This is a genomic window from Bacillus tianshenii (assembly GCA_020524525.2).
Taxonomy (GTDB): domain Bacteria; phylum Bacillota; class Bacilli; order Bacillales; family Bacillaceae_N; genus Bacillus_AV.
Genome location: CP129018.1, coordinates 3657672 through 3715342 on the forward strand (window position 1 = coordinate 3657672; position 57671 = coordinate 3715342).

Sequence of the window (57671 nt, forward strand, 5' to 3'; positions counted from 1 at the left end):
ACGAATCTGTTTGAATTAGGTAAAGTAACTGAGAACCTGCGAAATGACATTAGTGGATATACAGTAAGTCTAACTTCAAACAATATTATCGATTTAGCGAAAACCGATCATCTTCTCTGGCGTTGGAAAATTGAAAACATGCTTGCAGGCCGTATTCAATTAGATGCTGAGAAGGTGAAGGACCATCGTTTGTGCCGATTAGGTAAATGGTATTTTGGAGAAGGAAAGACACAATTCAGTGGGAATCAAACATTTGCCGAGTTAGACAGTCTTCATAAGAGATTTCATGAAACATGTGCACAAGCGATTAACTATTTCAATCAAGGAAACTCTTCAAAGGCTGAAGAATGCTATGTTGATTTGAAAGCATTAAGTAAAGAAGTTCTACATATGCTAGACCTCTTAAAAAGTTAACAGTCTTGACTTTCCTGTAAATTCTTGTTTAAGATAAGATCATTATATGTCGGAAGGGTGAAGGAAGTACAATGATTAACTAATCCTGTTTCTATGAAAAAACATTCGTTATAGGTTGCGAAATGATTTTCTGGATAGGATTAGTCTGTACTTTTGTTGATGAGCCCGAGCTAGATGAGTACGTGCTTATTTTTCCTATTCAGAAAAGATGATAGTGAACGGTGTTTTTTCTGAATAGGATTAGTAATGACCGTACCCAGCGAGGAAAGTCTGCCTTGCTGTATGTTCTCATTGCCTCCTATTCAGAAAAATGAATGGGAGGCTTTTTAATGGTTTAGAAAACCCCTGGCTATGCCGGGGGTTCTAGATAGCTTATAGCGTGGTAATAAAAAAATCCCCCTTCATGGTAAGATAAAGTTGGTTTCCCGACCACTTTATCTCGCCATAGAAGGAGGAATGCCCCTTGAAGGACATGAATAGTTTAGCACACACAACATGGAATTGTAAGTATCACATTGTGTTTGCGCCAAAGTACAGAAGACAGATTATTTATGGAAAATATAAAAAGAGTATTGGACAAATTATCCGGGATCTATGTGAACGAAAAGGTGTGGTGATCCATGAAGCCAATGCCTGTCCGGACCACATTCATATGTTAGTTAGTATCCCACCTAAATTGAGTGTGTCTCAATTCATGGGTTACTTGAAAGGGAAGAGCAGTCTCATGATTTTCGATCGACATGCCAATTTAAAATACCGATATGGAAACCGGAAATTTTGGTGTAGAGGCTTTTATGTTGATACGGTGGGTCGAAACAAGAAGCGAATACAAGACTACATTCGAAATCAGCTGGTGGAAGACTATCGAGCTGACCAGTTAACATTGTTCGAAGAGTTTGATCCGTTCACAGGACAAAGAAATAAGAAAAAATAAGGAAATTCTTTAGAATTGGTGAGTGAATGTGGTGCATAAGGGAAACCCTTTCAGTGGGCCTTTAAGGCCGAGGCCGGTAAAAGAGGCTTTCAGCCGCAGAGCAAACCACCAGTTCACACTGGTGGTTTTGATTTCGTGCCTGCTGTTCAACTTTGAGAACGGAGGAAAAGGGATGGAAGCAAAAGTAAATACGAAAGCGATTTTAATTACGTTTATGATCGGGGCGTTTTTTGCCATTTTAAATGAAACGTTGCTTAATATTGCGCTGACAGAATTAATGAATGTGTTTGAAGTGCCAGCTCCAACTGTGCAGTGGCTCGCAACGGGGTTCATGCTTGTAATGGGTGTGCTCATGCCAATCTCGGCACTGCTCATTCAATCATTCACGACGAGACAAATGTTTATCGGTGTGATGAGTATCTTCTTAGCTGGGACGGTTATTGCCGCAAGTGCAGTTAATTTTCCGATGCTGTTAGCAGGCCGTATGATTCAAGCAATCGGAACAGGACTGTTAATACCTGTTATTATGAATGCTATCTTACTGCTTTATCGACCTGAGGTTCGTGGAAAGATTATGGGAACATTCGGGTTAGTGATTATGTTTGCTCCTGCTATCGGGCCAACTTTATCAGGGGTTATTGTTGATATGCTTGGCTGGCGTTGGTTGTTCTTATCTGTTATCCCATTTGCGATCTTTTCCATTTTGTTTGCGCTAAAATATTTGCAAAATGTCGGGGAAGTCACGAAACCGAAAGTGGATGTACTCTCAATCGTGCTTTCAACCATCGGAATTGCGGGGATCATTTATGGATTTAGCAGTGCAGGTGAACATGGGCAAGGATTCTTATCACCGTCAATCATCGCGATTATTGCTGGAAGCCTGCTGAGCTTGTTGTTATTCGTGCTACGTCAGCTGAAGCTGGAGGAACCGCTGTTAGATGTCAGGGTGTTCAAATATCAAAGCTATGCACGTGGAATTACGCTCTTTGTGTTCGTCATTATGGCGATGTTTGCCTCAGAAATTGTGATGCCGATGTATTTGCAAGGTCCGCTCGGCTACAGTGCAAAGGTAGCGGGGTTACTACTTCTGCCTGGAGCATTGTTAAACGGACTGATGTCGCCTGTAATGGGTAATCTATTTGATAAATACGGTCCGCGCAAGCTGATCATTCCAGGCACAATCGTATTATCAAGTGTGATGCTTTTCTTTAGTAAAATTAATGCATCCGTGCCGGTAGGCTTTTTCATTTTTGCGTATATTGTGTTGATGCTGTCAATTTCAGCGATTATGATGCCAGCGCAGACGAACGGCTTGAACGCCCTGCCGAAGCATTTGTATCCGCATGGGACAGCGATTGCGAATACACTGCAGCCAGTCGGAGGTGCTCTTGGTGTGTCGGTGTTCGTCAGTATTATGACACAAGGGAAGAATGGCTACCTGGCTGAGCAAACAGGTCCAATGACAGAGCAGATGATGAATGAGGCGATGACGCTTGGTGTTCATCATGCCTATTGGTTTGCGTTAAGCTTAAGTCTTGTTGCCTTCCTTATTTCGCTCTTTGTGAAAAAAGCGGTTGCGCCAGATTTTGAACCGACTGAACATGCTGAGCAACCCATTAAAACCTGAAATTTCCTTTTGATTCTGTTATTGTTTTAACTACAGTATTGTGCGGAAGGAACGGATTAAGATGAGTCGAATTGTTGATATCGAAAGCTCAAGAATTAAAAATTTCATTGAATTTCAGCGAGATCCGCTTCATTTTTTAGTGAGGTTAGTGGGCAAAGGTGATGTTATTTCTCTGCGGACTAGTACGTTTCAATCAGCTTATGTCGTCAATTCGCCTGAGTTTGTGCGTGCTGTCTTAGTGACACATGAACAAGAAATGAAGAAGGGCCGTTCATCGGATGTATTGCGCCGGACAGTCGGGGATGGGCTGCTGACTGCAGAGAATGAAAAGCACCGCCAGCAACGGAAGTATATGCAGCCAGCTTTTTATAAGGAGCGGATCGAAGCGTATGCACAGACGGTCATTCGTGAGGCTGAGAAATTAGCGCAAAAGCTTGAGCACGGCCAGACCGTTGATGTTCACAGTGAGATGATGAAGCTGACGTTATCGATTATAACGAAAACAATGTTTGATACATCCGTAGATGGTGTGAAGGAAAAGTTAGCGGAAGCGGTTGATTTGACGATTGAGCAGACGGCTAAGGCGTTATTTTCACCGCTTATTTTACCAATGAGTGTGCCGACGAAAGGGAATCGGGATCATAAGCAGGCCATTGCTACGTTAGAGGATATGATTTTTACAACATTGCAGGAAGCAAAGGAAGGGAAGCATTCGACAAATTCGTTATTGGGGATGCTGCTTGATACGAAGGATAGCGACGGGAACCCCATTTCTGATGTGGAAATTCGTGATCAGATGATGACGATGCTGCTTGCGGGCCATGAAACAACCGCCAATGCCTTAACATGGGTGTTCTATTCGTTAAGCAAGCATCCTGAAATAAGAGAAAAGGTTGTTGCGGAAGTAAGGCAGTGCGAGCGGCCATTTGGATTTGGGTCGTTGCAAACATTATCGTATACAAGGCAGGTCATTGATGAAACACTTCGGCTCTATCCGCCGGCATGGATTATTTTAAGAGAATCAGAAGGACCTGTTCAAATGCTCGGTGAGTCGTTTCCGAAGAAAAGTTCGTTTCTCATTTCCCCATACGCAATTCATCGTAACCCTGAGGTGTTTGCTGAACCGCTTTCTTTTAGGCCGGAGCGCTTTGCCGCTGGTAAAACGTATGAGCCATTTCAATATTTTCCGTTTGGCGGGGGACCACGGGGCTGTATTGGTTCGCGCTTTGCGATAATGGAAGCAATCTTGATTTTAGCAGTTTTAAGTGAGCGTCTCTCATTTCACCATTTGGAAAAAGAAATTATCCCAGAACCGCTTGTTTCATTACGGATTAAAGGCGGGCTGCCTGCAAAAGTGGTACGCCGTGAACAAGAGAAGCAGAGAACCGTTTGATGGTTTCCTGCTTCTCTTGCTTTCTCGTGCTATAATGTAAGGTGTTTGAAGTATTGTTTGGAGGCACGTTTGTATGCGTAATCTTTATAAATATATCTTAATCGGCATTGGCTATCTATCCATTGCGCTCGGTGTAGTTGGGATTGTGCTGCCGTTAATTCCTACAACTCCGCTATTATTATTAGGAGCCTATTGTTTGTTCAAGTCATCACCACGTCTTTATGAAAAGCTAATGAACCATAAGCTTTTAGGCGGCTATATCAAAAGGTGGCGCTCTGGTGAAGGAATTCCGCTTAAGTCAAAAATCATCGTCATTGCACTGCTTTGGCTCGCAATCGGCTATTCAGTAGCCTTCATGATTCCACTCTTATTTGTGAAAATCCTGCTCCTTGGCATTGCCTCAACCGTAACCATCTACTTAATAAAAATGAAAAGTGCTAATTAACCACTACGGGATGTAACCTGTGGTGGTTTTTAGGTTAATACCCATTGACATATCGGTATCATCTGTTATAATTTTTTAAAACCGATTAAACAAATAGGAATTATAAATATAAGGGGATGGCACTATGTTTCTCGAAATCCAAGACGTTAATAAACGCTTCCCTTACAAAGATAAGGAAGAATTAACCGTTCTAAAAGAAATAAATGTTTCGGTCGAAAAAGGCGAATTCATTTCGCTGCTAGGCCCGTCTGGTTGTGGCAAATCGACCTTGCTTTCGATTGTTTCAGGGCTCGTCAAACCATCAGATGGAAAGTTGTTGCTCAATCAACAGGAAATTAAAAAGCCAGGTCCTGATAAAGGAATGGTCTTTCAAGAGGCAGCGCTTTTCCCGTGGATGAGCGTATTAGAAAATGTGATGTTTCCGCTTCGGAAGAAAATGAGCAAAGAGCAGCAAAAATCAGTTGCGATGGAACATCTTAAGATGGTGCACCTAGCACCGTTTGCAGATAGTTATCCGCATTCACTTTCTGGAGGAATGCAGCAGCGTGTTGCAATTGCCCGGGCGCTTGCGATGGACCCGGAGCTTTTATTAATGGATGAACCGTTCGGGGCACTCGATGAGCAGACGAGAAGTATGCTGCATGAAGAACTCGAACATATTTGGCTGAAGACGAAGAAAACGATTTTGTTTGTTACGCACAACATTAGTGAAGCGATTAAGCTGTCAGACCGCATCTTAGTAATGGGAACGCGTCCAGGCAGTATTATCAAGGACTATCGTGTTGACTTACCGCGTCCAAGAACAAACGTAAGAGAGCAAATGGTCGAAATGGAAGATGAAATCATGCAGGTTCTTGGAAAGGAAATTGAAAAAGTAAAGAAAGAGGAATTGCAATATGAACACTAAGGTGAAGCAGCTACTCTTTTATATTGGATTTATCGCGGTTTGGCAATTGTTATATGGAATGGGCATTTGGCCGCCATCTGCATTTCCATCACCACTGCAAGTATTACAGACACTCTGGGCTCGAACGTTAGATTTAACGCTATTACAGGATCTACTAGCAAGCTTTAAGCATTTATTTATCGGCTATGGCATTGCGCTTGTGCTTGGAACATTGTTAGGAGTAACGCTTGCAAAATGGAAAACGGCTGACCAAACGCTAGGAAATTTAATTCTCGCTTTACAGAGCGTGCCAAGTATTGCTTGGCTTCCACTCGCAATTATTTGGTTCGGCTTATCCGAAACAGCGGTTATCTTCATTGTCGTGCTAGGCGGAACATTTGTCATGACAATTAATATGCGGATCGGTATCAAAAACGTACCACCGCTTTATTTAAGAGCTGCGAAGACAATGGGCTCAGAAGGAATGGATTTATTTTGGAAGGTTATCATTCCAGCTTCCATCCCACACGCTGTAACAGGGATGAGGCTTGCTTGGGCGTTCGGCTGGCGTGCATTAATGGCTGGTGAAATTTTAAGCACAGGGCCAGGGTTAGGTTACACATTAAAGTACGCCTCTGACTTCGGTGATTCAGCACTTGTTGTCGGGATTATTATCATTATCGGTGTGATCGGCACAATTGCCGACCAAATTGTATTTAAGCGAATGGAAAGTAAAGTTCTTAGTCGCTGGGGATTAGAATCTTAAAGTTTGAAAGGGGATTGGAAAGTGAAGAAACGTCTATCAATTATGTTTGCATTGTTAACAAGTTTAATGGTCGTGTTAGCTGGTTGCGGAAATAGTGGGTCAGCAGACGGCAAGCCTGAGAAAGTTGTGATTGGTTACTTCCCAAACATTAACCACGCAGCAGCGATGGTTGCGAAGGACAAAGGATTTTATGAAGAAGCGTTAGGTGACGATATTGAAGTTGAATTTCGTACATTCCCTGATGGTGCAGCATTCATGACGGCACTTAAAGCAGGAGAGTTAAATGGAGGTATGGTCGGTCCAGGACCAGCAATGAACCATTATATGAACGGGGCTGAAGTGAAAGTCATCGCAGCCGGTTCAACTGGCGGTACAGTCATTGTTGCACGTGATGGCAGTGGCATTGAATCTGTTGAAGATATTAAAGGAAAAACATTCGTATCCCCGCGTGTTGGCTGCACGCATGATGTTCAATTTGAAACATATATGAAGGAATTGGGCATTACATCTCAACGTACAGGTGGAACGATGAAGCACCAAACAGGCGCACCAGCTCAATATGTGAACCTGTTCCAATCAGGCCAAGTAGATGTCGCGACAGCACCTGAGCCATGGGCTTCATTCCTAGAAGAAAAGGTTGGCGCGAAGCCGATTATTGATAGTGACAAGATTTCATTTGGTGAAACACTTCCAGCAGCCGTGTATGCAACAAACAACAACATGGCTGAAAACAATCCTGAGCTAACGGAAAAACTAATGGAAGCTCATAAAAAATCAACAGACTATATTAACGAAAATCCAGAAGAGTCACAGGAAATTGTCGTAAACAGCATTAAAGAAATTACAGGACAAGAGCTTTCTGAATCTGTCGTGAAAAAAGCATGGGACCGCATTAATTTCACTTACGAAATTAACGAAGAAGCGCTTCAAGAATTTGCGAATTCTTCTCACGACCTTGGCTTCTTAACGGAAAAGCCAGATTTAAGCGGCTTAATTGATAAAAGCTTTATTGACTAAATTGAAAGAAGCAATCATCCAAGTGATGGTTGCTTCTTTTCATTCCTCGCTTTTTAACAGCTGCAAATCAATATACAGCTGACATTTCAAATTGAAATCTGAGAAGTCAATGTCGGTTAGCTCGGTAATTTGATTTATGCGGTATTTCAACGTATTCGTATGAATGAAAAGCTGTTCTGCCGTAGGCTTTAGCTTACAGTTATTGAGCAAGTAGACTTCAAGTGTTTTCAGAAGAGAGGTTTGATTCGTTTGATCTTTTTGCTTTAACAGCAACAGTTCTTCATTCACATAGTTGCTCTGGTTATTTTGCTGTGAGATCGTTTCAAGATAGCGAAAGACGCCAAGCTTCTTATATTCATAGGAGACGTGCTGATAGGTGCTGATGAATTTCGATGTCTTAATCACTTCTAAAGCTTCTAAGTAGCATTTACGCAATGAGGAGATGTTCGTGTATTCGTTGCCGACCCCTGCAAAGACTTGAATATCTTGTTTGGCGAAATGATTAATAACAGTGTTGACGAGCTCATTGGCACTTGCTGTTAACCGCCCTGTTATGTAGGCGTGTTTGCTGCCAAGAATGACCCCGATATTGAAGTCATGAATAAAGAGCTGTGTCGGATATTCAAGCGCATTGGCGTAGAGGCGAGTCGTTTCCGTTAAATCCCCAAAGACCTCTTCTTCAATTTGAGGAACTGTGAAGACGCACACGGTGAAGGTAGAAGGAAGAATGATGTTCACATTCGCGGCCCCTGAGATAATCTGCTTTTCCGTCTTGTAGCTGCCATTCATAATGCGATTATAGAATTGATCCTTCTCAGCTTCCTTGTTCAATTTCAATTGATTCTTCTTATATAGCACCTTACCGACATGGAAGGAGATGTTGTGAAGAAAGTCTAGCTCCTCACTCGTTAATTCATGGTCGATTTCTTGGACCCAAATATAGCCCATAATCTTTTCCTTATGCTTCGCGCTGACGACAATTCGTTGATTTAAGCCAATTTCCTCAATTTGCTCCACACGAAAAGGTGTTGAAATGGTTTTCAGCTGTTCAACGATTCCTTCATTTATGAATGTCTCCAGAATGGAAAGCGGGCACCCTTTTGATAGAATGGTCAGCTGATTTGCTTCATCAAAATGATTAATATAATACGAACTATAAGCTACTAATGAAAATTGTTCATCTTCAACAATAATCGGTTTCTTTAAGGCATTGCTTATAACAGTCGTAATCTCATGAATGTCGGTAAGAGAAAGAATTTTTTCATTGAAATGTTCCATGTTATCCCCCTTCCCTCATATTGCCAACTTTCCTCTTATCATACGTTTCAGTGCGGCTTATGTATAGGGGCAAACAAAAAAGGACGAGAGCATTTGCTCGTTGTCCTTATCATTTCCGTTTATTTTTTCACCATTCCTTTAAAGACAAAGGCAAGGTTTGCAGGTCTTTCTGCAAGTCTTCGCATGAAATAGCCATACCAATCCAATCCATATGGTACGTACACACGCATGTTATAGCCTTGCTTTACAAGGTCATGCTGTGTCTGGTTTCTCATGCCGTACAGCATTTGGAATTCAAATTGGCTCGGTGAAATATTATTTTCTTTTGCGAATTGCTTCGTAAATTCAATGATTTGGTCATCGTGTGAAGCAATTGCTGTATAGTTCCCATTCAGCAGGCTCTGTTTGATTAGCTTTTTGTAATTTTCATCGACATCTGCTTTTTCAGGATAGGCATGCTCTGCTGATTCTTTATAAGCTCCTTTTACAAGCCGTAGGAATGGTTTGTATTGACTTAACTCGTTCAAATCCTGTTCTGTACGGTACAAGTATGCTTGAAGAACAGTGCTGACATAAGTGTATTTTTCTTTAAACTGTTGAAAGAGTTCCAACGTCTTCTGACAGCGGGGCACATCTTCCATATCAATCGTTACCATCACTTGGTGCTTTTCTGCTGTATCTAATATCCGCGTCATATTCTTTACGACAAGCTCATGGCTAATATCAAGGCCAAGGGAGGTCATCTTCAGTGATACTTGTGAATTAAGACCTTCTCTGCTAATTGTTTGAATGGTTTGGATACATTCCTCTGTACGTTCATTTGCGATTTCTTCGGAGTCGACAAACTCTCCTAAATGGTCAACTGTGACAGCCAGACCTTTTTCATTTAATTCACGAATAAATTTAATCGAGCTTTGAAAGTCAATTCCGCCGATAAGCTTGCCGGCGGCAAACTTCCCGCCTCTATTTTTAGCAATATGATTTAACGTATTGTTCTTCGATAGGAATAGGAAAAAATCTCTTGTAATCGCTTCCATAATTACACCTCCAAAAGATGCAAAACTATTTCATAATTATCTTACAATTTCTTTCCCTTTGTTTACAATGTCGCTAAAAAACAAGAAAATGAACGTTTTTTTGTCGGTAAGCGCTAATTGCCAGTTGAATTCGTAGGTTGCTAAATTTTCGTATGCTATCATTGAAAGTGACTATCTGCATAAAGGGGCAATTAACAATGGAACAGCGACTACAAATATTGAAGCAATGGTTACAAGCAGAGAATGTAGATGTAGCATTTTTGAATTCAACTGAAAATGTTTTCTATTTAACGAACTTTTATACAGACCCTCATGAGCGTCTGATGGGGTTGTTTGTTTTTAAAGATGCAGAGCCGATTATGGTCGTGCCTGGGATGGAAGCAGGCCAGGTGAAGGACGCAGGCTGGAAAGATGAAGTGATCGGTTATGCAGACCATGAAAACCCGTGGGATTTGGTTAAAGCATCACTTGAAAAACGAAATATGAAAAAGGTTGATAACGTAGCGATTGAATTAGAAGTACTTTCCTACGGTCGCAGTCAATCACTCTTATCACTGTTTCCGGATGCAAAGGTTTTATCAGTAGAAGATAAGCTGAATGAGATGCGCGTTGTGAAGGATGAAAATGAAATTGCGATTATTCGTAAAGCAGCTGAGCTTGCTGATTACGGGGTACAGGTCGGGGTTGACGCATTAGAAGAGGGCGTTACCGAGATGGAAGTACTTGCGAAGATCGAGTATGAACTAAAGAAAAAAGGGATTCGTGAGATGTCATTTTCAACAATGGTACTGTTCGGTGAAAAGTCAGGACAGCCTCACGGAAACCCAGGTGACCGTAAGCTGAAAGCAGGCGACTTTGTTTTATTCGATATGGGTGTTGTGCTGGATGGTTATTGTTCTGACATTACTCGGACATTTGCTTATAAAACTGTTTCAGATAAGCAGCGAGAAATCTATGAAACAGTCTTGAAAGCACAGCTTGCTTCATTAGAAGCGAGTAAGCCTGGTGCTCGGATTGGTGATTTAGATACGGTTGCACGTGATGTTATTACAGCCTCTGGCTATGGCGACTACTTCCCGCATCGAATTGGTCACGGCATGGGAATCAACGTGCACGAATTTCCGTCCATGAGCCATTTAAATGATGGAACGCTGAAGGAAGGCATGGTCTACACGATCGAACCAGGCATTTACGACCCTGAAATCGGCGGCGTTCGCATTGAGGATGATGTGTTAATCACGAAAGATGGTTACGAAACATTAACGAAATTCCCGAAAGAACTACTAATTATTAAGTGAAAAATTAAGGCTGCCCCGCTTGTAAAGTAGGGCAGTTTTTTTTCTAGATTGAAACTTCTTCCTGTGCTGAATCGTTATATAGATTAAATATTCATGCAGAAGGGCAGGGATTTGAAATGAGTAAGTATTCAATTGATGAGTTCATTAAGCAAACAAAGCAGGTGGATAAGGGAGAAGGATTGTTCGAACTAGAAACACCACGCATGCTGGAAATTAATCTTGCAGGCCGCGTATGGGCAAAGATGGGCTCTATGATTTCATATAACGGGCAAATCAAATTCGAACGTGAAGGTGTTTTTGAGCATGGATTAGGGAAGATGTTCAAAAAAGCTTTCACAGGTGAAGGTACGTCCTTAATGAAGGCCAATGGAAATGGCAAGCTGTACTTAGCAGACCAAGGAAAGAAAATTACAATTCTAGAACTGCAAAATGACGCTATTGTGGTAAACGGCAATGACCTATTAGCGTTTGAAGAAGGCATTGACTGGGATATCAAAATGATGCGTAAGGTTGCAGGCATGATGTCAGGCGGTCTATTCAATGTGCGGCTAGAAGGGAGAGGGATGGTGGCGATCACGTCACACTATGAACCTCTAACATTACTTGTTACGCCGGATAAGCCTGTTATCACAGACCCGAATGCAACTGTTGCATGGTCAGGGAACCTCCAGCCTGAATTTCAAACCGACATTACATTGAAAACATTCTTAGGGCGTGGAAGCGGAGAGTCGATTCAGATGAAATTTGCTGGAGAAGGCTTTGTGGTCGTACAGCCATTTGAAGAAGTCTATCTTAGCCAATCCAACAGCTAGATGAGAAATTTGTAAAATAATCGAGAAAGAGCTAGGCATTCACCCACACGGCTATGGGCTGCTGTGCATACGATGACTCCAAACCGAGAGTTTCTCTCAAAAGGAGGATTTAAGAGTGGCGCTCACAGCAGCTCATTGGGTCTATGCCCTTGTGACATTTGTTGTTATCGTGACGATGATTTTTCGAAAAGGTGTTGTCTTGCCGACATTATTAGGCACCTTTCTCGTTGCTTGGATTTATAAGGGCGATATTGTCAGTGGCTTTACATCCGTTTTCAATGCCAACTTAACAGCCGCAAGAGAGCTGTTCAGTATCTTTCTAATTATTACGTTCATGGTGGCATTGCTTCACGTTTTGAAGGACTTAGGTGCAGATAAGCAGATGATTACGCCGATTCAGAAAGTCATGAAAAACGGCCATATCGCCTATATTGTACTCATTGCTGTTACATTTATTATTTCATTATTCTTCTGGCCGACACCTGCTGTTCCGTTAATCTGTGCATTGCTTGTGCCTGCTGCTGTCCGCTCTGGCTTGCCGATAATGGGTGCGGCGATGGCTGTCGCGCTTGCAGGGCAGGGGATGGCGCTTTCTTCAGACTATGTCATGCAAATTGCCCCAATGTTAAGCGCGAAATCAGCGGGGATTGACAAAGCGTTAGTAGCAGATAAAGCCCTTGTGCTGTCACTAATTACAGGTGGCATTGCGATTTTACTAGCGTACCTTGGGATTCGAAAGCAAATGAGAAGCCCGAATGACCCATTGAATGAACAGGAGCTATCATTACTGCAAGGAAACGAAATGACAGAAGTGAAAGAAAAGGTAACAAAGCCTTTCTGGGGAAAATTATTTGCTGTTTTAGTACCCCTCTCTATGTTCAGTGTGATGGTGTATATGTCGTATACGAAATTTAGTAGTGGACGTATGGGCGGCTTTGAAGGCGGCGATGGTGCAGCGTTTATCGGCGGTGTAGCTGTTCTACTGTTAGTATTTGCAACACTTGCTTTTAATCGAAAGCTTGCACTGGACCGTATAAGCGAATATATAACAGATGGGTTTGTCTTTGCGTTCAAGGCGATGGGACCAGTTATTCCGATTGCAGGCTTCTTCTTCCTCGGAAGTGGTGAATTTGCTGGGAATATTCTGTCGCTCGGTGATAATCCAAGTCCCGCATTCCTATTTGACCTCGTGCAAGCTTCTCAAACCATTATCCCGCAAAATATGGTATTCTCCGCATTTGGTATTTTGCTTATCGGGATGATTACTGGATTAGATGGGTCAGGTTTCTCCGGCTTGCCATTAACAGGAGCGCTTTCGGGGGCATTAGCTTCGCAAAATATTGATACAGCAACACTTGCAGCAATCGGACAAATGGGTTCGATTTGGACGGGAGGCGGAACGTTAATCGCGTGGTCTTCGCTTGTAGCAGTTGCTGGTTTCTGCGGCGTTTCCGTTATGGAGCTTGCCCGAAGAAATTTCTTCCCAGTTGTAATAGGATTAATCATTTCAACGGTTGTTGCATTATTCCTTTGGTAGTTTCTAAGTAAGAAAGAGGTTGACTACAGGTCAGCCTCTTTGCAATTCTTGCCACTTGGAATTTTTGTAAGAAACCGCTAATCTGTAGATAAACAAGTTTAAGTGATTGGAAATATTGGAGGGGAATCCCGTGCTCAACGTTAAAATTACTGCTACTGCAACATACTTACCGAAACGAGTCGTCACATCCGAAGAAGTAGATGTGCGAATCGGCGAGAAAGCGGGCTGGTCAGAGAAGAAAAGCGGTGTGCGTACCCGTCATTTTGCAGACCATGAAACAGCAAGTGAAATGGGTGCATTGGCTGCAATAAAGGCATTGAAGAAAGCAAACCTTACATATGAAGACCTTGATTGTATTGTCTGTGCATCAGGGGTGCCTCAGCAAGCGATCCCGTGTACAGCCGCACTCGTACAAGAGCAGTTAGGCAAGCAGATGAGCGGAACCCCTTGCTTTGACGTAAATGCTACCTGCCTTAGCTTTGTGACAGCACTTGATATGATGTCGTATGCCATTGAAGCAAATCGTTATCGCAGAATATGTATTATTTCAAGTGAAATCGCCTCTGCCGGCTTAGATTGGGAGAATAAAGAAAGTGCAGCCCTTTTCGGAGATGGGGCAGTGGCTGTCATTGTGGAGAGAGCTTCTGATGAGGATTCTAGTAAAATCATTCATGCCAAGATGGAGACCTATTCAAAGGGAGCTCATTTTACTGAAATACGAGGCGGTGGAACAATGATTTCTCCGCGCCATTACGATAAAGCAGATGAAAAAGATTTCTTGTTTGATATGAACGGAAGAGCGATTTTCCGTCTTACATCTACGTTAATGACCGATTATTTAGACCGTTTATTTGCGCCTGTCCCTTATTCATTGGATGACATTGAACTTGTGATTCCACATCAAGCAAGTCAAATGGCAATGGGGATTATTCGCAAGAAAATGGGTGTGCCTGAAGAGAGGTTTATGAATATTATCAGCACATACGGAAATACGATTGCTGCGTCTATTCCGATGGCTCTGCATGAAGCGATTGAAACAGAGAGAATCAAACGTGGGGATCGGATTCTCTTGCTTGGAACGTCAGCTGGTTTGTCTATCGGAGGAATGATTCTTGAATACTAGCGTTGTGTTAGTTACAGGTGGACGAGCACCTGCCACACTTGAGCTCATTCGCAGCCTCGGAAAGCAAGGCCACCGCATCATTGTCGCTGAAAGCTTCCCGTTTCACTTATCGAAGGCTTCACGCTACGTATTTAAGCATTACGATTTGCCGAGTCCGTGTAAGGAATACGAGCGCTTTGTAAGTGAGCTAGAGAACATTATAAGAGCTGAGCAAGTTGAGCTGCTCATCCCGACATGTGAGGAAATCTTCTATATTGCAAAAGCAAAACAACACCTATCGAAGCATTGTCGTGTCTTTGTTGATCAGTTTGACAAACTGATTACCTTACATAATAAATACGAGTTTATAAAGCTTGCAGAACACGTTGGGCTGGTGGTTCCTAAGACTTTTCTTGTCGAAAGCACGGAGCAATTAGAACGGTTGGCTGACAAAGAAAGACCAGCGATTCTGAAGCCTGTCTATTCTAGATTTTCAACCTCGGTAAGAAAGCTTTCTGGTGATGAGAGCTTGCCGCCGCTTGATATCACGCCTGCATTTCCGTGGGTCTACCAACACTATATCGAAGGAAAGCAGTATTGCAGCTATTCCGTTGCGTATGAAGGAAAGCTTTTGCTTCATAGTGTGTATGAAACAGAATGGACAGCAGGAGGAGGTGCAAGCATTACATTTGCACCTGTGGAAAGCGAGCAAATTAAGAAGTGGGTTGAAACATTCGTTGCGGCTTATCACTTTTCAGGGCAGATAGCTTTTGATTTTATCAAACAAGGTGAGGCGTTGTTTGCGATTGAATGTAATCCACGCTTAACGAGCGGTATTCACTTATTTCGCGGTGTCGATATTTCGTCTGCTTTCTTACAATCGTATGGGCAAAAATTAATTCAACCAAACCCTGAAAAACAGGTTGCCTTAACGTTAGCGATGGTTTTAGAATTGTCGAAGCTTCGGACGTGGAAGCAGTGGAAAGAGTGGTTAGCAGTGATGCAGGATGCTGAGGACGGTGTGTATGAGCGTGGCGATTGGAGGCCGGTAAGTTATCAGTTTGTTAGCTATTTTCATCTGTGGAGGAAAGCTCGGCGGTTAAAGATTTCAATCTTAGAAGCTACAACGGAAGATATTCAATGGGATGGTGATGCAACATGAAGGCAGTTGTCACAGGAGCCACTGGGTTTCTCGGCCGGAAAACAGCTCGGCGGCTTCAAGGCTTAGGTTATAACGTTATCGCGCTTGGGCGTAATCAGGAAATTGGTGAAATGCTTCAGCGGGAGGGACTTGCTTTTGAAGCCGTTGACTTGAACGAGACGCAGCGATTGAAAGCGGTGTGTGCAGGAGCAGATTATGTTATTCACTGTGCGGCCTTGTCCTCACCTTGGGGAGATTATGACGCCTTTTATTCCGCAAATGTCCTTGGGACGCAATCGATCCTTGCAGCGTGTGATCAAGCTTGTTTGAAGCGATTTGTCCATATCTCGACGCCTAGCCTTTATTTTCAATTTGATGAGCGGTTGAATATTGCGGAGGATGACCCGTTGCCGGCAACATTTGTGAACCACTATGCGGAAACGAAGTATTTAGCAGAACGAGTGGTTGATGAGGCATTTCAACAAGGCATGCCTGTGATCACAATTCGTCCTCGGGCGTTATTTGGCCCTGAGGACCATACAATTATCCCGCGTTTAATTGAAACGAATCGAAAGAAATTTATCCCATTAATTCATGACGGACAGGCTTTGCTTGATTTAACGTATGTTGAAAATGTCGTTGAAGCGATTTTGCTTTGCATGGACTCGCCGGAAGCGTCACTAGGTGAGAAATACAACATTACAAATGGTGAACGTGTCCATTTGAAAGATATATTAGAAAAGGTTTTCGACCAGCTGGATATGCCTTTCAATACGAAGAAAATCCCTTTTTCAGTTGCTTTTTCACTTGCCGGGTTAATGGAGTGGGGTGCTAAACATTTCCGAAACAATGAAGAGCCGCCGCTTACACGCTATACCGTAAGCGTCCTAGCGAAGAGCCAAACACTTTCAATTGAAAAAGCGAAACGAGAGCTTGGATATGAACCTAGAATCAGTATTGAAGAGGGAATACAGCAATTTGTGACATGGTGGAAGGAAGAGAAGCATGATTAAGCGGACGACATTTTCGAGCGGGCATTGTACACAGCTTGAAAAAATTACGAATACAGCAGGGCGCTGGAAAAATGTTGCGTTCCCTGCACTCTATTTTTTATTGCAGCATCCGACAAAAGGAAACATATTGTTTGATACAGGCTATGCAACGCATTTTATTGAGGGAACGAAGGTATTTCCATATAGTATTTATGCAAGGCTAACGCCTGTTGTATTTGATCCAATGAATGGTGCAGTGGAGCAGGTTCGCAAGCTCGGAGTCGAGCCAGAACAGGTGGAGAATATTTTTATTTCACATTTTCATGCGGATCATGTGGCTGGACTGCGAGATTTTCCGAAAGCGACGTTTGTTTGTTCGAAAGAGTGCTATGAATTTGTAAAAGGACGAAACGGGATTTCCGCCTTGAAGCAAGCGTTTATCCCAAGCTTATTGCCCTATGATTTTGAGGAGCGGATGAAGTTTATTGAGGATTGTCCACGCTTGGAAATACGGGATGAAGACGATGCGGAAGTGAAGAGTCTACAGGACGAGTTTGGCGTAGTCTATGATTTGTTTGGAGACCGAAGCTTCTTGTCAATTGCGGTTCCTGGTCATGCGAAGGGACAGCATGGATTGTTTTTCAAGGAAGATGGGGGCTATACGTTCCTAATCGCAGATGCGACGTGGGACAGCGGGGCCTATCGAGAGCTTCAGTTGCCGAGCAGGCTGGCAAATCTCGTCCTGCAAAATCGAACGCAATTTGAACAAACATTGCAGAAGATCCATCATTTTCATAAGAGGCATCCAGATGTACGAATTATCCCGTCTCATTGTAAGGAGGAACTGACCTTTGAACAAAGTAGCGCTCGTAACAGGAAGTAACGGTGGGTTTGGGACAGCGCTTGTAGAAGAGCTGCTTCGCCAGGGCTATTACGTTGTTGCCACAATGCGAAACTTAGCAAATCAAGCGGCTATCCAAGCGCTTGCACGCACGTTAGGGAAAGCGAATGCTGTTCATTGTATGAAGCTTGATGTGACCGATACAGCCGATGTGCACCGGCTTGCTGAGTGGCTGGAGCAGAAGGGTGGAGTTGTTGATCTGCTTATTAATAATGCAGGCTATTGTCAGGGTGGGATTGTCGAAAAATTAACAGAGGATGAGTGGAAAGCACAATATGACGTGAATTTGTTCGGGGTGATTACTGTTACGAAGGTCTTGCTTCCACTGTTAAGGGGGAGTGAGAAGGCGAGGATTGTGAATATCAGCAGTGTGAGCGGTCTGCTTGGGTTGCCTGCAATGTCGCCGTATTCGTCAAGCAAATTTGCGCTAGAAGGATTGAGTGAATCCCTTCGCTTAGAGCTTCTGCCATTTGATATTTCGGTTTCACTTATTGAGCCTGCCTCCTATAAAACAAAAATTTGGGACAAAGGCTTAGCAAATGTCCAAATCGCACATGGGGAGTACCAGGAGTTTTTGGACAAAGTGTATGCAGAAGCGGTGCAGTCATTTCAAGGCGGAAGTGACCCTCAAGAAATTCAGCAAGTCATTCGTCGTATTATCCGAAGCCGTAAGCCAAAGATGCGTTACCAGCTTGGCAGGGATGCCATTTTTCTCTACTGGGCAAAGCGGCTTCTGCCGTGGTCTGTCATTGAATGGGTTGTGAAGAGAAAGCTGTTATAAGGAGGATGACAATGGATGTTGTAAAAATCTTGTACCATTATTTGCGTACGAAAAAGCGGACTTTCTCTACACGTGAAGAATTAGCGGGTTTTCAATACAAAATGATTGAGAAGCACCTTGCTTTCGTGCGTGCTTCCTCTCTGTTTTACCGAAACTTAAAGGAACTGCCGCTTATGAATAAACAAAAAATGATGGACCACTTTGATGAGTTGAACACAGTTGGTATTTCTAAAGAAGAAGCATTCAAAGTTGCGTTACAGGCTGAGAATACACGTGATTTTTCGCCGACAATTGGTGAGATAACAGTCGGCTTATCGAGCGGGACCTCGGGGAACCGTGGAATTTTTTTAGTATCAAAGGAAGAGCGGCTCATGTGGGCGGGAATTATTTTAGCGAAAGCTCTTCCAAAGGGCATTCTTACAAAGCAGCGGATTGCCTTTTTCTTGCGGGCGAACAGCAATCTCTATAGCAGTGTTAGCAGTAAGCGTATTTCATTTGGATTCTATGACTTACTGGATGAGCCGGACGCTCACCTTACACGTTTGAATGACACACAGCCTGATGTGTTAGTTGCTCCGCCTTCGATGATGCGTTATTTAGCAGAACAGAAGAAGCGAGGTCAACTGCGCATTTCCCCGATCAAAGTAATCACAGTTGCGGAAGTATTAGACCCGCTTGATGAAGCTGTTATTCAAGAGGGGTTTAATCAGCAAGTGCATCAAATCTATCAATGTACAGAAGGATTCTTAGCAACAACATGCTCTCATGGAACACTTCATTTGAATGAGGACTTAGTGAAGATTGATAAGAAGTTTTTAGATAATGAAAAGACAAAGTTTCATCCGATTATTACGGACTTTACGCGGAAGACACAGCCGATTATTCGCTATGAGCTCAATGACATTTTGACGCTTAAGGAAAAACCTTGTCCATGCGGCAGTGTGATGACAGCAATTGAGCAAATTGAAGGCCGCAGTGATGACCTTTTTTATTTTCCGAAACGAGGTGGGGCAGGGGTGAAGGCTGTTTTTCCAGACTTTATTCGAAGAGCCGTTATAACAGCGGATGACCGTATTGAAGAATATAAGGTCATCCAGACGAGCCCAAGTCAACTTCACATACATATGAAAACGAAATGTGATAGAGCTGAGGTAGAAGCGAAGGTGAGAGAAGGTATTCTGGAAGTATTGGAAAGTCAAGGGTGTGAAATTCCTGTCTTTCATTTTCTAGATTATCAGTTCAAACCTGGAGATAAGAAATTACGGCGAGTTGAAAGGACTTATTCAATTGATGAATGCGGCGATTTATAGACGTGAAGCAATCGCAACCATTCCTTGGGAGGATTATCAAGATGGGGAAACGATGAAACGTTATTTCCTGCCTCTTATTGAAAAGGGCACAACAACATACGTTAAGAATGTACAAACAGAAATGCTCTTTATTGGCTGTGGCGACGTGTTACTCCCTGTCAGCCGCAATGAAGAAGAATATACGAATTCATATGTGACATCACCATTTACCCACTATATTTCCTATGCGAAAGAGGAACTGCGCTTCTTAAATATTCCAGCAGTTGCCCCATTGCTTGAAGGCTTGCTTTCAAGGCTTGGAAAGCGAGCGCAGAAATCACAAGTGAATAAAATCATATATGTGAACAACTGGCTTCTTTCCACGAATTTGTATGTGAAGGTGAGTGATGAGCAGCTGCAGGCGATCACTGCAAGGCTTGTGCATGAATTTCCTGATTATCTTATCGCCTTTCGTTCGCTCATTAAACGGCTGCACACTCCTATTATTCATGCGCTAGAAGCTAGTGGTTTTTCTGCGGTGCCAAGCCGTTATGTGTATCTCTTTGGGGATGTGGAAGAGGAAGCGTTGAATGCCAAGCAACGAAAGCAGATTCGCCAGGATAAGAAGTTGATTGAGAAGCACGGCTATGAAGTGGTCTCGAAAGAACAGCTGACAGAAGAAGACTATTCACAAATCGTCGCGCTCTACAACGCCCTATACTTAGAGCGTTATTCCTATCATAATCCACAATTTACAGAGAGGTATATGAAGAACTTAGTTGAGAGCGGGTTTGGCACTGTAAAAGGGTTAAGGCGAAATGGCAGGCTTGAGGGTGTTATCATTTACGTGACATTAACTGGTGTTCTAACAACACCTGTACTTGGCTATGATACGTCACTACCGAAAGAGTATGGGATGTATCGAATGTTAACGTATTTAATTTATGAGGAAGCGAAGGAAAACAAACTGTTTCTTCATCGAAGTGCTGGAGCAGGGCAGTTTAAATATAACCGAGGTTCGACTGGTGAAGCGGAATACACTCTTTTGTATATGAAGCACCTTCCGCAGTCACGTCGCCGGATTTGGAAGCTGTTTGATTTTATCTTAAGACGATTTATTATCCCAACAGTTGAAAAGAAGAAATTATAAAAGCTCACTCCGTCAATTTGAGAGTGAGCTTTTCGTTTATGCTTTTACGTCGATATGTTTGAACTGATTCACATTAAATAAGCCTAAGTCTGTTAATTTTAGAGCTGGTATGACAGGCAATGTTAAGAATGAGAGGGTTAGAAATGGGTTGAATTCACCTTTGTAGCCGAGTTGAGCTAATGCTTGCTTGATCTCGCCGAGCCCTTTGTTTACAGTTTGATAATCATTGATAGACATTAAGCCTGACAGCTGAAGTGAAAGCGATGCGGTTACTTTTCCATTATGGATGATGACCAATCCGCCGTTCATTTCTTGTAGTGTGTTGATAGCAGTCAGAATGTCTTCATCATTTGTTCCGGTTGCGACGATATTATGGGAATCATGGGCGATTGTGGTAGCAATTGCTCCTTCAGTTAAGCCGAATCCTTTTACAATCCCTAAGCCAATATTGCCTGTTAGCTTGTGACGCTCTACGACAACTAATTTTAGTTGGTCCTTCTCGATGGAAGGCACAAAATACCCGTCTTCGACTGCAGTTGTTTCGGTAAGGTGCTTCGTTACAATGTTGTTCGGGATTATTTCGATTATGTTTGCTTCTTGTGATGGACCAATCTCGATTTGCAGGTCATTTGCGTTTATTTCGGGTACATGAACCGTTGATATGAGCTTTGTTTCCGGTTGTTTTCGCTCATATGCTGGTCCTGCGTATTTGCTATCTTTACCAACAAGGACTCCTGATTTGTACACTTTATGTATACGGATCGTTTCCAAATCATCTAATAGTAAAAAATCTGCGTCATAGCCAGGAGCAATGGCGCCTTTGTTATGTAAGCTGTAGCATTCTGCTGTGTTCAGTGAGGCCATTTGGATCGCTAACAAGGGGTGAATGCCCTCCTGTATGGCTAACCGTACATTATGGTCAACACTGCCTTCTTCAATTAAATCATCAAGGTGCTTATCATCTGTGCAAAATACGAAGCGGCGCGAATTTTTCGTATTGACGGCAGGTAGGAGGGATTTCAAATCTTTTGCAACAGAACCCTCTCGAATCATCACGTACATACCACGTCTTAAGCGGTCAAGTGCTTCCTCAACGGATGTACATTCATGGTCAGTACGAACGCCTGCAGTTCGGTAAATATTTACAGCATTTGCATCTAGTCCAGCAAGGTGACCATCGATATGGTCGCGGTGTTTGTTCGTTAGAACTAACTTATCAATCATGGATTCTTCTGCATGCTGCACAGATGGGTAATCCATCACCTCAGCTAAACCAAGTACGCGTTCATGCTTGTAAAGAGGTGCTAAATCATCTGCTTTTAACACTGCACCATTGTTTTCGAAAGGAGTAGCTGGTACACAAGATGGGAGCATGTAATATGTATCAAGTGGAATGTTCTCCGAATCATGAAGCATATAGTGAATGCCCTCTGTTCCTGAAACATTTCCAATCTCGTGAGGGTCGGTAATCACCGTAGTGACGCCGTGAGGCAGAACTACTTTTGCAAATTCACTTGGTGTTACCATGGATGATTCAATGTGAACATGTCCATCAATAAAAGAAGGGGAAATATAACGGCCTTGGGCATCGATTATTTCCTTGCCCTCGAATTCGCCAATTCCAACAATCATTCCATCAGCAATGGCGACATCACCGTACATGATTTCAAGGTTGAAGATATCGATTATTTTCCCGTTTTTTATCAAAGTATCTGCGGGGATCTGCTTGTTTGCAACAGCAATTTTTCTCATTAACATCTCTTTTTGTTCGTCCATCATGTCATCCTCTCTCAACAGTTCATTATACTTAGCGTTTGACTAAGGAAGAGTGTATATACTTCAATATAATACGAGTGCACGATTGAAAAATCCTTTATCGAAAATTGTCTAATCCACATTTTAAAGGTGGAAAATTTGTTATGTCAACGAATTGTGGACACAGCGCTCTATCCTAATACATACATCACGGATGTTTTCATATAATGATGTGAAAATGTGTAGGGTGGTGACAGGGTTGGAAGGTCTATTAAAGGGAGTATTGCCGCATGCAGCAGAGCTTCTTGTTATAAATCAAAGACCAGTTGTAGTAATCGCGGATTTAGATGGTGATAACCTGTTTGAAGTAACCGGTGTATACAAATATCGTGGTGAAAATTACCTCATTATTCTGAAGTGGCAGGCTGGTGCTTGGTATGTAGCGGCAAATGCAAAAGGGAAAGGCTACGATATTACCGACTTTGTCGTTGCTCCTGTCACAAGGTGCGGGGTGAATGATCTTATTATTGGTTGGCAGGTGGCAGGCATTTGGTCTGTTCTTGAAATCTATCAATTCATGCAAAATAGCATTCGCGGCGTTATGCAGAAAGAGCTTTATTTTAGCAAATTAGAAATTGAAGATATGCCTAATAGGTATGGGAAAGATGGAAGAGCAGAAATTGCTTTATGGGTGCATGATACAGGTGAAGCTTATCGAATTGACCTCTATCGCTGGTGTGGAGACCAATTGGTACCGGCGAAGGATGTCTCTCCTTATTACTATCAAAGAATCTTGCGTTATTATAGTAGGTTAGTAAAGGAGTATCCAGATTCACCAACTTACTTATATTATTTGGCTAACGCTCAAATGCAAGTCGGGTTGCTTCAAGAGGCGCTGCTTTCAATCGAGAAAGATTTACAACTTCCTTACCCATATCCATCGAAAGAAGAATTAATTCAGTTGAAAGAATCACTAAGCAAATTAAGTGAAAGGCAGCAGGTTGATCTATCGCAGGTTGTGTCGGTACCTTCTGAATCGAAACGAGACGAAGCGCTTGAAGATGCGTTCGCTCGCGTATTTGAGCTCAAGCGCGGCGTTGATAATGTTCGTTATTACTACAATCGGATTGATTTAAATGATGATGGGGAGGAAGAAGTGTTTGTTTACTTAGTTGGCCCGTTTGTATGTGGAACAGGTGGGTGCAGTGCAGCAATCTTTGAAACAATCAATGGAGAATATCGCTTATTATCGAGGTTCTCTCTGGTCAGAAGCCCTATTATTATTGAGGAGAAGAAGTCGAATGGTTATCGAAATATTGTCATGTATGTTTCTGGTGGAGGGATTGAGCCATTTTATGCCGAATTAACATTTGATGGAAAGGCATATCCATTAAACCCCTCCATTCAACCAAAGGTGCCACCAGGAACGCTATTAAGAGGAGAAGCAATTATAGCGGACAATCTGGTAACAAATCCAGGTATTCAATTTTAGACTTTTCGTTTTAGGTGGGCGAAGAACAGGAACAGTTTATTAATATAAAATTTTTTGAGGAGGATTTCATGGGGAAACGATTAGACACAGTCGATTTAACGAAAGAAATGGATTCGAAAAAAGAATACAAAAAGCAACTCAAGCATTACCAAGTCGAATTATTGAAACTACAGCAAACATTATACTTTCAAAAGATACCGGCTATTTTCGTATTTGAAGGATGGGATGCAGCTGGAAAGGGAGGTGCGATTAAAAGGCTGACACAACGTCTCGACCCACGCGGCTATAATGTCCATCCTGTCAGTGCCCCGACAACTGAAGAGAAACAGCAGCACTATCTCCAACGCTTCTGGCAGAGGATGCCTTCTTACGGTGAAATTGCGATGTTTGATCGTTCTTGGTACGGAAGAGTACTCGTTGAGCGCGTCGAGCAGTTTGCTTCGAAAAATCAATGGGAGCGAGCCTACACAGAAATCAATCAATTTGAAAAAATCTTAGCAGATGAAGGGTTTATCATCGGGAAGTTCTGGTTCCATGTTAGTCCAGATGAACAGCTTGCAAGGTTTCAAAGCCGAGCAGAAGACCCATTAAGACGCTGGAAGCTAACAGACGAAGATTGGCGTAACCGTGAGAAATGGGAGGAGTACGAAGAAGCGGTGGAAGATATGCTTGCTGAAACCGATACACCGTACGCACCTTGGACAATTATTGAAGGAAATGATAAAAAGTATGCTCGTGTCAAAACGCTGCGCACAGTCGTCGAAACGATTCAAGACTACCTTGATAAGCACGGAATTGAAGAAAAGGAGCTTTAATTGGAAAAAGCGAACTAGACTCAACCTAGTTCGCTTTGTATGCTTAACTTGTATAAATTTATATTTTAAGAATTGCCGCGGTTTATTCCACTCTTTATTTGAAACCTAAACGATGTAAGCCCTACCTCTCATACATCCTTACGGCTCCGAAGCCGCGCCAGTGTGAATAAGTCCTTTATTAAAAACAAAAGTAGAACGCCAGTCAAAATTACGTACTAACGTTTACAAGTTAATTTTCTTTGTTAGGTGCAATATATAACATTATCATTAATATTTTATGTTGTCAATACAGTTATGTCAATTAGATTGGCATCATAACTTGTCCACCCCATTCATAGAGTAGAAGTAGAAAATCAATATGCGGGGGATGGATATGCAATATTATTATGGTCCACAGATGCCATTGCGAATTCTTGATGAAGCTGAATTTTGGAAGCATCAAGAGGAAGAGCACACCGTTGTCATTCGAGAACTCGTCTCTGGATTAGAACAGAAATATGTAGACGCGTTGAAAGAATGGGAGAAGGAGCTGTCGAAAACTCATCAGCAGGTTGTGCGTTATATTGAATCGGTTATTCGCTCAGGCTATTACGTACCCTATCAGCTCTATCAGCAAGTACTCCAGCTTGTTTCGTTTTGTTTAGAGCAAAGCCTGCAGTTTATTAAGCTATGCCAGCAGATTAAGGATGAAAGTGAAGCTGTCAGCAAAAACCCAACAGCGAAGGTTGTATTAGACCACATTATTCGTGAATCAGAATATTTTGTTGGGATCGCGCAAGCCCTTCTCTATGGTCAACAACCGAAAATGCACGACCAAACCCGAGGTGAATAGCCTCGGGTTTTTCACTGTTTTGATGGTCCTAGCTTAACTAAGACTTAGGTCCAATTAAAAGATTAAACTCAAGCTCGTTATGGGAACTTCCAAATCTCGATAAGATAAAAGCAAGAAAGGAGGAACAACCATATGAAAAAGCTCGGGTTGTTGGTAGTGGGAGGTATCGCCGCTTTCACATTGATTGCAAATCTGGACTCACTTGTCGGCTTAGCAATCAGCTTAGTGATTATGTATTACGCGTTAAAAGGCTTCTTGAAAGCAGAATCATTATTCAAGAAGGTGCTATGGGCAGTGTTCGGGTTAATTGCGTTAGCAGTATCCGCAGCAAATGTACCTGCAATTATCGGTATCGTAGCTGCATACGTTCTCTACCTTGTCGTGAAGAAGTGGAAGACCAAGAAGGAAGTTGTCGTAGAAGAAGACCCATTTATTAACTTTGAAAAGCAATGGGCAGAACTTAATAAAAATTACTAAGGGGAGGACCAAAGCATGGGTTTAATCACACGTATTAAAAATACAATTTCAGCTGACTTATATGAACTGTTAGAACAAAAGGAACAGAAAAATCCGATTGGGATGCTCAATCAACATTTACGCCAATGTGAGCAAGAGGTAGAGAAGGTTCGCAAGCTAGTTGAACGTCAGTATACGTTAAAACAGGAGTTTGCACGTGAATGGAGTTTTGCAGAGCAGCTTGCAGCAAAAAGAAAGAGCCAAGTAGAAATTGCTTCAAAAGCTGGTGAAGAACAATTACAGCAATTTGCGATGCAAGAACAGCTTCAATATGAAGAACGTGCTGTACGTTTGAAGGAAGCTCTTCTTCAAGCAGAACATCATCTAAGCGAACTTGAACAGAAGTATGAAGAGATGAAGCATAAGTTAAAGGATATGCACATCCGTCGCATGGAGCTGATGGGAAGAGAAAATATCGCACGTGCTCACTACCGGATGAATAAGGTAACTGATTCTGGAAAGTACGCGAATGAAGCCTTCTCGAACTTCGGTGAAATGGAGCAATACATTGAGCGGCTGGAGCAAAAGGTGAATGCCGATTATAATCACAGCACAATTGATACCCGTATTGCCCAGCTGGAAAAAGAATTGAAAAAAGATGATTCAAGCACAGTTTTATAAGCAAAACGTGGTATTCTAAAAAGGCGTAGGACTCTGCGCCTTTTTGTACTTTGAGATAGTAAAGGAGGGTAAGCCCGATGCTACGTCAGAAGAAAACAGATTATATGAGCGGCACGCTTCTTATTGGCATATTTATTTTGTTAGTTGAAGTGACATTTTTCAATCGTGGGCTTATCGTTTCGTTGCTTCTTTCGTTATTGCTTATTTATTTCGGACGTAAGAAATTACATCGTTTATTTGGAAAGGTTTTATTCTGGGTGGGAGTCATTAGCTTATTCTTTACGGTTATTAATATGATGACACTCAAGTTTTTACTACTTGCCATTATTCTTTATTTTATATTGAAATATTTTCAGTCAAAAAAAGAGCCTCATTATTTATCTCCAGATATTCGGGAATCTTCACGTGTTGAACCAGCAGTTATAAAGCGAAAACCGCTTTTCGAAAATAATTTGTTTGGGCAAAACAGAACGATGGAAGAAGTCTATGAATGGAACGATGTGAACATCCAAACAGGTGTAGGAGATACAGTTATTGACTTAAGCTATACAGTGTTGCCTAAAGGTGAAGCGGTGATTGCTATTCGGAATGTCGTTGGCAATGTACGTATTCTTGTCCCGTATGAAGTGGAATTAAGTGTTCATCATTCTGTAGTGGCAGGAGCGACGACTATATTAGAGCATGAAGAATCAAAGGTTTTCAACCAAACCATTTCCTTTCAGACAGCTGACTATGATGAAGCCACACAAAAATTAAAAATTATAACGTCAATGCTTGTTGGTGATCTTGAGGTGAACAGAGTATGAAGATCATTCAGCGACAAATTATGACAGGCATTGTTTTTTCAGTCCTTTTCTTTCTATTATTTATGATTGTATTCTTTATAGCCTTCCCAATTCCTGATTGGACATTATTATGGGAAAGGGAACTATTGGATGTACCGTTCGCCGTGCTTGCACTAAGCCTAAGTGGTGTTACAGGCATCGGGTTCGGGCTTGTTTCGGGAACTTATTGGCGTAAGCAACTAGAGCTGATTTCTTCAGCACTCCAGCAGTTAGAGCAAGGAAGAAATCTGTACACAGAAGAAATATCTCAATCACCGGACTTGAGTGATATTTGGAAACGAATGACGAAGATTCAACAACAAATGACAAAGCAGACAAAGCTTTCGCAAAAGCTTGCAAATGAAAAAGCGGAAGAGCAAGAGAGGCAGTTACAACAAGTTGTCTCACAAGAACGAAATCGGTTAGCCCGCGAGCTGCACGACTCTGTAAGTCAACAACTATTCGCAGCTTCAATGATGATGTCAGCCATCAATGAATCAGAACCCGTATCAGATGCACAAGGAAAGCAATTAAAAATGGTCGAGAATATGATTCACCAATCACAGCTTGAAATGCGTGCATTGCTTCTGCACCTACGGCCAGTGGCATTAAAGGGGAAATCCCTGCAAGAAGGAATACAAGAAATTCTAGTAGAGCTTTCACAAAAAGTCCCGCTTGATATCGAATGGAAAATAGAGCCGATCCCGCTCGATAAAGGAGTGGAGGACCATCTATTTCGAATCCTGCAAGAATCGGTTTCAAATACATTACGCCACGCCCAAGCAGCCAGTCTCAAGGTGCTTTTAATTGAGCGGGATGAGGTTATTATTATGAGAATTGTAGATGACGGTATTGGCTTTGATGTAGAAGAGGCAAAAGCAGGCTCATACGGCTTGCAAAATATGCAAGAACGCGCAATTGAAATTGGCGGCTCATTGAAAATCGTAAGCTTGAAGAATAAGGGAACTCGCTTAGAAGTAAAAGTCCCGATATTGTCACGAGAGGGGGATGAGAATGATTAAGGTATTGTTTGTCGATGATCATGAAATGGTACGGATTGGTGTCTCCTCTTATTTATCTGCTCAACCTGATATTGATGTTATTGGCGAAGCAGATGATGGCGCAAAAGCAGTACAGCTTGCTTTAGAGCTGCGGCCAGATATCATTTTGATGGATCTTGTGATGAAGGAAATGGATGGGATTGAGGCGACAGAGCAAATTATAAGTCAATGGCCTGAAGCAAAAATTATTATTGTGACAAGCTTCGTAGACGATGAGAAAGTCTATCCAGCGCTTGAGGCTGGAGCAACAAGTTATATGCTAAAAACATCAAAAGCAAGCGAAATTGCAAATGCAATCCGTGATACATATGAGGGACAATCTGTGCTCGAACCAGAAGTGACGGGGAAAATGATGATGAAAATGCGGAGCAAGAGAAATCAGCCGCTGCATGAACAGCTGACAAACAGAGAAATGGAAGTCCTGCTGCTCATGGCAGACGGCAAAGCAAACCAAGACATTGCAGATGAGCTGTTCATTTCATTGAAAACAGTGAAAGCACATGTAAGCAATATCTTAAGTAAGCTGGAAGTGCAAGATCGTACCCAGGCTGTCATCTATGCATTTAAGCACTCATTAGTTGAATAACTGCACAGAGAAAAAAAGGGCGTCCCACACGGTGAGCGCCCTTATTCATTATCTCGATATTTCTTTTCGCTTGAAGAGCTGTCTTTTGTTTTATCCTTTTCTTTTTCCTCTTTCATCTCCTGATTTAAGTCTTCTAATGGGATTGAATCTACGGTTTGTTCATCTTTAAAACGGTCATATTGGCTTTTCTTTTCAGAGGAATACTGTTCAGGGCGTTCCATGTCTTTTTGAGGTTTTCGTTCATTTTTATCTGCCATTATTTCACCCCTAACGTTTTTTTATGTTGTACCTTTTTCTGGCTATTGTTAAACGTTTTGATGGTTCAAAATAATAGGATGAAAATTTAGAATTTTACAACAATAATGGTTTATTATAGAATATAAGTTATTCACTATATAAAAGGGGGCTTCTGTTTGTTTAAAAAATTATTTGAAAATTATGAACAATTATATTCAGAGCTTGTTCAGTTTAGACGAGATTTACATATGTATCCTGAGGTTTCGCATGAAGAAGTGGAAACACCAAAGAAAATAGCCGCATACTTAAGGAAACTAGGACTGGAGGTAAGGGAAGGTGTCGGTGGAAATGGTGTCGTGGCGAGGCTACAAGGTGGAAAACCTGGCAAAACAATTGCACTCCGAGCAGACTTTGATGCTCTTCCAATCCAAGATGAAAAAGAAGTAGCTTACAAGTCAAGGGTTCCAGGTGTTATGCATGCTTGTGGTCATGATATACATACAGCCTCTTTATTAGGAGTGGCAAATGTATTAAGTCGTTACCGAGATGAAATTGAGGGAAATGTCGTGTTTATCCATCAATTTGCCGAAGAAGTTTCTCCAGGCGGCGCAGAAGCAATGATTGCTGATGGCTGTCTTGAAGGTGTAGATGAAATCTACGGAGCACATGTATGGTCAGAGGACCCAGTTGGACAAATCAGCTTTTGCGAAGGGTTTGCGATGGCAGCAGCCGATATCTTCGAGATAAATGTTTTTGGTCAAGGGGGACATGGCGCTCAGCCTCATAAAACAATTGACCCCATTACAGCATCATGTCAGCTCGTTTCAAATTTACAGCAAATTGCAAGTCGTAAGACCGATCCACTGAAAGCAGTGGTTGTGACAGTAGGGGCTTTTCAAAGTGGGAAGGCGTTAAACGTTATTCCAGATAAAGTGTATTTAGGCGGAACAGTACGTTCATTTGATGAAGAAGTGCGGGATGAAACAGAGGCACTTATCCGTAAAATGACCGCCTCCACATGTGATGTCTTCGGAGCGAAGGCAGAAGTTCACTACGTAAGAGGACATGCTGCTGTATATAATCATCCAACCGAAACGAAAAAAGTAAAAACTCTTGCTCAGCACCTTTTTGGTAAGGAGCATGTGATCGATAAAGAACCGATTATGGGAGCTGAGGACTTCGGGTATTATTTGCAGAAAGTCCCAGGAACGTTCTTCTTTGTAGGAGGTCGTAATCCAGAATTGAACGCAGTCTATTCTCATCATCATCCGAAGTTTGATGTAGATGAAAAAGCAATGATCAATATCGGCAAAACATTCTTGTCTATTATTTTTGAAAAGCAAATAAGAGAACAGAAAGAAGGGGCAGAACAACAAATTAAAAATTAGTGGGGTGACGGTATGAGAAAGGGTTATGTTGTTTTTACTATTTTACTATTATTACTTGGCTTAGTTGGTTGTGGGGCAAATGAATCGAGCGGGGATTCTGAGGAGAAAGTGAAAGATACGCTCGTGTTTGGCCGTGGCGGGGATTCTGTTTCCCTAGATCCGGCTGAAGTAACAGATGGTGAATCATTCAAAGTTACCGAAAATATCTATGATACCCTTGTTCAGTTTGGCGACATGGACACAGAGATTTACCCATCATTAGCAAAAGAATGGAACGTCTCGGATGACGGGTTAACGTATACATTTGACTTAAGAGAAAATGTTACGTTTCATGACGGAACAGCGTTCAACGCAGATGCTGTAGTGTATAACTTTGAGAGATGGATGAATCCAAATGAAAAACAAGAAGGGAATTTTGCTTTCTACCGCTCAATGTTTGGAGGATTTAAAGGAGACGAAGGCCATGTGATTCAGGAAGTGAAAGCAGTTGATGAGCATACTGTAGAAATTGTCCTCAAACGTCCACAAGCACCTTTCTTGAAGAATTTAACAATGGCATCCTTCTCCATTGCAAGTCCGCAGGCATTAAAGGAATATGGTGATGAATATGGGCAGAACCCTGTTGGAACAGGACCTTTCATCTTTAAAGAATGGAAAAGAAATGACCGGATTGTGTTAGAAAAAAATGAAGAATATTGGATGGAAGAGTATCCGAAGTTAAACCGAGTAATCTTTAAGGCGATTCCAGATAACTCTTCAAGGTTGAATGCGTTGAAAACGGGCGAGATTGATATGATGGATGGTGTTGAGCCAAGTAGTGTAGAAGAAATAGAAGAGAGTGAAGAGCTTCAAACGTTTATTCGACCATCAATGAATATCGGTTATTTAGGGTTGAATGTTACGCGGGGACCGTTAGAGAATAAGTACGTCCGCCAAGCATTGAACCATGCAGTTGATAAGAAAGCGATTATCGATGCCTTTTTCATGGGCCAAGCTGAGCCAGCTAAGAACCCTATTCCTCCGTCAGTGGAAGGGTATAACGACGAAATTGAAGCTTACCCTTACGACTTAGAAAAGGCAAAAGAGCTCTTGGCAAAGGGTGGTTATCCTGATGGCTTTGAAATGGACCTATGGGCAATGCCTGTATCGCGTCCATATATGCCAAATGGTCAAAAGGTTGCCGAAGCGATTCAAGCAAGCTTCAAAGAAATTGGTGTCACAACAAACATTCAGTCATATGAATGGGCAACCTATATTGAGAAAGTCATTGCTGGTGAGGCAGACGCATTCTTATTAGGTTGGACAGCACCTAATGGTGATGCAGATAACTTCCTTTATACATTGCTAGACAAAGAAAGTATCGGAAGCAGTAACTCTTCTCGTTATGCAAACGACCAGCTGCATGAGCTATTAGTCGAGGCACAATCTACAATTGGCCAAGAAAAGCGAAATCAGCTATACAAGCAGGCATTAGAAATTATTCATGAGGACGCTCCGTGGATTCCTCTCGTTCATTCCACGCCTGCACTGGCTGGCACAAATACGATTACTGGCTTCCACCCTCATCCAAATTCAAGTGTTGATTTAACAAAAGTAGAATTTGAATAGTTTACACGAAAAGGCTCCTCTATAGGGGTCTTTTTGTTTGTATTTCATTTGTATCAAACGTTTCGTACTGCTGATTTTGATGATATTCTACGCCTTTAGATAGTCCCAAAATAATCAAACTGTAAGCGAGAAACGGAACAATGATGGTAACCCATACTTTTGTTTTCTTCCGTTTTTGATAAGATGCGAATTCAATAACTTTCCCCATAAGATTCCTCCTGTAGCATTGTTCAAAAAAATGTCATTTTCTTACCGTATATGTTACAGAATTTTCAGATAAAATAAAAGGGAAAGTTGTAAAAATGTTATAATATTTTATGGTGGAAATAATAAAAAAACGTCTCTTCTTATATAGAAGAGACGCACCATCTTATGCACTTTTCTTCATTTGACTTAAATCCCCTACTGGTAAAATGTCTCGTCGATAAAGAGGGTTCAAAACACCTGCAGCAGAGCCATACCATGCACAGAAAGCTGTGATAAGACCAAAGTATCCGCCAAAAGTGCTTGGAATTAAACCGAATTCAGCTAAATCTAACAAGATAAATGTCACAAGTAAAAAAGAGAACGTAACGTTTAAGACGCGATTTAATCGGAAAGTTCCAATCCACATATATAAAGTGAAAATTGTCCAACCTACTAGGTATGTACCAACGGCCATCTTTCCATCAGCGCCAAAGTTTAGAATCCCATTCAACTCTAAATAAACCATTGCTGAAAGAGACATCCAAAATGCTCCATAAGATGAGAATGCAGTAGCTGCGAATGTATTTCCATTGCGGAACTCCCACATCCCTGCTAAAACTTGCACGCCACCGCCATAAAATAAACCAAGCGTTAGAAATAAATGTGATAGGGAAGGCGGTAAGATTTGTGCATTTGATAAACTTAGAATAAATGTTGTAAGTGCAAAGGCAGCCAAGCCTAATGGTCCAGGATCAGCAATTTTTACGTTGTTATTCATCGTTTTCACCTCTTTAATTTAGTTGAACGTAAAGGAACATAATTATTAACATTTTATTTTGAGCTCAAAAATAAAATTGTCATATAACAGCTGATCTGTATTATAACTGCACATATTAACAGATTCAATCTAATTTCCACCGAAAACCAAACATTGATAATATTCTAAAAATTTAATAAGATTTTATGCTGTAGAAAAAGTCATAGTTAATAAAGAAGTTTTCTAATTAAGCGACATAGTAATAAGGTGAAAATGTCCTGTTTGTTCAGAAGTGTGTGGCGTATTAGAATAAAAAATTCCAATAAAAGCATATTTGTGAACGTTTTCGTAAGAATATGAATTGCATTTGCAAATCAAATCATACAATGGTAGCATCAATTAAGACTAGGTAATATATTATAAGAAAATTTCGAAGAGCTTTACGTCCAGAAAAGGATAACTTTTGGATTTCCAGTTTGTGCAAAGACAATAAAAATTTCTTTCATTCTATTTACCAATAATATTGATGTATTGGGTGTGATGAAGGATCATTTTTATTAGCATATTACATGAAAAAGAATTTTCTTTTTTGGAGATAAGCTTTAAGTAAAGGGGTAATTAAATGGACAAACTTCATACGTTTGCATGGTACGCAGCACGCGTAGCTCCGCATCTGCCTAAAGAAGCTTTCAAACCTGTACCAACACGTTTGTTAGGCGGGCTTGTATTTTTGCTTATCGCAGTAGCCGGGATTGTTTCGATTGGGGTATTTGATTTTAATGTATGGATTAATCTTGGCATTGCTTTAGTATTAGGTTCAAGCTTTGCATCACTTGGATTTCTTGGTCATGAAATTTTACATGGAACAGTTGTTAGAAAAGCATGGCTTCGTGATTTCCTGGGTGGTATTGCCTTCTTGCCGTTGACGACAGGACCTCGCTTATGGAGAAAATGGCATAATATGGAGCACCATCAACATACACAAGATGAAGAAAAAGACCCTGATGCATGGTTAACTATCGAAGAGCTTGCTAAGCATCGCTTTTTGACTTGGATTTACCGTCTTCCGTTTGGTGTACGGGCTTTCGTAAGCTTTTTGTCTTTAACGTTCACGTTCACAATGCATTCTACAAATATGTTTAAGCAATATATTAAAGAATTTAAGCCTGAAAAGAAGCCTGCTGTTTGGGTTCAATTCCTTTTCCCTTGGGCAGTGTGGATTAGCCTATTGTTTGTACTAGGATTTGAAAAGTGGCTGTACGCGTATTTGTTGCCTGTGTTAATCGGAAACTTTATTGTAATGGCTTATATTTCAACAAACCATCGTTTGAATCCGTTAGTTCCAGTTAATGATCCATTAGCAAACTGCTTAACAGTAACAGTTCCGAAATGGGTAGATGTCATTCACTTTAACTTCTCATACCATACAGAGCATCACTTGTTCCCAGGTATGAGCCCGAAATATTATCCAATGGTGAAAGACCATATTAAAAGAATGTGGCCTGAGCGTTATCACGAAATGTCGTTGACAAGAGCGCTTATTGCACTTTGGAAAACACCAAGGATTTATTACAAACAAAATGAATTAGTTGACCCTCATCAACTACATCTATACGGTTCATTAGGACATGGGCTTGATCCAATGAATATCAAGTTCCGTAAGTTAAAAATTAAAAAGAAAAACGCAGATTCTAAATTAAAGAATGCAGCGGATTAATTTGACGAACACATTAACCAATAAACGGTTAATGTGTTTTTTTATTCTCTTTTTGCATACTTTCCATTCTGTATTAATAAAGTTAATAATGCGTATAGAAAAAGTTTGGGGAGCGAGGAATGCGGTATGCAAACATTGAAGCTGGTTTCTAATTTCACAGAGTTGCAGAAGACAATAAGTATAGAACCAGTTAATCGAAGAATTAAAATTTATCAACTTCCGCAAGCAGAAGAGCTCAACGAATTTATGTATTATATAAGAGAGCTAGGCTTTCAAAAGGAATGCGATAAGCTTATTTTTTATGTCAAGAAGCCGGAATTAGCTTATCTGGATAGTCGATTTGCGTATGAAGGTTGTATTAAAGGCTTTTTTAATGGGGTAGACGCGCATATCTATTCTCTTTTTTTAGACCCGGATAGAAATGATGTTGTAGAAACAGAGAAAGAGCGTTTTGTAATGGAGTTAGTTCGTGAGACAAAGGAATGGAATGAAGATACCCCTTTGCCAAAAGGCTACCGAATGCGCTGGGCAAATGAGTATGATTGTGAGCAGATGGCTGAGTTGTATGATCGGGTCTTTGCATCTTATCCAACCCCGATGAATGACCCTGACTTTATCTTAACTATGATGAATAGCCAAGTGTATTTCTCTGTTATTGAACGAGACGGACAAATTGTAAGTGCATGTTCATCAGATATTATGCCAGACTTCAATGCTGCTGAGTTAACAGACTGTGCGACATTGAAAGAGCATCGCGATAAGGGGTTGCTGTCCTATCAAGTGTTTGAGCTAGAGCGCCGGATGAAAAGAATGAAAATACACACCATGTTTTCGTATTCTCGTTCTGTTTCTGCAGGAATGAACTTAGTCAACGCAAGGCATGGATATGTGTATGGAGGCCGGATGATCAGCAACAGCAATATATCAGGAAGCTTAGAGAACATGAACATTTGGTACAAAAACTTAATATAAGAGGGGAAGGCAAAGCGTAAAATGCTTTGTCTTTTTTTATTGTTCCTGTGAAAGAACTTTAACTTATCACTTATAATTTGGGCCCGAAATGGGGATTATTTGTAGTGTGATTTTAAAACATTGGTAGAAGGGTGACAGAGAAATATGCCATTAGAGAGAAGCATACAAGCAGAACAAGGATTTAAGACAAGTGACCAATCAGCTAGAAAAAAATTATTAAGCAAACAAACTGGACCCCTCCGTTTAACTCCTGAGAAGCCGAAGCAAGGAAAGAAGATTGCGTTGGTCGGTTGGAGTGTGGCTTCGATAGAGGCGATGGAGAAGTTGGGCCGCCCTTTTATTGTAGTAAGTCTTCCTGGATTCAAAGAACATGCTGAGCTACATAGCATCCCCTTTTACGGCTGGGATTTTGGTGAAAACCTTGACTACGAAGAGGTTTATGAACGTTCAGAAGAGCTTCATCGTATTTTAGCTGATTTAGATGTTGATCATGCTATTCCGATCTATGAAGAAACGGTTGAATGGGCAGGTGCTCTAAATTCACGCTTTAGAGATGATGCACGGATCTTTGATCATTCAACTCTATTCCGAGATAAAGCAATGATGAAACGGAGAGCACTGCTTGGTGGGCTTAGAGTCGGTATCTTTGAAGAAGCAAATAATAAAGATGATGTTCGGCAATTTTTCAACCGAGTGAATCATGTGCTGTTAAGAATGCGTGGAGATAGTCATGATCCGATTCATGTGAAAGCTCATAATAAAGCAGGAGCAGCTGGTCATCGCATGATTCTGTCAGAAAGAGATATTGATGAGAAAATCAAAGATGATAGCTTTCCTCTATTAATGGAGAGTCATCTGCATGGGCTTGAAATTTCCTGTGAAGCATTTATTCATGAAGGGAAGATACGCTTTCTCAACATTACGGAATACGTTGTTTTTGGGTATTCGATGATGGTGCCGCCGACTGAAGCGGTAGAAAAAGTGCGCCCGTTAGTGCGTCAAGAGATTGAGAAGCTCGTTGATGCATTTGATATTCAGTACGGACTGATTCACCCTGAATTCTTTATTTCAGACGATAATACCATTTATTTTGGTGAAGTTGCTTACCGTATTCCTGGTGGTCATATCTTCGACCTTATGCAAAAAACATACGACTTCAATCCTTATGAAGCACATATTCTGTGCTGTGACCCGAACACAACAGAAGAGGAACTGAAGGATTTCTTCCCTGGCGAAGATCAGAAAAACGGACATGCCGGAAGCTTCTTAGTATATCCGAAAGTAAGTTATGCGAGTGGAATTAATATCCCAAAAGAGCTTGAAGAACATCCAAGCTTTGATAAGCACACATTATTCCAGCCTTCTGGTGGGAAGATGCAAGTCGACTCAGAAGGATATGGGAATCACTTAGGGACAATTTTCTTCCATGGAGAAGATGCAGAAGAGGTAAAACGATTGCTAACGGATTATGTGGACCATGATTTTTATATTTAAATGGGGGCCAGAGAAATGCCTTTAGAAAAAGAAGTATCAAAAACAGAAACGTTTGAGAAAGCCTTTGAGACAATGGAATCCGCATTTTCTTATGCAAAGAATATGTACCAATCAGATGTCCTGCAGGCTGCTTCTCGTGTAATGGATGAAAAAGATGGTATGAAATTTTTATACAAATTTGCAGATCGCCTTGACGCGGCAGGTGTTTTTGAAGGCGGGCCTTGGAACGAACCAGCAAAGCTTCAGCCACGTCTTGTGAAAGGGTCTCTGCAAGCAGGCGGAATGACACCAATTGTTGAGGTGTTAAGTGAATTACGGATGGTTTCTCTAGCAAAAGGCAACCATACCTCTGAAAAAATTTCAAAAGAGCAAGCGAAGAAATTTCTTAATGAAGTGATGGCATTGAATGTCGATACACTCTTTCCGGAAGAAACAGAGGCTGAGCGCATTGAAGGGAATGTGAAAGAAAAAGAACGGGCAGTTCGTTTATTTCGTTTCCTTGCTGAAGAGCTTTCGCTCGTTTCCATTGCTGGGACTTTAATCAAAGAAATTGACGACCTTGTCGCACAGCGTCCGATTATGGTGAACCGGATTGTAAAGATGATTAAGCATGCAGGACACTTATTAGATTGTGACCTGAAAGAAAAGGATCGCAAAGCAATTAAGTTTTATGTAAATGCTGTGAATGGACCGACAGAGAGATGCAAACGTCTTTCATATAATGACTACCGTAAAGAGCTTAAGAAAATGGATGAAAAAGAGCTGCGAGAGGAAGCAAAAACACTTGCAAAATATATGAGGGAGACAGGGCTTGTCTCTTCCCATCATGTTGTGTTAGTTCGCTATCTGAATCGAAACGCGAAAGAGCTTCTCTCGTGTGCACTTGGCTTAGACAATAAAGGGAAAGCAAACCTAGAATCCCACTTTCCGATTGTCAGCGACTTAATTAAAGTTGCAATCCATCCACCAATGCGTCAGTCTCTATATGGACTCTCGAGGCTGTTAGAACGTGGTGTGCTTTCTGCTACGCCTGTCATTCCTGGTTTAAAACGATTGATTGAGCTTGATTTAAGCCCAGATGTAAGGAAAATTCTCTTGAATTCGATTAATGGAAATGAAGGAATTACAGCAAATAGTATTCTAACAGCTGGAGTTATTAGCGTATTAGGACAACCGCTCGGCGTTGGACAAGGCATGAACCCAACATGTCAAACAGCACGCGGCATTAGTCTTTGGTCACTTCATGCTCCAGGCTATTTGCTTGAGCTGATTCCTAGAGCGGCGCGGGATGGAGACATCGACATTATGTTCGAAGGTCAAGCGATTCATTCGAAAGACTTAACGGACGGCTTAGTTGAGAATCTGCATGAAGAGCTAGATGCTGTTTCACTTGTGTTAGTTCCTCATTTAGACCGACTCTATGCTGAATTAGTGCGGCGTGTGAATTTCCGCGGGGAAGATGTCCATAAGTGGGTGAACCCTGCGTTCTACGGAAATTGGATTCAGAAAGGCTTTTGCGGTGTTATTGATCCGTTAACAGGTTCAATCGCTGATTTCCGTGGTTTTGTCCGTCTATTCTATGCAACACATCATCCAGAATATAATGATGGTCATGAACTGATTTATCCGAACCCAGTCGGAATCTTTATTACAAATTCCTTCGGTGAGCTATTAGGATTACATGCGGTATCAATTCAACGTATAGCGAAAGATACAGAAGGAGAATATCGCATTTATTTCTATAACCCAAATAATGATAGTGCCCAAGATTGGGGACAAGGTATCAAGCCGGTCGTCTTTGGTCATGGTGAAGTGCCGGGTGAATCCTCGTTACCAATTCATGAATTTGTTGCACGGCTCTATGCTTTCCACTACAACCCTTATGAGCAAGGCGATTCATATGCAGTAGAGAATGACATTGTTGATAAGGTTGAAAAGTTGGCCAGAGATAGCTGGGGTCAAAAATATACGTGGGTTACGCTATAAGAAAAAGTGCCGCTCAATTTTGAGCAGGCACTTTTTTTCTACATGATACCGTTTTTTACGAGGACAGCTTTGATGGTTGTATAGCTAATATCACCTGGAAGACTTTCCTTCAATGGCTTCAGCTTTTTCTCCTCTAGTTCTTCGTTTTTTTGCAAGATTTGTGCTTCTAATTCTTCATCAAAAAAAGTGTTCCAATCTAGTGAATAGCCTTCTTTGTATGCTTTGAACAGGTGGTTTTCAATTGTCATTGCTGTTAATTCGCGTTCTTTTGCAATTTCTTTAATAGTGCTTCCATTTTGAAATTGTTCATAAGAGAGTAGGTGGCTTGGTTTCTTGTCAGTTTGTTTCTTCTTAATTCCTGTAGATGTTGGACCAGAAGCTTTGAAGCTTTCGATTGGCCCGTTTTCATGAAGAAACTGCTGAATAGCCTCTAAGAAAAGTTCACCGTATTGCTCATATTTCTTCTCGCCGACACCTTTTATAGTAAGTAAATCGTTCTTTTGTTTTGGAATATAACGTGCCATCTCTTTCAACGTTGCATCTGAGAAAACGACATATGGGGGAAGGTTCTTCTCATCAGCCGTTCTTTTCCGCAATCCCCGTAATGCTTCAAATAACCCTTCATGATAGTCACTCTCTTCAGCAGTATGGCGAGGTTGAGCTTGGACAAACACAGCTTCATTCCCTTTAAGGACATGATAGGCAGATTGTGTAAGCTTCAATGTTGGAAATTTCGCGTCTTGAATTGTCAGGTAGCCATCTGCAGCAAGGTAGTTAATGAGGTTCATGATTTCTTTCTCTGTATATTGTGGTAAAAGGTTGTAGGTCGACAGCTTATCAAAGCCCATCTCAATGACCTTTTGGCTTTTGGACCCTTTTAACACTTTGGCGGTAAGGGAGGCACCGAATCGTTCGCCCATCCGCTTGACACAGGAAAGAACCATTTGCGCTTCTTTCGTCATATCTGACTTTTCGCCATCCTGTCGGCAGTTACTGCAATGCTCGCATTCCGCTTGAAGTGGTGTATCTCCAAAGTAATTTAGAATATATGCAGGTAAGCATTGATTTGTATGGCAATAGTTAATCATGAGTTGAAGCTTTTCATACTCTTGTGCTTTCTTTTCTTCGTCTTGAAGGGATTGTTCGATCAAAAAACGTTGCAGTTGAATATCCTGAGCTGTGAATAGCAGCGTACAATCACTTGGCTCGCCATCCCGTCCTGCACGGCCGGCCTCTTGGTAATAGGACTCAATATTCATCGGAAGTGCATAGTGAATAACGTAGCGAACATTTGACTTATCAATTCCCATTCCAAATGCATTCGTCGCAACCATGATGGTAGCTTCCTCTTGGATAAATGCACCTTGTGCCTGTTTACGTTCGACTTCAGATAAGCCGGCATGATACCGTACAGTTGAATACCCTTTATTTGAAAGCAGTTGGTAAACGGACTCAGTTATCTTACGTGTCGGTGTATAAATAATCCCTGATTCTTTAGGTCGTGAGTGGATATATGCAAGGATATAATCATTTTTATTGCTTCCTTTGACGATATTGAAATGAAGGTTATCACGTGCAAAGCCTGTATTAACGACATGTGAAGATGGAATATCAAGTAGCTGCTGAATATCTTGAATGACATCATCTGTTGCAGTTGCTGTTAAAGCAGTCATCACAGGTAAATTGTTCAGCTTCTTCAAGTTCGGAATAATTGAACGATAGCTTGGCCTGAAATCGTGTCCCCATTGCGAAATACAGTGTGCTTCATCGAAAGCGATTAGAGAAAGGGGAAGACTCTGCAATGCATTCATAAACTCAGGAGATTCAAACCGTTCAGGTGCGACATATATAAGCTGATAATCTCCGTTTCGTAAGTTGTTAAGCCGTTCTTGTTGTTCGTGAAACTGAAGTGAGCTATTAATATATGTAGCTGAAATTCCCAGCGATACTAAAGAATCAACTTGGTCCTTCATTAGTGAAATAAGCGGAGAAATAATCACAGCCGTCCCCTCGAGAACAAGAGCTGGGATTTGATAACAAAGAGACTTTCCGCCGCCTGTTGGCATGATGCCTAATGTATTTTCACCATTTAGGACATGTTCTACAATTTTGTTTTGTCCAGGCCGGAAATCGTTATAGCCAAAATAATGATTCAGAATGTGTTGCGCTTGCTTGAGCATTTTAATCATCCTTTACTTATACTTCCTCTATCGTACCAAAATGAGTGAAAGCAAAGCTATAGTGGGCAGAAGATCATTGTGTATTAATTATGCTATGCTTTTAATTAGAATGTTCGGATAAGGAGTGGGTGTTTTGGAAGAAAACAATCTTGTCTTAGGTGAAGTGATTTCGATTCAGAAGGTTGGAGAAGGAACGCGTGTCTGTGTAGATTGTATTGATACGCTTGAGCCTAAAGAAGGTGCACTAGTTGGAAACACCGGAAGCGGCTATTTGCTTGTATTATCAGAGAATAGGGAAACCGATACATATCCAGCTCGTCCATTTCGGATTAATTGCGGGGCGATTCACCAGTACCTTTCGCACGGAGAGAAGACAAACTATTTATCAGAGCTGAAGTCTGGTCAGCCTATTCAAGTTTTCAATACAGAAGGAAAGCGAGAAGTTGCAATTGGTAGAGTAAAAATAGAAAAAAGACCGTTAATGCGGGTTGAATGCCGTATTAACGACACTATTATCTCAGCCACCTTGCAACAATCAGATAGTGTGCAGCTTCTGACAAGTGATTATGAACCGAAAGCGATCGTTGATCTAGAAGAAGGTGAGCGAATCTTCTGTTGTGAAGATAAGCCTGGCAGGCATTTAGGTGAGAAGTTAAATGAATATATTATGGAGTATTAACGAACAGGAGTCTGCATAAGGCTCCTGTTTTTTGGACTGTACGAATAGGCACATCTCCTGCAATTCTTCCATATGATGTTGAAAAATGGTCAATAGGAGAGTCGTGATGAATTCGAGTCAACAATATTTGTCATTCTATATGCCTTTCATGCCGGATTTTCGTTCGATGCATTTGTATCCTGCTTCATTGAAAGTAGTTGGTGGGAAGCGATGGGGTTATATAAACAGCCTTGGAAAAATCATTTTGCCGTTTCAATATGAGGACGCATTCGATTTTCAAGAAAATGGACTTGCGATTGTTGGGAAGAATGAATTGTTTGGTGTTATCGATCAGACTGGAAAATACGTCGTGAAGCCGAAGTATGAGACGATTAATCAATTTTCAGAAGGCAGAGCAGTGGTTGTTGATAAAGAAGGCTTTAAAGTCATTAATGAACGGGGCAGATTAATAACGGATAAAGCCTATCAGTTTATTGGCACGTTTGAAGACGATAGAGCGCTATTTGCCAATAGTGATTCGAAAGGGAATTATTTATACGGTTTCTTAAATCGAAACGGGCAAGAAGTCATTCCGAATAAATATCAATCTGCAACTGACTTTAATGTTGGAAAAGCGGTCGTGAAAGTAAAAGAAGGACAGTTCGCACTCATTGATCGTGAAGGTACCGTATTACACACCTATAACTATGCATATGTTGGAAGCTATGGCGATGGGCTTCTCGTATTCCAACAGAGCTTAAACGACAAACAAGGGTATATGAATGAGGCTGGCGAGGTTGTGATTCCGGCACAATTTGTAACGGCACTATCTTTCCAAAATGGCAGAGCAGTTGTCAATATCTCTGAAACGTATGAGAACAAATATGGATTGATTGATAAGCAGGGTAACTTTGTCATTAAGCCGGATTATAATGATGTGAATTTGCTGGGAGAAGGCAGAATAGCTGTTGGCGTGGCAAATGATTCAGAGCGCCCGTACATCGGTTCAAAATATGCGATTGCTGATTTTGATGGAAATCTGCTCACAATGTTTGTTTACATGGATGTATCAAATTATAATAATGGCTTTGCTTCAGCTAATAATAATCAGAATACCTTTTTTATCGACCGAGCAGGAAAGGTAGCTGAAAATTTGCCAATTGTCTCTGGGAGTGGCATACTCTCATTCGATGAAGAATTGGTTAAAGCGAATGTGGATTATCGTCTGTTTTATTATAACAGAGCTGGGGGCTTAGTGTGGGCACAGAATACGATCATTCCTTTAAATGGACAATACCGCGTATTTGAGCAAAGGTATAAGCCGAATAAAGATTATTTAGTGTATTACCCCCAGGTGAAAGGAATGACAGATGCAACCACACAGCAGCGTGTCAATAAGCGATTAAGAGAATTATCTGTGCTAAAAGAAGTAAATCCAGATGTTCAGCTTGATTACAGCTATCTCGGTGATTTTTCCGTCCCCTTCTTTAAAAATGTCCTTCTTCAACTGGAGTTGAATGGTTATGAATATTATTTTGGAGCAGCACATGGGATGCCAACGAAAGATTATGTTCACGTTAATTTAGAAAACGGAAATTTCTATGAATTGAAAGATTTGTTCAAGCCCGACAGTAACTATGTGAAAATACTAAGCGAGCTTGTCGGCAAGCAAATAAAAAATGATGAAGAATACTTCTACATTTTCCCTGATAGTTATAAAGGAATTACAGCCAATCAATCGTTTTACGTAACTGAGGATGCGCTCTACTTATATTTTTCCCCGTATGAAATTGCCCCTTATGCAGCGAGCTTTCCGACATTTAAGATTCCGTTTGCCGAAATTATGCCAATTATCAATGTAGAAGGTGAGTTTTGGCAAGCGTTTCATGAGGAGGAGAGGTAAGTTGCATGTTTTTTCAAATTACTTAGGAGATAGATGTTGAAATCTAATGCTAATTAAGTTATACTTCCCACTGAATAAAACATTTTAAGACTCTAACAAATTTGTGAAAAGGTGGTTTTCCACCTTAAAAAATATCCGACTCCACTGCACTGGAGCCGGATATCATAAAGTCCTCTTTTAATAGCGGCCTAAGGGTGTATTCAACAATTAATTGTTCGGATTGCTCTTACGGCCGCCTTTTTTTCCGATGTCTTCATAGAATTCTTTATCATGATTCTTACGAGTAGCTTCTCCGCCTTTTTCGCCAATCTCTTGGTAGAATTCTTTATCGTGGCTCTTACGAGTAGCTTCTCCGCCTTTTTCGCCAATCTCTTGGTAGAATTCCTTATCGTGACTTTTGCGAGTAGCCTCTCCGCCTTTTTCACCGATATCTTGATAGAATTCTTTATTATGATTCTTGCGAGTAGCCTCTCCGCCTTTTTCGCCGATATCTTGATAGAATTCTTTATCGTGATTCTTGCGAGTAGCCTCTCCGCCTTTTTTACCTGCTTGTTGACGATTAATTTTGTCTGCCATTGTTATAATCCTCCTTTAATTGAAAATTATATTAGCTTTGTATTCGTAATACGAAACATTCAAACATTTAATATTCTCTGGATTACTGTTTAACCTAAAATATTAATTGTTCGGATTGCTCTTACGGCCGCCTTTTTTTCCGATGTCTTCATAGAATTCTTTATCATGATTCTTACGAGTAGCTTCTCCACCTTTTTCGCCAATCTCCTGATAGAATTCCTTATCGTGGCTCTTGCGAGTAGCTTCCCCGCCTTTTTCACCAATCTCTTGGTAAAACTCTTTATCGTGATTCTTGCGAGTAGCTTCTCCGCCTTTTTTACCTGCTTGTTGACGATTCATTTTGTCTGCCATTGTTGGCCTCCTTTTTTTGGTTTAATTTACATTAAAAGGTTTTTCCGCTTTTTTTATTGTTCAAACATTTTATTCTGAAAAAATGTATTGGAACAAATTAGCGGGTTTCACAGTCTGTTTACCACGATGCATGAGGGGTAAACACGAGATAGCGGGATTGAGAACAAAATGAAACGATCGTCATAAAGGAGAGGAGAAGTACATGTGGTGGAAAGGTTCAGTGTTTAAATACTTAACAATATCAGTCCTAATCCTTATTATTGTCCTGTTGTTAGGAGAGATCGAGTACGTCTGGACACTGGTGACAAGCGTGATATTTGCAATCATGTTACCGCTAATATTATCTGGGTTATTTTACTATTTATTAAGGCCTAGTGTTTACCAATTATCTAAAAAACTATCAAGGACACTCTCTGTGTTATCGGTTTTTCTATTATTAATAGGAATTCTCTTCTTAGTAGGGTTCTTTGTCGGTCCTACTTTTAGTCAGCAATTTCAAGAGCTTACCAACAAGTTTCCAGAGCAGGTGAAAGAGCTTTCGAAGGAAACAAAGGATGCCATGAATAAAGAGCAGTCTCCAATGAGTTTTTATGAATTGAAAAGTAAAGCTGGAGAGCTTGGGGGAAAGTTTTTTTCTTATTTAGATGAGCTGTTACCTAAATTTTTAAAGGTGTTGACTACAGTTCTCGTTTCTATTATAACAGCGCCCTTTATCTTGTTTTTTCTATTAAGGGATGATTATCTTCTTCGTCCAAATTTAATGAGGGCAGTGCCATCATCAAGGCAGGAAGAAGGGGATCGATTACTGAAACAGATTGATGATTCGCTTTCTTCTTATGTACGCTCCCAAGCCCTCATAGCGATAACAGATGGGACTTTAATGTTTATTGGTTATTTAATTATTGGGTTATCTTATCCGTTACCGCTCGCTTTATTTACTGTCATTTTTGCTGTTGTTCCATTTTTAGGTCCATTGCTTGGAGTTATCCCTGCATTGGCCGTCGCAATGTTAGAATCTCCATCTCTTGCTTTGCAAACGTTAATTGTTTTTGCAGTCACACAGCAATTGGAAGGGAACTTAGTTGCTCCACTTGTCATGAATAAACAACTTCGGATTCATCCGCTAACCGTTATTTTCTTATTATTAGGCGCTGGTGCATTTAAAGGATTCTTAGCAATTGTGCTTGCGATCCCAGTTTACATTGTATTAAAAGTCACTGCGAAAAACCTGTACCGCTTTTATTTGCTTACAAAAGAGGAATGACAGCCTATTACGAAAGAGAAGGAACGTGAAGATGACTTGGAGAAAAGCATTATCAAGAATGATCAAGAATGAAGGTAACCGAAAGAAAATATATAAATGGATAGGTATCTTTTTCTTATTTGTAGGTATGGTATTAGCTAACAAATTTCTTTTTCACCTTACACCTGAGAAGTTAAATGATTGGATTCAGCAATCACCTATACCAGCGCCATTATTATATATTTTAGTTTTTGGGATCCGTTCTCTATTGCTTTTGCCAATTACAATTTTCCTTATAACTGGTGGGCTGCTATTTCCGTGGTATATAGCGATTCTCTATACCCTTATAGGGGTGACATTTAGCGCAATGGTTTCTCTTGCGGTCATTCGTGGGTTTGGAAAAGGTTTTCAACTCGACAAGCAAAAGAATGTAAGTGCATTAATGGAAGAAGTCAAAGGGGATGGTTTCAGAACGATCTTGTTCTTACGTTTGCTTCCGGGGATCAATTATGACTTTATGACCTATATATGTGCAAAAACAGGAGTCAGCTGGTGGAAGTATGCGGCAGCCTCATTGATTGGAGCCATTCCTAGTACGGTATTATATATTTCAATCGGTTATAGTCTTTTTTCTTTTGATTTAAAAAGTGTTCTCATAATTGGAGTTTCCTTCATCTTCCTTCTTCTAGTTGGTTGGAATATAAACAAGAAACTTTCTCATAAAGTAGATCTTTCGAAAATAAAAAGAGAAGTTAAGAAGCTTATGAATTTTAAGTAATAGGAAATAATAAATGAATAAGAAAAAATAGGAAATAACATCAAGTAAATTAAAGAAGTTTTTAAATAGGTATAAATAAGGTAGATTTGTGGTATAGACATGAAAGTAAATGAATATTAATTGGCTTGTTATTGGAAAAAGGAGGATATCGTTCGATGTTGCTTGAATATGGCTGGGTTCTATTAGTGCTTGTTGCATTAGAAGGACTTTTAGCCGCTGATAATGCACTTGTACTGGCGATAATGGTAAAGCACCTTCCAGAAGAACAGCGGAAAAAAGCGTTATTCTATGGGTTATTCGGGGCATTTATCTTTCGCTTCGGTTCTCTCTTTGTCATTTCATTCTTGGTGGATGTTTGGCAAGTACAAGCAATTGGAGCAGCGTACTTATTATTTATTTCGATCAATCATATTTTCAAAAAGTTTGTTAAGAAGAAAGATGATCATAAGCAAGAAGAAAAAGCAGAAAAACATAAAGGAGGATTGTGGTCAACTGTCTTTAAGGTTGAGCTTGCAGATATTGCATTTGCGGTTGATTCAATTTTAGCTGCTGTTGCCTTAGCAGTCTCGCTGCCTGAATCACCGTTGCCTGAGATTGGTGGGCTGGATGGCGGAAAGTTTCTCGTTATCTTAACTGGCGGCTTTATTGGCCTTGTCATTATGCGTTTTGCGGCAAACTTTTTCGTAAAGTTGCTGAAAAGTCGACCTGGATTAGAGCTGGCTGCATTCATTATCGTTGGCTGGGTCGGTATTAAATTGGTCGTTCATACGTTATCCCATCCTGAATTAGCAATTTTGCCTGTTCATTTTGCTGAATCAACAGCTTGGAAAGCTACCTTCTATATTGTATTAGTTCTTATCGCGCTAGGTGGTTGGTTCTTATCTTCAAAAAAAGAAGAAGAGGCAACAGACTATTAATGAAGCAGAGTGGCCTTGAGGCTGCTCTTTTTTTTCGTACATTGAAAAATGAAAACTTGATGCTAGAGCGCTACAATAGAAGTGAGAAAAAGGGGGATGGAGAATGCACAAAGATGAACATGTCGTTATCGTCGGAGCGGGGCTTGCAGGTATAATGGCTGCCAAAACATTGCGGCAAAAAGGATTTCAACACGTAACAATGATTGATAAGAGCAAAAGTGTTGGTGGTCGTCTTGCAACACGTAGAATTGAAAATGGAAAAGCCGACCATGGAGCACAGTTTTTTACTGTAAGAACGGAGACACTTCAAACATCGGTTGATGAATGGATAGAGAATGGCTGGATAAGAGAGTGGTTTGGGAGCCGTCATAAGCGTTATATGGGAATAGGCGGAATGAATACCTTTGCTAAGAATCTAGCAATGGAACTCGACGGAAAGTTAAATAAAAAGGTCGTTAAAGTTGACCAGTTAAATAAAGGTTATCAAATACATACAGAAGATGGGGAAATTATCGACGCAGGTGCTGTCATTATGACACCGCCGGCTCCACAGGTAGAGCAGTTAATTGATAGCGGGAACTTGGAAATATCCCAGGAATTACGAAAGAAGCTTTCACAGATTACATTTCACCCGTGCTTTGTTGGATTGTTCCACCTTCAGCAATCGAGCGATTTGCCAAGCATAGGGCACGAGCAAAAGGGGCTGCCGGTTGAAATCGAACGGATTGTGGATCATGAAAAGAAGGGGATTTCAGCAATTCCTACGATTAGTGTCTATATGAAGGGTAATTGGAGTATGGAGCATTTTGAAGAAAGTGATGAAGCCGTGTTAGAACAAATTAAAGCTCTTGTAAAAGGTTATGTGAGTATTGAACACATTCAATCTGAGCAACTAAAGCGCTGGCGTTATGCCGAAACAGCTCAGCCGCTTCATCAGCCCTATTTAGATATGGGGTTAGATGCTCCGTTCCTTGTCGCGGGAGATGCTTTCCTGCACGAAGACGATGAAGCAGGGCGAACAAGGTTTGAAAGTGCTTTTCTATCTGGCATCGCCGCTGCAGAAGCATTAGCAGAAAAAATAAAATAATATCAGAATATCGTTAAAGGTGTTAGAATAGACGTCATATGAATTTGAAAGATAGAAGAGGACGTTTATTATGTATCCGACAACAACAATAAAAGAAAAGATTTTATTATTTGTAAAGGTCATGTGGCCGGTGCTTGTTACGCAAATTAGTCTGTATGCGATGAGCTTATTCGATACAATTATGTCAGGAAAAGCAGGAACAGAAGATTTAGCAGGTGTAGCAATCGGTTCGAGCCTTTGGATGCCTATTTTTACAGGATTGAGTGGTATTTTGTTAGCTGTTACTCCAATTGTGGCGCAGTATGTAGGGGCAGGACAGCAGCATCGAATTCGAAATGCGGTTACACAAGGTGTCTATCTATCCGTTGTTTTATCTGTGATTATCATTATAGGCGGGGCATTTGTACTCGACCCAATTTTAGGTTTAATGGATATTACTTCTGATGTTCGCTATATCGCAAAACACTACCTAATAGGTCTTGCATTCGGGATAGTTCCGTTATTTATTGGAAATGTGTTGCGTAACTTTTATGATGCTCTCGGCTATACAAGAATTACGATGGTCGTTATTTTGTCAGCTGTGCCGGTGAATATTTTGTTTAACTATGCGTTAATCTTTGGGAAGTTCGGATTGCCTGAACTCGGTGGAATTGGTGCCGGCTATGCGACGTCGATTACGTATTGGTGTATCTTGGGGGTCAACTTGCTTGTTGTTTTTCGCTTCTCCAAGATTGCTGTTTATCGGTTGTTTCGGGAAAAAGTTCGCCCATCATTATCATCATGGATTGAGCAATTAAAGGTCGGCGTTCCAATCGGCTTATCAATCTTCTTTGAAGTAAGTATCTTTGCAGCTGTTACGCTCTTAATGAGTCAATTTAATACAAACACAATTGCAGCTCATCAGGCGGCATTGAACTTTGCATCGTTAATCTTTATGATCCCGTTAAGTATTTCAATGGCTTTAACGATTGCGGTAGGGTATGAAGTAGGGGGCAAACGGATTCAGCATGCGATGCAGTATAGCAAGATTGGTGTCAGCATGGCAATTGGTATTTTATTAGTTTGTGCTGGAGGCCTGTACATTTTCAGAGAGCAGATTGCGATGCTATATACAGAAGATCCAGAAGTGATTGCACTTGCAAAGAAATTTTTGATTTTCGCGATCTTCTATCAGCTTTCTGATGCAGCGCAAGCCTCGATTCAAGGCGTGCTTCGCGGATTTAAAGATGTAACGGTCCCATTCTTTATGGCGCTTATCTCATATTGGGCAATCGGCCTGCCGACTGGTTTTGTTCTCGCTAACTATACAGCACTTGAACCGTTTGGCTACTGGGTCGGTATCACCGTTGGATTAACATCAGCTGCGCTTGGTTTTGCGGGCAGGTTAATGCATACACGGCGGAAAGTGCGAAAAGAAATAAGAAAGGAAGTCGTTGTATAACCTCACTGTCAAAAGCAGTGGGGTTTTTTACGTGAAAAATTCGTAAATGGTCTCTTAAAATGATGTTCATCTAGTATGATAGTAGAAAAGGCAGTACAGGAGGGCCTATGGATAAAAAGAAGGTGCTAAGCTGGTGTCTGTATGATTGGGGAAATTCTGCATTTGCCGCAACCGTTATGGCAGCTGTGTTGCCTGTTTATTACTATGACGTAGCAGCAAAAGGCCTTGATAAAAACCTCGCTACTTCATATTGGGGCTACTCTCAGTCGATTGCAGTGTTAATTGTTGCACTATTATCACCAATTTTAGGAGCGATTGCTGATCATTCTGGTTCTAAGAAAGCTTTCTTACGATTTTTTGCGTATATGGGCATGATTGCAAGCTTTCTAATGGCGTTTATTGGAGAAGGGGACTACGTATTTGCTTCATTGTTGATGATCTTTGGGACAATCGGCTTTTCAGGCGGGAATGTATTCTATGATTCACTGTTGCCGGATGTGGCGCCGCGAGAAGAAATGGACCGTGTATCTGCACGTGGGTTTGCTTTTGGTTATCTTGGCGGCGGTATTTTGTTAGCTGTTAACTTGATGATGATTATGAAGCCGCAGTGGTTTTTTCTTCCTAATGCACAGCTTGCCACTCAACTCGCATTTGCAAGTGTCGGTATTTGGTGGTTTGCTTTTTCATTACCCCTTTTTCTTAATGTGAAAGATAGGAAGAGAGGAGCTGTGTCGAACACGTCTTATATAAAAACAGGATTCCACCGCCTTAGGAATACATTTAAAGAAATTCATCATTACAAGCAATTATTTGTATTTTTGCTTGCCTTTTGGCTTTATAATGATGGTATTTCAACAATTATTAAGATGGCAACAATATATGGGCGGGATATTGGAATCGGTTCAACGGATTTAATTGCTGCCTTATTAATCACACAGTTTGTCGGAATTCCATTTTCATTTTTATTCGGTTGGCTTGCTGTGAAGATTAAAGCGAAGCGGGCTCTAATGCTTGCGTTATTCGTGTACGTACTTATTGTCATTTTCGGTTATTTCATGAGTTCAGCACTTCATTTCTATATTCTTGCGATGACGGTCGGTGTTGTACAAGGTGGGGCCCAGGCGTTAAGCCGGTCAATTTTCGGACGGATGGTGCCGAGACATAAGGAAGCTGAGTTTTTTGGGTTTTATGGGGTTTCTTCAAAGTTTGCCGCTATCTTTGGTCCATTCGTATTTGCGATTGTTGGACAGCTGACAGGCTCGAGCCGTTTCGGAATTGTTTCACTACTTGTTTTCTTCATAATCGGGCTTTATTTGTTAAGTAGAGTAGACATTGAGAAAGGCGAAGCGGAAGCAAAGTTAATGGAGCGAATATAAAAAAAGGGCTTCGTCATTGTGGCGAAGCCCTTTAGCATGTTATTTCTGATTGCGAGGTTCAGCAACCTTCACAAGCTGTTTCCCCATGTTTTCACCTTTGAAGAGACCGAGGAAAGCTTCAGGAATTTTTTCGAAGCCTTCTGAAATTGTTTCTTCATACTTTAACTTACCTTGCTGAAGCCATTGGGCTAAATCTTTTGTTGCTTCAGGCCAGCGGTCCATATAATCTCCTACAATGAACCCTTTCATAAGAGCACGTGTTTTAATGAGTGTTGTTTGGATACGCGGTCCGATATCTTCACCTGCAGGCAGATTGTATGCTGAAATGGCTCCGCATACAGGGATACGAGAAAAATCATTCAGCTGAGTGAAAACAGCATCTGATATTTCACCACCGACATTTTCATAATAAACATCAATGCCGTTAGGGCAAGCTTGTTTAAGAGCTTCTTGCAGGTTATCTGTCTTCTTATAATTAATTCCTTCGTCAAAGCCGAGTTCATTTTTAATATAATTGATCTTTTCATCAGCCCCGGCGATTCCGACGACATGTGCCCCTTTTATTTTGGCAATTTGGCCGACAACAGAACCAACTGCACCGGCGGCAGCAGATACAACAACGGTTTCGCCTTCTTTTGGTTGGCCGATATCGAGTAATCCAAAGTATGCTGTAATACCTGGCATGCCAAGGATACCGAGGTATGCTGTCATTGGTGCAAGTTCAGCATCGATTTTGCGGATTTCTTTCTCGCTTGCAAGTGAATATTCCTGCCATCCGAGCATGCCGACAACAACATCTCCTTGTTGAAAGTGGTCGGATTTAGACTCGACGACTTCAGCAATAACGCCGCCAGTAATTGTTTCGTTTAATTGAAATGGTTGTACGTAAGACTTAGAGGAACTCATCCGCCCACGCATGTATGGATCGACTGATAAATAAAGTGTACGCACTAGCACCTCATTATTAGTCGGCGTTGGAATAGTACCTTCAACAAAATCAAAGTGTTCAAGGCTCGGCATATCTTCCGGTCGTTTCGCAAGTTTAATTTGCTTATTTGTTTCGCTCATCATGACCCTCCTGAAAAGTTAGAGTGGCTTTCTTAGAAAAAGCTAACATACGTTTACTTCACCTTCAAAACAAATGCTTTCACCAAGATGTTCCCTTTCTCGGAAAACCTACACATCGCAAATATGTCGTTTCTGTTAATAAAAACGTTTACATATTAAAAATGAACGTTATGGGTTTACAAGCGTGTGTATCCTTACTATAATCCACTCTGGTAGAACAGTTCTTTGAACGGAAATAATGAAAATAAAAGAAGGAGGGTTTGGTGATGAAGAAGAAGCTTTTGTCATTCCTAATCATGAATCTAGGGGCATTGTTAGTAGCCGTAAATGTTCATTTTTTCTTATCTCCTAATAACTTAGCTACAGGCGGAGTAAGTGGTCTTTCAATCCTGTTGCATCATCTGGTTCCTGGTTTATCAATTGGTCTTTTCATGATTATGGTAAATATTGCGTTGTTTATAGTTGGCTTGATTGTGCTTGGATTCAGCTTTGGGGCAAAAACAATTTATACAAGTTTCGCTTTATCGTTTTATGTATGGCTACTAGAAATTGTAGCTCCGATAAGCCAGCCATTAAGTGATGATATTTTAATTCAATTAATAATCGGTCAATGTATTGCAGCAAGTGGAATGGCACTTGTTTTCCACCAAAATGCCTCCACAGGCGGTACGGATATTCTCGCAATGATTTTAAATAAATATTTCTCTATCGAGGTCGGCCGGGGTGTTCTCATCTCTGACCTTGCAATTGCAACATCATCTGCGTTTGTTTTCGGAGCAGAAGTAGGGATGTATGCATTCTTTGGCGTTATCTTGAATGGCCTTGTCATTGATTACTTGCTGCAACAGCTGAATACAAACAAAGAAATCGTAATTATTAGCCGTGAAAGCGAAGAGATCAAATCATATATTGTAAAAGAACTTGGCCGCGGGGCAACCGTTCACACAGCTAAAGGTGCGTTCACGTCTGATAACAAAGAAGTAATTACAACAATTCTTGGTCGAAAAGATTATATGAAGCTGAAGAAATATATCGGTCTTACCGATGAAAAGGCATTTATCACTGTTCACAATATGAACGAAATTCTCGGACAAAATTTCAAACGACTTGCATAGCGTTGAACCGCTTCCTATTTGGGAGCGGTTCTTTTATATAACGAAACATTCATGTCACTCCGATCGTTAGTATGAGAGAAGGGAGGGATGGAAGATGAAGATGCTTAAAGGTGCGTTAGTCTTGCTATTAATACTGACCACGGCTTGTTCCAATACTGAAGAAACGGAAAAGCAAGAAGAAAAAGTCATGAACGAAACAAGTGTCACAGTTGAACCTTATGCATTATCCGATAAAGAACAATTACTAGTTTCAAAAACAGGTATCGATTATAGTGAATTTTTTCTGTTAAACGGAAAGGTGGCAAATACAGAGAATATTATTTACGAATTAGTTGAATTTAAAAATGGAGGAAATGAAAAAGTCATCATGAGTTCACAAGGCAATCCGGAAGAATATAAGGATGAACTGCTTTCATTTGTAACCAATACGTTACCAACAAACAATCAAATGGAAATGATCCTAGGTACACCAGGTGGTTCGAGCGGCACAGATGTCAGTCCAATCATGTCTTCATGGACTTCAGGTAAACTCCTAGAGGATAAAGTCAAACTTGCAAAAGAGAAACCACTCTATATCGCAGGCTGGGCAGGAACCTCGAAAAACAGCTTAAGAGGCCTCTCTTCTGCAGCCAACGGCGAATTGCCACAAGGTGTTAAAGAAGCTGAAGTGGCTTATTTATATCGGCTGCGATTGGTTGATAGTAACAAATAGAAATGTTTAAAATTACTTGCACAAATTATTAGAAAACTCTATGATAAGAATAACTACGTTTACAAGGAGGTGGGGAAGAGATGAATCGTTCTGTTTTTAATCGTGGACAAGAGCTAGACTTTCTATATCTTTGTCGTGCGATTTTTCATGGTGCAGTTATCCAAGGGACACGTATGCCCTTTTTTAATAACTGCATATTGAGAACAGAACGGTGAGAAGTCTCTTTTACCCACATCACAATAGTATTCGGTTAAAGGGGGAGCTGTCTTGCTCTCCTTTTTTGATCTTTTTTAGGATCCAAACCGTATATTCTGCTGATCTATGTAATTATTCAGCGTATGTAAAGCCATGGGTAGGTGTTTCTCTTACCTATGGCTTTTTTTGTTGTAGTTAAGGAGATATTAGAAGGGAGAATGGAAGATGATTGCTTGTAGTGTACAGCAGATTAGTAAAATGTATGGCGGAAATCACATATTTGAAAATTTATCATTTGAAATACATGAGCAAGACAGAGTCGGCTTTGTTGGACGAAATGGAAGTGGAAAGACGACAGTATTTCGCACTTTATCTGGAGAGGATACGCCTGATTCTGGACAGATACATTGGAAGAAGGGTATGAAGATCGGGTATTTGGCTCAGCTTCCGAAATTTTCAGATGCAATACTTGCAAGAGACGTATTAAAACGTGCATTTCAAGACTTATTAGAAATGGAAGCTGAAATGAAAGTGTTAGAGCAACAGATGGCAACGGAACAAGATGGAGGTAAGCTTCAACGCTATATCGAGACATATGGTATGCTACAGGATAAATTTACACTTGCTGGTGGCTATGAAATAGAAGCCAATATTGAGCGAGTTGCAAATGGACTTCGCATTTCAAGTTTACTGAATACAAGCTTTTCAACCTTGAGTGGTGGAGAGAAAACGAAGGTTGCACTTGGATTAATATTGCTTCAAAAGCCGGACTTTCTGCTTCTAGATGAACCGACGAACCATTTAGATTTAATGGCTGTCGAGTGGTTGGGTGGATTCTTGAAGGAATATGAAGGAACAGTGGTTGTCATTTCGCATGATCGCTATTTCCTAGATGAAGTTGTGACGAAAATTATTGATTTAGAAGATGGAGAAGTGAATTTGTATCATACAAATTATTCCGGATTCGTGAAAGAGAAGGAAGAGCGCTTGATGAAGGAATTTCAAGCCTATCAGGAGCAACAGAAGAAGATTAAGAAGATGAAAGAAGCGATAAAACGCCTGAGAGAGTGGGCGAACCGAGCGAATCCACCAAGTGAAGGCTTGCATAAGCGTGCTCGTAATATGGAGCGGGCGCTTGAACGTATTGAGAAGCTCGATCGGCCTGTGTTGAACCGCAAAAAAATGAATGTCCAATTTGATGCAACACAACGAAGCGGAAATGATGTTGTTGTGTTGCAGGATGTGGGTAAATCCTATGATAAATTGCTATTTAAAGATGTAAATATGCACCTTCGTTATCAAGAGCGTGCAGCCATTGTCGGGGAAAATGGCACAGGTAAATCGACGATTGTAAGGCTGTTGCTACAACAAGAACAAGCTGATGCAGGGGTCGTTTCGGTAGGTAGTAATGTGAACATCGGCTATTTATCACAGCAGGTATTTGAGCAACAAACAGAAGAAACTGTCCTGGATACGTTCCGTTCCCAAGTAAAGGTGACCGAAGGAGAAGCACGCCACATCCTAGCGAAGTTTTTATTTTATGGATATGCTGTTTTTCGTAAAGTCAGCCAGTTAAGCGGTGGTGAGCGGGTAAGGCTTCGTTTAGCGCAATTGATGTACTCGGATATTAATTTACTCCTGTTAGATGAGCCGACTAATCACTTAGACATTGAATCACGTGAGGTGTTAGAAGAGGCCCTTGAGGAGTATAATGGAACGATTTTGGCTGTTTCACATGACCGCTATTTTCTGAACAAGCTTTTCGAAAAGATTTATTGGATTGACGAACATAAGCTACTCCATTTCGAAGGGGATTATAGCTGGGCACGGGGAAAATTAAAAGAACGTGATGAGGATAGAGAAGCAGATGAAGTGGAGAAGAAGTACAAGCACAATTCGTCCCCTTCGAGACATGTTGAGAAGAAAGTTAATCCTGAGGAAATTGAAGGTGAAATTGTAGCAATCGAAACTGAATTAGAGCGCATAGAAGAACAAATGCTTCAAGAAACTGATCTAGAATATATTCAGAATCTTCATGGGAATAAAGAAAAATATGAGAAAAAGCGCGAAGAATTATACCAAAAGCTTGAGGCATTGATATAAAGGGAAAGAGGCTGGCTCCGGTTCAGCCTCTTATTTCTAGGTGAAGTAAATTAGAAGAAAAAAGGTGAAAAATTTGGTACACTTTTCAATGGAAGAGGGAGGGAAATGAATGAGCAAAATTTCGTTACAGTTAGTAAATTTAGAACATGCAGAAGAAATACTTGAATTCGAAAAGAAAAATCGTGAATTCTTTGCCTCGATTGTACCTGACCGTGGAGATGATTATTATACGTTTGCTAATATCCATCAAACATTGCTAGAAGTTGAGAAAGAACGTCAGGAAGACCTTTGTTATATGTTTCTTGTTCGTAATGCAGAACA

General features: G+C 41.0%; 55 protein-coding genes (2 of these 55 cut by a window edge). 45 read left to right on the forward strand and 10 right to left on the reverse strand.

What is annotated here, in order from left to right:
• From LC040_18550 to LC040_18585, 8 genes are all read left to right on the forward strand, one after another.
• Window positions 1-414, forward strand: partial view of a methyl-accepting chemotaxis protein gene (locus LC040_18550; protein ID WLR51139.1) — the final stretch only. The gene continues 975 nt to the left of window position 1, outside the view; the window shows 414 of its 1389 coding nt (coding positions 976-1389); the start codon falls outside the window, past its left edge; the stop codon is at window positions 412-414.
• 472 nt (window positions 415-886) lie between these two features.
• Window positions 887-1348 carry an IS200/IS605 family transposase gene (gene tnpA, locus LC040_18555; protein WLR53341.1) on the forward strand — a complete coding sequence of 154 codons (462 nt, stop codon included), beginning with the start codon at window positions 887-889 and terminating at the stop codon, window positions 1346-1348.
• A gap of 172 nt (window positions 1349-1520) precedes the next feature.
• Entirely contained in the window at window positions 1521-2975 is a 1455-nt protein-coding gene (locus LC040_18560; GenBank protein ID WLR51140.1) for an MDR family MFS transporter, read from the forward strand.
• 61 nt (window positions 2976-3036) lie between these two features.
• Window positions 3037-4368: a cytochrome P450 gene (locus LC040_18565; GenBank protein WLR51141.1), complete on the forward strand. Its 1332-nt coding sequence runs from the start codon at window positions 3037-3039 to the stop codon at window positions 4366-4368.
• A gap of 73 nt (window positions 4369-4441) precedes the next feature.
• Entirely contained in the window at window positions 4442-4813 is a 372-nt protein-coding gene (locus tag LC040_18570) for a YbaN family protein (protein WLR51142.1), read from the forward strand.
• Window positions 4814-4937: 124 nt separating this feature from the next.
• Window positions 4938-5720 (forward strand): ABC transporter ATP-binding protein, encoded by a 783-nt coding sequence (locus LC040_18575; protein ID WLR51143.1) that lies wholly within the window; start codon window positions 4938-4940, stop codon window positions 5718-5720.
• Window positions 5710-6465, forward strand: a complete 756-nt coding sequence (locus LC040_18580; protein WLR51144.1) for an ABC transporter permease — start codon at window positions 5710-5712, stop codon at window positions 6463-6465. The genes LC040_18575 and LC040_18580 overlap by 11 nt, the downstream gene beginning before the upstream one ends.
• A 21-nt stretch (window positions 6466-6486) precedes the next feature.
• Entirely contained in the window at window positions 6487-7482 is a 996-nt protein-coding gene (locus tag LC040_18585; GenBank protein WLR51145.1) for an aliphatic sulfonate ABC transporter substrate-binding protein, read from the forward strand.
• A 39-nt stretch (window positions 7483-7521) separates the two neighbouring features.
• Here LC040_18585 and LC040_18590 read toward each other — a convergent pair whose 3' ends face one another.
• Entirely contained in the window at window positions 7522-8760 is a 1239-nt protein-coding gene (locus tag LC040_18590; GenBank protein ID WLR51146.1) for a PucR family transcriptional regulator, read from the reverse strand.
• A 119-nt stretch (window positions 8761-8879) separates the two neighbouring features.
• A complete protein-coding gene (locus LC040_18595) occupies window positions 8880-9797 on the reverse strand; it encodes a proline dehydrogenase (protein ID WLR51147.1) in 918 nt (305 codons plus the stop codon).
• Between the two features lie 197 nt (window positions 9798-9994).
• On the opposite strand from LC040_18595, the gene LC040_18600 reads away from it, so the two are divergent.
• From LC040_18600 to LC040_18645, 10 genes are all read left to right on the forward strand, one after another.
• Window positions 9995-11095, forward strand: a complete 1101-nt coding sequence (locus tag LC040_18600; protein ID WLR51148.1) for a Xaa-Pro peptidase family protein — start codon at window positions 9995-9997, stop codon at window positions 11093-11095.
• A 116-nt stretch (window positions 11096-11211) separates the two neighbouring features.
• Window positions 11212-11907, forward strand: a complete 696-nt coding sequence (locus LC040_18605) for an AIM24 family protein (GenBank protein WLR51149.1) — start codon at window positions 11212-11214, stop codon at window positions 11905-11907.
• A gap of 115 nt (window positions 11908-12022) precedes the next feature.
• Window positions 12023-13444, forward strand: a complete 1422-nt coding sequence (locus LC040_18610) for a hypothetical protein (protein ID WLR51150.1) — start codon at window positions 12023-12025, stop codon at window positions 13442-13444.
• A 130-nt stretch (window positions 13445-13574) separates the two neighbouring features.
• Window positions 13575-14567 carry a beta-ketoacyl-ACP synthase III gene (locus tag LC040_18615; GenBank protein WLR51151.1) on the forward strand — a complete coding sequence of 331 codons (993 nt, stop codon included), beginning with the start codon at window positions 13575-13577 and terminating at the stop codon, window positions 14565-14567.
• The gene (locus tag LC040_18620; protein ID WLR51152.1) at window positions 14557-15708 is read left to right on the forward strand and encodes an ATP-grasp domain-containing protein; all 1152 of its coding nucleotides are present in this window, start codon (window positions 14557-14559) and stop codon (window positions 15706-15708) included. Before LC040_18615 ends, LC040_18620 begins: the two co-directional genes overlap by 11 nt.
• Complete coding sequence (locus tag LC040_18625) at window positions 15705-16700, forward strand: NAD(P)-dependent oxidoreductase (GenBank protein WLR51153.1); 996 nt, start codon at window positions 15705-15707, stop codon at window positions 16698-16700. Before LC040_18620 ends, LC040_18625 begins: the two co-directional genes overlap by 4 nt.
• Complete coding sequence (locus LC040_18630; GenBank protein ID WLR51154.1) at window positions 16693-17562, forward strand: MBL fold metallo-hydrolase; 870 nt, start codon at window positions 16693-16695, stop codon at window positions 17560-17562. The genes LC040_18625 and LC040_18630 overlap by 8 nt, the downstream gene beginning before the upstream one ends.
• Complete coding sequence (locus tag LC040_18635; GenBank protein ID WLR51155.1) at window positions 17531-18361, forward strand: SDR family NAD(P)-dependent oxidoreductase; 831 nt, start codon at window positions 17531-17533, stop codon at window positions 18359-18361. Before LC040_18630 ends, LC040_18635 begins: the two co-directional genes overlap by 32 nt.
• Window positions 18362-18372: 11 nt before the next feature.
• Window positions 18373-19671, forward strand: a complete 1299-nt coding sequence (locus LC040_18640; protein WLR51156.1) for an adenylate cyclase — start codon at window positions 18373-18375, stop codon at window positions 19669-19671.
• Window positions 19652-20800 carry a GNAT family N-acetyltransferase gene (locus LC040_18645; protein ID WLR53342.1) on the forward strand — a complete coding sequence of 383 codons (1149 nt, stop codon included), beginning with the start codon at window positions 19652-19654 and terminating at the stop codon, window positions 20798-20800. The genes LC040_18640 and LC040_18645 overlap by 20 nt, the downstream gene beginning before the upstream one ends.
• 36 nt (window positions 20801-20836) lie before the next feature.
• Here the strand turns inward: LC040_18645 and ade are convergent, their stop codons facing one another.
• Complete coding sequence (gene ade, locus LC040_18650; GenBank protein ID WLR53343.1) at window positions 20837-22576, reverse strand: adenine deaminase; 1740 nt, start codon at window positions 22574-22576, stop codon at window positions 20837-20839.
• A 238-nt stretch (window positions 22577-22814) separates the two neighbouring features.
• Between ade and LC040_18655 the strand changes: the two genes are divergently transcribed.
• From LC040_18655 to LC040_18690, 8 genes are all read left to right on the forward strand, one after another.
• Entirely contained in the window at window positions 22815-24047 is a 1233-nt protein-coding gene (locus LC040_18655; GenBank protein WLR51157.1) for a hypothetical protein, read from the forward strand.
• 68 nt (window positions 24048-24115) lie between these two features.
• A complete protein-coding gene (locus LC040_18660) occupies window positions 24116-24862 on the forward strand; it encodes a UDP-galactose-lipid carrier transferase (protein ID WLR51158.1) in 747 nt (248 codons plus the stop codon).
• Window positions 24863-25235: 373 nt separating this feature from the next.
• Window positions 25236-25694, forward strand: a complete 459-nt coding sequence (locus LC040_18665) for a DUF2935 domain-containing protein (protein WLR51159.1) — start codon at window positions 25236-25238, stop codon at window positions 25692-25694.
• A gap of 132 nt (window positions 25695-25826) precedes the next feature.
• The gene (locus LC040_18670) at window positions 25827-26171 is read left to right on the forward strand and encodes a flagellar basal body rod protein (GenBank protein ID WLR51160.1); all 345 of its coding nucleotides are present in this window, start codon (window positions 25827-25829) and stop codon (window positions 26169-26171) included.
• Between the two features lie 15 nt (window positions 26172-26186).
• Window positions 26187-26831 carry a PspA/IM30 family protein gene (locus tag LC040_18675; GenBank protein WLR51161.1) on the forward strand — a complete coding sequence of 215 codons (645 nt, stop codon included), beginning with the start codon at window positions 26187-26189 and terminating at the stop codon, window positions 26829-26831.
• 77 nt (window positions 26832-26908) lie between these two features.
• Window positions 26909-27637, forward strand: coding sequence for a cell wall-active antibiotics response protein LiaF (gene liaF, locus LC040_18680; GenBank protein WLR51162.1), 729 nt, complete (start codon window positions 26909-26911; stop codon window positions 27635-27637).
• Window positions 27634-28677, forward strand: a complete 1044-nt coding sequence (locus LC040_18685) for a sensor histidine kinase (GenBank protein ID WLR51163.1) — start codon at window positions 27634-27636, stop codon at window positions 28675-28677. Before liaF ends, LC040_18685 begins: the two co-directional genes overlap by 4 nt.
• Complete coding sequence (locus LC040_18690; protein ID WLR51164.1) at window positions 28670-29302, forward strand: response regulator transcription factor; 633 nt, start codon at window positions 28670-28672, stop codon at window positions 29300-29302. Before LC040_18685 ends, LC040_18690 begins: the two co-directional genes overlap by 8 nt.
• Before the next feature lie 41 nt (window positions 29303-29343).
• Here the strand turns inward: LC040_18690 and LC040_18695 are convergent, their stop codons facing one another.
• Window positions 29344-29559: a hypothetical protein gene (locus tag LC040_18695; protein ID WLR51165.1), complete on the reverse strand. Its 216-nt coding sequence runs from the start codon at window positions 29557-29559 to the stop codon at window positions 29344-29346.
• A gap of 156 nt (window positions 29560-29715) precedes the next feature.
• On the opposite strand from LC040_18695, the gene LC040_18700 reads away from it, so the two are divergent.
• Both LC040_18700 and LC040_18705 read left to right on the forward strand, forming a co-directional pair.
• A complete protein-coding gene (locus tag LC040_18700; GenBank protein WLR51166.1) occupies window positions 29716-30927 on the forward strand; it encodes an amidohydrolase in 1212 nt (403 codons plus the stop codon).
• A 12-nt stretch (window positions 30928-30939) separates the two neighbouring features.
• Window positions 30940-32535: an ABC transporter substrate-binding protein gene (locus LC040_18705; protein WLR51167.1), complete on the forward strand. Its 1596-nt coding sequence runs from the start codon at window positions 30940-30942 to the stop codon at window positions 32533-32535.
• Between the two features lie 19 nt (window positions 32536-32554).
• Here the strand turns inward: LC040_18705 and LC040_18710 are convergent, their stop codons facing one another.
• Window positions 32555-32743 carry a hypothetical protein gene (locus tag LC040_18710; GenBank protein WLR51168.1) on the reverse strand — a complete coding sequence of 63 codons (189 nt, stop codon included), beginning with the start codon at window positions 32741-32743 and terminating at the stop codon, window positions 32555-32557.
• Window positions 32744-32905: 162 nt separating this feature from the next.
• Window positions 32906-33499, reverse strand: coding sequence for an acetate uptake transporter (locus LC040_18715; GenBank protein WLR51169.1), 594 nt, complete (start codon window positions 33497-33499; stop codon window positions 32906-32908).
• Window positions 33500-34100: 601 nt separating this feature from the next.
• Between LC040_18715 and LC040_18720 the strand changes: the two genes are divergently transcribed.
• The 4 genes from LC040_18720 to LC040_18735 all read left to right on the forward strand — a co-directional run bounded on the left by LC040_18720 (window position 34101) and on the right by LC040_18735 (window position 39647).
• Entirely contained in the window at window positions 34101-35195 is a 1095-nt protein-coding gene (locus tag LC040_18720; GenBank protein ID WLR51170.1) for a fatty acid desaturase, read from the forward strand.
• Between the two features lie 126 nt (window positions 35196-35321).
• Window positions 35322-36167, forward strand: a complete 846-nt coding sequence (gene ablB / locus LC040_18725; GenBank protein ID WLR51171.1) for a putative beta-lysine N-acetyltransferase — start codon at window positions 35322-35324, stop codon at window positions 36165-36167.
• A 144-nt stretch (window positions 36168-36311) separates the two neighbouring features.
• The gene (locus tag LC040_18730; protein WLR51172.1) at window positions 36312-37661 is read left to right on the forward strand and encodes a carboxylate--amine ligase; all 1350 of its coding nucleotides are present in this window, start codon (window positions 36312-36314) and stop codon (window positions 37659-37661) included.
• 15 nt (window positions 37662-37676) lie between these two features.
• Window positions 37677-39647: a hypothetical protein gene (locus tag LC040_18735; GenBank protein WLR51173.1), complete on the forward strand. Its 1971-nt coding sequence runs from the start codon at window positions 37677-37679 to the stop codon at window positions 39645-39647.
• A 38-nt stretch (window positions 39648-39685) separates the two neighbouring features.
• On the opposite strand, the gene recQ is transcribed toward LC040_18735, so the two are convergent.
• Window positions 39686-41827, reverse strand: a complete 2142-nt coding sequence (gene recQ, locus LC040_18740; GenBank protein WLR51174.1) for a DNA helicase RecQ — start codon at window positions 41825-41827, stop codon at window positions 39686-39688.
• Window positions 41828-41960: 133 nt separating this feature from the next.
• On the opposite strand from recQ, the gene LC040_18745 reads away from it, so the two are divergent.
• Entirely contained in the window at window positions 41961-42506 is a 546-nt protein-coding gene (locus LC040_18745) for a 3-dehydroquinate synthase II (GenBank protein WLR51175.1), read from the forward strand.
• Between the two features lie 106 nt (window positions 42507-42612).
• Window positions 42613-44388, forward strand: coding sequence for a WG repeat-containing protein (locus tag LC040_18750; GenBank protein WLR51176.1), 1776 nt, complete (start codon window positions 42613-42615; stop codon window positions 44386-44388).
• Window positions 44389-44595: 207 nt separating this feature from the next.
• Here LC040_18750 and LC040_18755 read toward each other — a convergent pair whose 3' ends face one another.
• Together LC040_18755 and LC040_18760 are read right to left on the reverse strand one after the other, a co-directional pair.
• Window positions 44596-44964 (reverse strand): general stress protein, encoded by a 369-nt coding sequence (locus LC040_18755; GenBank protein ID WLR51177.1) that lies wholly within the window; start codon window positions 44962-44964, stop codon window positions 44596-44598.
• 102 nt (window positions 44965-45066) lie between these two features.
• Window positions 45067-45315: a general stress protein gene (locus LC040_18760; GenBank protein ID WLR51178.1), complete on the reverse strand. Its 249-nt coding sequence runs from the start codon at window positions 45313-45315 to the stop codon at window positions 45067-45069.
• A 202-nt stretch (window positions 45316-45517) separates the two neighbouring features.
• On the opposite strand from LC040_18760, the gene LC040_18765 reads away from it, so the two are divergent.
• The 6 genes from LC040_18765 (at window position 45518) to LC040_18790 (ending at window position 52157) form a co-directional block, all read left to right on the forward strand.
• Window positions 45518-46579: an AI-2E family transporter gene (locus LC040_18765; protein ID WLR51179.1), complete on the forward strand. Its 1062-nt coding sequence runs from the start codon at window positions 45518-45520 to the stop codon at window positions 46577-46579.
• Between the two features lie 31 nt (window positions 46580-46610).
• Window positions 46611-47336 (forward strand): TVP38/TMEM64 family protein, encoded by a 726-nt coding sequence (locus LC040_18770; GenBank protein ID WLR51180.1) that lies wholly within the window; start codon window positions 46611-46613, stop codon window positions 47334-47336.
• 155 nt (window positions 47337-47491) lie between these two features.
• A complete protein-coding gene (locus LC040_18775) occupies window positions 47492-48253 on the forward strand; it encodes a TerC family protein (protein WLR51181.1) in 762 nt (253 codons plus the stop codon).
• A gap of 103 nt (window positions 48254-48356) precedes the next feature.
• A complete protein-coding gene (locus LC040_18780) occupies window positions 48357-49340 on the forward strand; it encodes an FAD-dependent oxidoreductase (GenBank protein ID WLR51182.1) in 984 nt (327 codons plus the stop codon).
• A 70-nt stretch (window positions 49341-49410) separates the two neighbouring features.
• Window positions 49411-50781 carry an MATE family efflux transporter gene (locus LC040_18785; protein ID WLR51183.1) on the forward strand — a complete coding sequence of 457 codons (1371 nt, stop codon included), beginning with the start codon at window positions 49411-49413 and terminating at the stop codon, window positions 50779-50781.
• A 107-nt stretch (window positions 50782-50888) separates the two neighbouring features.
• A complete protein-coding gene (locus LC040_18790; GenBank protein WLR51184.1) occupies window positions 50889-52157 on the forward strand; it encodes an MFS transporter in 1269 nt (422 codons plus the stop codon).
• Window positions 52158-52196: 39 nt separating this feature from the next.
• On the opposite strand, the gene LC040_18795 is transcribed toward LC040_18790, so the two are convergent.
• The gene (locus tag LC040_18795; protein WLR53344.1) at window positions 52197-53225 is read right to left on the reverse strand and encodes an NADP-dependent oxidoreductase; all 1029 of its coding nucleotides are present in this window, start codon (window positions 53223-53225) and stop codon (window positions 52197-52199) included.
• Between the two features lie 266 nt (window positions 53226-53491).
• On the opposite strand from LC040_18795, the gene LC040_18800 reads away from it, so the two are divergent.
• The 5 genes from LC040_18800 to LC040_18820 form a co-directional block, all read left to right on the forward strand.
• Window positions 53492-54340, forward strand: coding sequence for a YitT family protein (locus LC040_18800; protein ID WLR51185.1), 849 nt, complete (start codon window positions 53492-53494; stop codon window positions 54338-54340).
• A gap of 94 nt (window positions 54341-54434) precedes the next feature.
• The gene (locus LC040_18805; GenBank protein ID WLR51186.1) at window positions 54435-55052 is read left to right on the forward strand and encodes a hypothetical protein; all 618 of its coding nucleotides are present in this window, start codon (window positions 54435-54437) and stop codon (window positions 55050-55052) included.
• 80 nt (window positions 55053-55132) lie between these two features.
• Complete coding sequence (locus LC040_18810; protein WLR51187.1) at window positions 55133-55267, forward strand: RAxF-45 family protein; 135 nt, start codon at window positions 55133-55135, stop codon at window positions 55265-55267.
• 205 nt (window positions 55268-55472) lie between these two features.
• Entirely contained in the window at window positions 55473-57350 is a 1878-nt protein-coding gene (gene abc-f, locus LC040_18815) for an ABC-F type ribosomal protection protein (protein ID WLR51188.1), read from the forward strand.
• A gap of 109 nt (window positions 57351-57459) precedes the next feature.
• Window positions 57460-57671 carry the beginning of a GNAT family protein gene (locus LC040_18820; GenBank protein WLR51189.1) on the forward strand. It continues 319 nt past the right edge of the window, so only the first 212 of its 531 coding nucleotides appear in the window; its start codon is at window positions 57460-57462; its stop codon lies beyond the right edge, outside the window.

Excerpts from the sequence above, each read along its gene's own strand:
- tnpA (WLR53341.1), top strand. The coding sequence starts at position 887 with ATGAATAGTTTAGCACACACAACATGGAATTGTAAGTATCACATTGTG.
- LC040_18560 (WLR51140.1), top strand. The coding sequence starts at position 1,521 with ATGGAAGCAAAAGTAAATACGAAAGCGATTTTAATTACGTTTATGATC.
- LC040_18565 (WLR51141.1), top strand. The coding sequence starts at position 3,037 with ATGAGTCGAATTGTTGATATCGAAAGCTCAAGAATTAAAAATTTCATT.
- LC040_18570 (WLR51142.1), top strand. The coding sequence starts at position 4,442 with ATGCGTAATCTTTATAAATATATCTTAATCGGCATTGGCTATCTATCC.
- LC040_18575 (WLR51143.1), top strand. The coding sequence starts at position 4,938 with ATGTTTCTCGAAATCCAAGACGTTAATAAACGCTTCCCTTACAAAGAT.
- LC040_18580 (WLR51144.1), top strand. The coding sequence starts at position 5,710 with ATGAACACTAAGGTGAAGCAGCTACTCTTTTATATTGGATTTATCGCG.
- LC040_18590 (WLR51146.1), bottom strand. The coding sequence starts at position 8,760 with ATGGAACATTTCAATGAAAAAATTCTTTCTCTTACCGACATTCATGAG.
- LC040_18595 (WLR51147.1), bottom strand. The coding sequence starts at position 9,797 with ATGGAAGCGATTACAAGAGATTTTTTCCTATTCCTATCGAAGAACAAT.
- LC040_18600 (WLR51148.1), top strand. The coding sequence starts at position 9,995 with ATGGAACAGCGACTACAAATATTGAAGCAATGGTTACAAGCAGAGAAT.
- LC040_18605 (WLR51149.1), top strand. The coding sequence starts at position 11,212 with ATGAGTAAGTATTCAATTGATGAGTTCATTAAGCAAACAAAGCAGGTG.
- LC040_18625 (WLR51153.1), top strand. The coding sequence starts at position 15,705 with ATGAAGGCAGTTGTCACAGGAGCCACTGGGTTTCTCGGCCGGAAAACA.
- LC040_18630 (WLR51154.1), top strand. The coding sequence starts at position 16,693 with ATGATTAAGCGGACGACATTTTCGAGCGGGCATTGTACACAGCTTGAA.
- LC040_18640 (WLR51156.1), top strand. The coding sequence starts at position 18,373 with ATGGATGTTGTAAAAATCTTGTACCATTATTTGCGTACGAAAAAGCGG.
- LC040_18645 (WLR53342.1), top strand. The coding sequence starts at position 19,652 with ATGAATGCGGCGATTTATAGACGTGAAGCAATCGCAACCATTCCTTGG.
- ade (WLR53343.1), bottom strand. The coding sequence starts at position 22,576 with ATGGACGAACAAAAAGAGATGTTAATGAGAAAAATTGCTGTTGCAAAC.
- LC040_18660 (WLR51158.1), top strand. The coding sequence starts at position 24,116 with ATGGGGAAACGATTAGACACAGTCGATTTAACGAAAGAAATGGATTCG.
- LC040_18665 (WLR51159.1), top strand. The coding sequence starts at position 25,236 with ATGCAATATTATTATGGTCCACAGATGCCATTGCGAATTCTTGATGAA.
- LC040_18670 (WLR51160.1), top strand. The coding sequence starts at position 25,827 with ATGAAAAAGCTCGGGTTGTTGGTAGTGGGAGGTATCGCCGCTTTCACA.
- LC040_18675 (WLR51161.1), top strand. The coding sequence starts at position 26,187 with ATGGGTTTAATCACACGTATTAAAAATACAATTTCAGCTGACTTATAT.
- liaF (WLR51162.1), top strand. The coding sequence starts at position 26,909 with ATGCTACGTCAGAAGAAAACAGATTATATGAGCGGCACGCTTCTTATT.
- LC040_18685 (WLR51163.1), top strand. The coding sequence starts at position 27,634 with ATGAAGATCATTCAGCGACAAATTATGACAGGCATTGTTTTTTCAGTC.
- LC040_18690 (WLR51164.1), top strand. The coding sequence starts at position 28,670 with ATGATTAAGGTATTGTTTGTCGATGATCATGAAATGGTACGGATTGGT.
- LC040_18695 (WLR51165.1), bottom strand. The coding sequence starts at position 29,559 with ATGGCAGATAAAAATGAACGAAAACCTCAAAAAGACATGGAACGCCCT.
- LC040_18705 (WLR51167.1), top strand. The coding sequence starts at position 30,940 with ATGAGAAAGGGTTATGTTGTTTTTACTATTTTACTATTATTACTTGGC.
- LC040_18710 (WLR51168.1), bottom strand. The coding sequence starts at position 32,743 with ATGGGGAAAGTTATTGAATTCGCATCTTATCAAAAACGGAAGAAAACA.
- LC040_18715 (WLR51169.1), bottom strand. The coding sequence starts at position 33,499 with ATGAATAACAACGTAAAAATTGCTGATCCTGGACCATTAGGCTTGGCT.
- LC040_18720 (WLR51170.1), top strand. The coding sequence starts at position 34,101 with ATGGACAAACTTCATACGTTTGCATGGTACGCAGCACGCGTAGCTCCG.
- ablB (WLR51171.1), top strand. The coding sequence starts at position 35,322 with ATGCAAACATTGAAGCTGGTTTCTAATTTCACAGAGTTGCAGAAGACA.
- LC040_18730 (WLR51172.1), top strand. The coding sequence starts at position 36,312 with ATGCCATTAGAGAGAAGCATACAAGCAGAACAAGGATTTAAGACAAGT.
- LC040_18735 (WLR51173.1), top strand. The coding sequence starts at position 37,677 with ATGCCTTTAGAAAAAGAAGTATCAAAAACAGAAACGTTTGAGAAAGCC.
- recQ (WLR51174.1), bottom strand. The coding sequence starts at position 41,827 with ATGCTCAAGCAAGCGCAACACATTCTGAATCATTATTTTGGCTATAAC.
- LC040_18750 (WLR51176.1), top strand. The coding sequence starts at position 42,613 with ATGAATTCGAGTCAACAATATTTGTCATTCTATATGCCTTTCATGCCG.
- LC040_18755 (WLR51177.1), bottom strand. The coding sequence starts at position 44,964 with ATGGCAGACAAAATTAATCGTCAACAAGCAGGTAAAAAAGGCGGAGAG.
- LC040_18760 (WLR51178.1), bottom strand. The coding sequence starts at position 45,315 with ATGGCAGACAAAATGAATCGTCAACAAGCAGGTAAAAAAGGCGGAGAA.
- LC040_18765 (WLR51179.1), top strand. The coding sequence starts at position 45,518 with ATGTGGTGGAAAGGTTCAGTGTTTAAATACTTAACAATATCAGTCCTA.
- LC040_18770 (WLR51180.1), top strand. The coding sequence starts at position 46,611 with ATGACTTGGAGAAAAGCATTATCAAGAATGATCAAGAATGAAGGTAAC.
- LC040_18775 (WLR51181.1), top strand. The coding sequence starts at position 47,492 with ATGTTGCTTGAATATGGCTGGGTTCTATTAGTGCTTGTTGCATTAGAA.
- LC040_18780 (WLR51182.1), top strand. The coding sequence starts at position 48,357 with ATGCACAAAGATGAACATGTCGTTATCGTCGGAGCGGGGCTTGCAGGT.
- LC040_18785 (WLR51183.1), top strand. The coding sequence starts at position 49,411 with ATGTATCCGACAACAACAATAAAAGAAAAGATTTTATTATTTGTAAAG.
- LC040_18790 (WLR51184.1), top strand. The coding sequence starts at position 50,889 with ATGGATAAAAAGAAGGTGCTAAGCTGGTGTCTGTATGATTGGGGAAAT.
- LC040_18795 (WLR53344.1), bottom strand. The coding sequence starts at position 53,225 with ATGAGCGAAACAAATAAGCAAATTAAACTTGCGAAACGACCGGAAGAT.
- LC040_18800 (WLR51185.1), top strand. The coding sequence starts at position 53,492 with ATGAAGAAGAAGCTTTTGTCATTCCTAATCATGAATCTAGGGGCATTG.
- LC040_18805 (WLR51186.1), top strand. The coding sequence starts at position 54,435 with ATGAAGATGCTTAAAGGTGCGTTAGTCTTGCTATTAATACTGACCACG.
- LC040_18810 (WLR51187.1), top strand. The coding sequence starts at position 55,133 with ATGAATCGTTCTGTTTTTAATCGTGGACAAGAGCTAGACTTTCTATAT.
- abc-f (WLR51188.1), top strand. The coding sequence starts at position 55,473 with ATGATTGCTTGTAGTGTACAGCAGATTAGTAAAATGTATGGCGGAAAT.